Origin of the sequence: Streptomyces albipurpureus (genome assembly GCF_023701525.1) — a bacterium.
Classification (GTDB): domain Bacteria; phylum Actinomycetota; class Actinomycetes; order Streptomycetales; family Streptomycetaceae; genus Streptomyces; species Streptomyces albipurpureus.
The window spans coordinates 115,205-156,189 of sequence record NZ_JAMQAW010000052.1 but is presented as its reverse complement, the minus strand read 5'-3'; the positions used below and the strand labels follow the sequence as shown (position 1 = coordinate 156,189).

The window sequence follows — 40,985 nt, the reverse complement described above, 5'->3', positions numbered from 1 at the left end:
TCAAACGCCGGACGGGCTGGGGTGGGTTTCTTGGCGGGGGCCTTGCTTCGGTGGAGGTGACCGTGTCCTGGGGTCTTGGGTGCCTCGGCTGGGCGACCCCGTGTCGGTTGTCCTCACCCGGGGTGGGGGGTTCCGTCCTCAAACGCCGGACGGGCTGAGGCGGGACCCCTGGCAGGGGCCTTGCCTCGGTGGAGGTGACCCTGCCCCAGGGTCTTGGGCGCCCCGGCTGGGCGACCCCGTGTTGGTTGTCCTCACCGGGGGTGGGGGGTTCCGTCCTCAAACGCCGGACGGGCTGAGGTGGGTCGCCGTGGGGGGTGCTTGTCTTGGTGGGGGCTGCCCGTGCTCAAGGTCGTGGGTTTCCTGTCGTGAGGGTCTTGTCCTTTTGGGGTTGGGGGGTGCTATCGGGGGTGACTCCTCAGCGTCGACGGCCTGATGCGACTCCGAGCCGACAAGGCTGCCTTGCCGTCGATCGCTTCCGGGGACACCCCCTGCGCGCCCCCACGCCCAAGCCCGGTTCCTCTTGCGCCGAGGTACCTGCTTCGGGAGGCGCCCACATGTCGGCCACGCTGCCCTGAGGTCTTGTTCCCTGGGGGAGGGTCAAGGAACGGGGCGTCACCGCCCTCGCGAGTCCCGTTCCCCGTGGGGGGCATGGGGGAAGGTCATCGCCCGTAAGACGTGCTTCCCCGTGAGGGCTTGAGAGGGTGAGCCGGGGCCTCTTGGCGTGGACGGACCGGCTTTACGTTGGCCTCTACGCGCCCACGGGCACTGGATACTCGATTCTGGAGCTGTGGCAGGGCTCATGGCCTACTCCACATCCTCATCTTGACCAGGAGAGCCGGCTGCGGGTGTCACCCCGCACCACCTCCACGCGCCCCAGGGATCAGAAAACCCGCGGGCCCTGGCGCCCCTGCGGGGAGCGAGACACCGGAGTACCGGGGTTCAGGAACCGCCCAGCTCCCCCAGCGGACCAGACAACCCAAGCACCGCTGAGCTTCACTCAGATACATCAAGACGCCAGTGGACCCTCACGGACGAGTACCTCACGGCTGGGGATACCGACACCCCCCCAAAGGACCGCTGACCTCCGCCGGGACAAGTACCTCAAGGCTGGCGGTGCTGCCTGCGGATGGGGGCGCGCAGGGGGTGTCCCCGGAAGCGATCGACGGCAAGACCCGCATGCCGACACGGAGCCGCTTCGGGCCGTCGACGCTGAGGAGTCACCCCCGATAGCACCCCCCAACCCCAACAAGACAAGACCCCCCAGCCCGAGAAACCCAAAACCCCCACCAAAGCCAGAACCAAGCAACCCCAGCCCGTCCGGCGATCCGCCTCAGCCTGTCCGGCGTTTGAGGACGGAACCCCCCACCCCCGGTGAGGACAACCAGCACAGGGACGCCCAGCCGGGGCATCCAAGACCCCAGGACCGGGTCACCTCCACCGAGGCAAGGCCCCTGCCAAGAAACCCGCCTCAGCCTGTCCGGCGTTTGAGGACGGAACCCTCCACCCCCGGTGAGGACAACCGACACAAGACCCACCAGCCGGGGCACCCAAGTCCTCGGGGTCGGGTCACCTCCACCGAGGCAAGGCCCCTGCCAAGGAACCCGCCTCAGCCTGTCCGGCGTTTGAGGACGGAACCCTCCACCCCCGGTGAGAACAACCAACACAAGACCCCCCAGCCGGGGCATCCAAGACCCCAGGACACGGCCACCCCGACCGAGGCAAGGCCCCCGCCAGGGACCCCACCTCAGCCCGTCCGGCGATTGAGGACAGCCCCCCGGTGAGGACAGCCCCAAGCTCAGGCCCCCGTCGCATAGCGCAGCAGCGCCTCCGCCTCCCCCCGCAACTCTTCCGTGGAGAACGCGTCCAGCACCCCCTGCGCCCGCACCCGTGCCCCCGCGGCGTTGCGGAGGTCCGCCTCCAGCCAGCCGGCCAGGAGTTCTGCCTTTGCGCGGTCCTCCGCACAGGGCTCCCCCAGGGAGGCGAATACCTCGATCGCCTGCTTCGCGTAGGACAGGGCCTCTTCATAGGCAGCTCGGGCGGCTTTGGCCCGGGCCTCGTCTTTGTCTCCGGGCTCGCCCTCGGCCGCGTTGACCAGTAGTTCGCCCATCTGGCGGTAGGTCTCGGCCTGCTCCGCGCACATCCGCTCGCGGTCTTCGGTGGATGTCAGCCCGGGCAGGGCCGTTTCGCATTCGGCGGCCGCCGACAGCATGAGGTCGCCCGCCGCGGTGGGGCCCGCCTGTCCTTCCCGGAGTGCTAGCCAGGCCCGTACCCGCATGCTGCGGGTCAGCGCGTGGACGTCGCCCAGCTCCCGCCACAGTTCGCCCGCACGCCGGTATGCACGTTCCGCTTCGTTGTTGAGACCGGCTCGGTAGAGCGCTTCCCCGGCCAGGTTCGCCAGCATGGCGTGATCCCGCTGCTCCGGCCATTCCCGGGCGATGTCCGCGGCCTTCAGCCAGTGCTCCGCCGCCGCCCGTGGATCGTTCAGCACCGTCATGCAGTCGCCGAGCCACCACAGCGTCTGCACGACGGTCCCGTCGCCGTGCTCATCGGCGGAGAGTTCGGGCAGCACGGCTTCCAGGATGACGGCCCCTTCGTCCGCTCGGCCCAGCCGCAGCAGCAGGCCGCCGAGTCGGTGCCGTGCGTATGCCCCGAAACCTGCGGCTTCGCCCGCTTCATCGGCCCAGTGCGCGGCTTGGAGGGCATGCTCGATGGCCTCCTCGAACTTCGCCGAATCCGGGTCCCCCGCATCAGTCAGGTAGTCGACCAGTTGGAGGTGGAGCCGGGCCTGGCCACCGGAGTGGGCGTACTCCCTGGCGTGTTCCAGGGCGGTCCGGGCCGCGGTCTCCGCACGTTCGCTGTCGCCCAGCGCCTTGCGTGCGCGGGCGAGTTGCGAGTACACCTCAACCGCGTACCAGGGGCAGCCGGTCGCCTCATAGACCTGTGCTGCCCGTGTGTACAGCTCTGCCGCCTCCGCCGCACCGCTGCGGAGGGCGGCGATATCGCCGAGGTACCCCAGGACTTCCCCGATGGTCACGCCCACCCTCGGCACCGCGGCGTGGGGCTCGGTGAAGGCGAGGTGTTCTCGTACGGACTTCTCCAGGGCGGCGATGGCGGACTCGCTGCCCTGCGTCAGGTTGAGGCGAACGTTCAGGATGCGAGAGCGGTACAGCAGGATCTGGCTCGCCTGGTGGGCGGCTGCCTCGTCCTTCGAGGACCGGGCTGAGATGGTGCCGAACGCCGTCGTCACCTCGTCCAGTGCCTTGTCGATCCGCTCGTCGGACGGTTCGTCGCGGCAGCTGATGTGGGCGGCCCTTGCCCTGGCGACCAGGGCCAGGCCTGGCTCGTCCGCCGTCTCGTACTGCTGCGCGGCCAAACCGAGGTACGCCAAGGACTGCGCGGTTGTCTGGCGCCGCTCCCTCCCCAGGAAGTCATGGAGCTCCGCCTGCGCCAGACCATCGAGCTCAATATGCCCTTCCGCGACCGCCGCCGCGACCGCCTGCCACGCTGCCAGTGCGTCCGGTCGCTGTGCCGCGGCGAGTTCTCGGGCCCGGGTCACCAGCGAGACGGCAGGGGCGCTGTCCGAGGGGGGTGCCACGGCGACCGGGACAGCGGGAGCAGCGCTCACGGGTCGGCTCTCGCGCAGCCCCAGCGGTAGCCGCTCCAGCAAGGGGGCGCGGTCCATCCGCTGGCGTACCCCATCGCTGATGTGGGTGTTGTTGTTGCGCTTGTCGAAGCGGGTGGCGAGCTGAAGGGCCTCATCACGGGCGTATCGGGCGAGTTCCGCCGCGGTCCAGGTTCGGTCGCCGGGGCCTGGGACGCTCTGCTCGCCGTGGCCGAGCAGTACGAGGCGTTCGGTCAGCAGGGCGGTCACCGCGAGATAGCTGAGCAGACTGTCCGGCTCCCCGGTCTGGGTGAAGTACGCCGGGCGCTCCGCCAGGATCTCCAGACCGCGTGCCTCGTTCCCGGTCAGCGCGCAGAACTCCACGTGTTCCGCCACCGCGTTGCGCATGGACTCCATGGGCCGTACCAGCCGAAAGCCCCGTAGATGGTGGGCCCGTGCCTCATCCGTGCGGCCGAGCCTGAGCAGGGGGATCAGGGACTCGGCGAGTACGGCGTGTGGTTCGTGGGCGCAGGTGAATTCGCCCTCCAGCACCGGGCGCCAGTTCTCCAGGGCGGCTTCGTCCTGGCCGATGTGAGACAGCCAGGCGCCCTGGGTGTGCAGTTCACAGGCCCGGCAGTCGCTCTTCTCATCGCGATCAGCCGCCAGCCAGCCCGCATAGGCGCGTTCGGCTCGCACACGGTCGCCGAGGTGGCGCGCGATCCGGAGTTCCCCTTGGCGTACGGCGCGCTCCGAGTGGCCGGCGAACCGGTACCGCCGATCCATCTCGGCCTGCCACTTCTCGATGGAGTCGAGCGGGATGTGCGGCTGGTTGATCATTCCGCTGGAGACCCATTTGAACATCCAGAACAGGCTGTGGGTCTGCTGGCCGTCGAAGTCCTCGGGCCGCTCCTCCCACAGCCGCAACAGCCGGGCGAACGGGACGAACATCTTGTCCGCCTCGGAGCTGTAGTTGTAGACCATCATCAGATGGTGGAGACCGTCGATCAGGAGATCGATGTCGCCCGATTGTTCGATATCGGCGAATATCCGCTCCGCGCGGGCATTGCGGGCCTGGCCCTCGGGCTCGTCGTAGTTGTCCCGCAGTGCCTGGCGCAAGGACGGGGCGTCGATGGTCATCGGCCGTTCTCCTGGTCGTGCGTGGCCCACTCCAGCAGGCCGATGAAGGCTCGGTTGAGCAGCGCCGAGTCGGCGGGGCGCAAGGGGCGCTGGGCCATCAGCAGTGCCTGCCCGTACAGCGCCTCCGTCGCTGTCGCAGCCAGCTCCGTATCGCCAAGGGCACTGACCCGGCGGATCAGCGGGTTGAGATGGTTGAGCACCAGCCGTGCTCGGGGAGTGCTACCCCGCAACGAACCGAGGATGCCTGCCCACAACTCCCCGGCCTCTTCCTCGGCTTCGGCACGGGAGCGCTCATGGCGCGCGGCACGATCGTCGAGATGGAGGGCGGGCACGGTCAGCGGATGGAAGGCACGCAGCACGACATCGCAGTTCAGCGCGTCGAGCTTGGCGCGAGCGACGGCCAGGAACCCCGCCAGGGCCAGCTCCTGCGCCGGGTCCACGGAGTCCAGATGCGCGGTCACGGTGTCCGCGTCCAGTTCGCTGACGACCGTCCCTGAACGAATGTTCGGCAGCTGCTCGACCAGTTCCGTGTCGTAGGTGTATCCGCCGTTGACGACCCCGATGCCCTGCGCCGCGGCGATCGGAGCGACCTGCCGAAACTCCTCGACCGTTCGGGTGAAATGCACCATGGGATGGCGCTGGGCGAACTCCTCCAGCGATACGGACCCGTCCGTGGTCTCGAACGGCAGCCACGGCAACATGGTCCGCAGCATCTCCGGGTCGTGTCTGGCCAGCGACTTCACCCCGAGGTGGTGTACGGCCAGAAACTCTGAGAGCCGCTCGGGATCACCCGCGGCCAGGCCCGTCAGCCACTCTCTGATCCGCCCGCCGAGCGCCTCCCGTACGGCGGCGAGCGTCTCGTCCTCGTAGAGGGACTCACGGGACGCGGTGGGTCGCAACGAGTCGGTGTCGATCACACAGCGTACGAAGAAGGCCCACTCCGGCAGGAGTTCGTCGGCCTTCTCGGTCAGCAGCATCCCCTTGAGATGGACTCGGTGGCCCACCCGCTGCGCCGGGGAGACGGAGGAGGGCAGCACATAGGCCACCCCACGCACCCCGGCGAGTGGAACGCTGAGGTCGATCGAGTCGAGCGGGGTGAAACCGAAGAGCTCGTGACAGTGCCCGGCGAGCGCGACCCGGCGGGCGCTGGGACTGGGGTGGGAGCGGTCCCAGGGCGCCGGGAGATCGGTGACGGCGCGGTCGCCGACCCTGATGTCGTACGGCAGCAGCCGGCCGAAGTCCCGGGCCAGCGCGAACACCCGCTCCTCGGCGAACCAGCCGGCGCTGCCTGGCCGGGCGGCCAACTCCACCGTGGTCCCCGGCTCGGGACGTGCGTCATCGGGCAGCGTACGCACGGTGTAGGAACCGTCGTCGCGCGCCGACCACTCCACGGGTGCCGCACTCGGGGTGCGCGCCGATCTGCTGATGACCCGGATCTCGGACGCCACGACGAAGCACGCGAGCAGTCCGATGCCGAACTGCCCAAGGAAGTTCGCCCGTGCCGAGGCGATGCCCTCCGTGCCGTCGGCGCCCGCGCGTTTGGAGCTGCGACCGATGGTGGCGAGCAGGCTGTGGACGTCCTCCTCGGTCAGACCGATACCGGAGTCCTCGATGCGCAGCCGCCCGTCATGAACGGACAGCCGGACCCGTGCGGGCGCGTCCGAGTACTCCAGCCGGCGCGCGGTGATCGCGTCCACAGCGTTCTGGAGCAGCTCGCGCAGATAGACCTTCGGGCTCGAATACAGGTGGTGGGAGAGCAGATCCACCAGGCCGCGCAGATCGACCTGGAAGGTGTGCGGGGTGGTCGCGGACGCATGTGCGGTGGTGTCAGAAGTCATCGTCGCTGCGCCGGTGGAGGGAGAGGGGCGGCGCGGGTCGGGCGATCCCGTGGGGCGGTGACCGCGAGGTGGGAGGGTGGCCGGGTGTCGCGCCATCCTAGGGGCCGCCGCACAGTCACGACCAGGACTTATCCACAGGTGCGGACGGTTGTCGGTGCGGTGGTGTGCAATAGAACGCGTGCCCGTGCTCGATGAATCGCTCCAAGAACCCCTGAAGAAGTCGCTCGGACCCGCCACCGCGAAGGTGCTGGCCGAGCACCTCGACCTGCATACGGTCGGCGATCTGCTGCATCACTACCCCCGCAGATACGAGGAGCGCGGTCAGCTCACCCGGCTCTCGGACCTACCGCTCGACGAGGATGTGACGGTGGTGGCGCAGGTCGCCGATGCCCGTGTTCACACCTTCAACGGCGGTCGGGGAAAGCGCCTGGAGATCACGATCACCGATGGCAGCGGCCGGCTTCAGCTGGTCTTCTTCGGCCGTGGTGTGCACCGGCCGCAGAAGGAGCTGCTGCCCGGCAGCAGGGCCATGTTCGCCGGCAAGGTCTCGGTGTTCAACCGCAAGCTGCAGCTCGCCCATCCCAGCTATGCGAAGTTGGGCGGCCAGGGGGAGGCCGCTGATCCAGCGGATTCCGCGGAGGGGGTGGATGCCGAGTCATGGGCGGGCGCTCTCATCCCGATCTATCCCGCGTGCAAGGGCATGGAGTCGTGGAAGATCGCCAAGGCGGTGGACGCGGTACTGCCCCGCGCTCAGGAGGCGATCGATCCCCTGCCGCCCACGCTGCGTGACGGCCGCGGCCTTGTCCCCCTCCCGGAGGCCCTTCTCAAGATCCACCGTCCGGCGACCAAGGCGGATGTGGAGGACGCCAGGGCCCGGCTCAAGTGGGACGAGGCGTTTGTCCTGCAAGTGGCACTGGCCAGGCGCCGGTTCGCCGACACCCAGCTGCCCGCCGTCGCCAGGGGACCCGTCGCCGGCGGCATGCTCGATGCCTTTGACGCACGGCTGCCCTTCACCCTCACCGACGGCCAGCTCAAGGTCACCCAGGAGATCTTCGACGATCTGGCGGCCGAGCATCCGATGCACCGGCTGCTCCAGGGCGAGGTCGGTTCGGGAAAGACCCTGGTCGCCCTGCGCGCCATGCTGACCGTGGTCGATGCGGGCGGTCAGGCTGCGATGCTCGCCCCCACGGAGGTCCTGGCACAGCAGCACCATCGCTCGATCGTGGAGATGATGGGCGATCTCGCCGAGGGCGGCATGCTCGGCGGCGCCGAGCGGGCCACCAAGGTCGTGTTGCTGACCGGCTCCATGGGGGCCGCCGCCCGGCGCCAGGCCCTGCTCGATCTGGTGACCGGCGAGGCCGGCATCGTGATCGGCACCCATGCCCTGATCGAGGACAAGGTCCACTTCCTTGACCTGGGCCTGGTCGTCGTCGATGAGCAGCACCGCTTCGGAGTGGAGCAGCGGGACGCCCTCCGCGCCAAGGGCCCTTCCCAGGGCGAGAAGCGGACCCCGCATCTGCTGGTGATGACCGCCACCCCCATCCCGCGGACGGTCGCCATGACGGTCTTCGGCGATCTGGAGACCTCCGTCCTGGATCAGCTGCCCGCCGGTCGCTCACCGATCGCCAGCCATGTGGTCCCGGCCCAGGACAAGCCGCATTTCCTGGCCCGGGCCTGGGAGCGGGTGCGCGAGGAGGTGGACAAGGGCCATCAGGCGTATGTCGTCTGCCCGCGCATCGGTGACGACGAGGACGCGAAGCCCAGGAAGAAGACGGCCGAGGACGAGGCCGAGAAGCGGCCACCGCTGGCCGTCCTGGACATCGCGGAGCAGTTGAGCAAGGGACCGCTGAGCGGGCTGCGGATCGAGGTGCTGCACGGACGGATGCCACCGGACGACAAAGACGCGGTCATGCGGGGCTTCGCCGCAGGGGAAGTGGATGTGCTGGTCGCCACCACCGTCATCGAGGTCGGGGTGAACGTGCCCAATGCCACCGCCATGGTGATCATGGACGCCGATCGATTCGGCGTCTCCCAGCTGCATCAGCTTCGGGGCCGGGTCGGCCGGGGCTCCGCTCCGGGGCTCTGCCTGCTGGTGTCGGAAATGCCCGAGGCCAGTCCCGCCCGGGCCAGGCTGGGTGCGGTCGCCGCCACACTGGACGGCTTTGAGCTCTCCCGGATCGACCTGGAGCAGCGCCGGGAGGGCGATGTGCTCGGCCAGGCCCAGTCCGGGGTTCGATCCTCGCTGCGGATGCTCACGGTCATCGACGACGAGGAGATCATCGCCGAGGCCAGGGAGGAGGCCGTCTCGGTGGTGCGCGCCGACCCTGAGCTGGCGAGTCTGCCCGGTCTGCGTACCGCGCTCGACGCCCTTCTGGACAACGAGCGCGAGCGCTATCTCGACAAGGGCTGAGAGACTGATCGCCAAGGATCGGACCCGGGCGGTACGGCGATCCCTCCCGTAGCTGATCTGCGCTCGCCCCGCCGCCCGGCCCGTCGAGGACCACGACCCACTCCGTAAGGACTGAGATGACCCGCGTGATCGCCGGTACGGCCGGCGGACGCCGCCTCGCCGTCCCGCCCGGCACCGGCACCCGCCCCACGTCCGACCGTGCTCGTGAGGGCCTCTTCTCCAGTTGGGAGTCGTATCTCGGCTCGTTCCAGGGGGTCCGGATCGCCGATCTCTACGCGGGTTCCGGCGCGGTTGGCCTGGAGGCGCTCTCCCGGGGCGCATCCCACGCCCTCCTGGTCGAGGCGGATGCCCGAGCCGCCCGTACGGTCCGGGACAACGTCCGGGCGCTGGGCCTGCCGGGAGCCGACGTGCGTACCGGCAGGGCTGAGCAGGTCGTGGCTGGACCCACCCCTGACAACCCCTATGACGTGGTCTTTCTTGACCCTCCCTACGCCGTCAGTGACGACGATCTTCGGGAGATTCTGCTCACACTCCGCACCCAGGGGTGGCTCACCGACGATGCGCTGGTCACCGTGGAGCGAAGCACCAGAGGCGGAGCCTTCACCTGGCCGGCTGGTTTCGAGCCACTGCGGGCCCGTCGCTACGGCGAGGGGACGTTTTGGTACGGTCACGCCGCCTCTCTCAGCGATGAGGCTTCCACCTGCGAAAACGCCCCATGACCGGACCGGAGAGCGAGGGACTTCCAGTGCGCCGCGCAGTCTGTCCGGGGTCATTCGACCCCATCACCAATGGACACCTCGACATCATTGCCCGCGCCACCAAGCTGTACGACGTCGTACATGTCGCGGTGATGATCAACCAGTCCAAGCAAGGACTCTTCACCGTCGATGAGCGGATGGATCTGATCCGCCGGGTGACAAGTGAGTACGGAAACGTATCTGTTGAGTCCCACCACGGCCTGTTGGTCGACTTCTGCAAGGAGCGGGACATCCCCGCCATCGTCAAGGGCCTACGAGCGGTCAGTGACTTCGACTACGAACTCCAGATGGCCCAGATGAACAACGGCCTCTCGGGTGTCGAGACCCTCTTCGTGCCCACCAACCCCACCTACAGCTTTCTCTCCTCCAGCCTGGTCAAGGAGGTGGCGGCGTGGGGCGGTGATGTCTCCCATCTGCTGCCGCCGGCCGTCCATGAGGCGCTGACCAGCCGTCTTGCCGAACGGAGAGAGGGAAAGTGACCGCAAGCGCCCCAGAAGCGGCCGGTATATAGCGCTCTGATGGCTCGTCAACCGGTGCCCAACGGACTCTGAGGGGGTTTGTGAGGGCTTCCGTCGCCGTACAGTCTTCCCGGTCCATCTCGTTTGAGATGGACGCGGCTCAGGCGTACCAGGCAGAGAGTGGCGAACCACGGTGGACGTGCAGAAGAAGCTCGATGACATCGTTGAGACGATCGGTAGCGCGCGATCGCTGCCCATGTCGGCGTCCTGCGTGGTCAACCGCGCCGAACTGCTCTCCCTGCTGGAAGAGGTGCGTCAGGCACTGCCCGGCTCGCTGGCCCGGGCCCGGGAACTGATCGGAGATCGGGACCACCTGGTCGCCCAGGCCCGCTGGGAGGCCGAGAAGATCATTGAGAGCGCCCATGCCGAGCGGGACTCGCTGATCTCGGACACCCGGGTGGCCCGCCAGTCCAGGGACGAGGCGGAGCGGATCCTGGCTGAGGCCCGCGGCGAAGCCGAGGAGATCCGGGCCGAGGCGGATGACTACGTCGACTCCAAGCTCGCCAACTTCGAGGTCGTCCTCGCCAAGACCATCGGCTCGGTCGACCGAGGGCGGGAGAAGCTGCTCGGGCGAGGGGCCAGGGCGGGCGGGCACGACTTCGACGGCCCGCCCGGCCCCGGTGATCCGCTCAGCTCGGGCCACCGGCCGCCGCTGGGCCCGGAGAGCTCAACCGGCGCTGCCGACCCCAGCGGCCCGGGCATCCCCGAGTACGGCCCGGACCCGGCGACCCTGGTGCGACAGGCCGATGAGTATGTGGACGCCAAGCTCGGTGCCTTCGAAGCGGTACTCGGCAAGACCCTGGAGGCCGTCGGTCGAGGCCGGCGGAAACTGCACGGGCCGGCCGTGGACGGTGCGCTCGGTGAGCACATGGCCGCCCAGGACGCGGCGGGTGTGCACCAGCAGGGCAGTGACACCAGCGACGCCGACTATCTGGCCGGTCTCGCCGAGCTGGCCGATGAGGAGCCAGGCCTGTCCCGGCGACCGCGCCGACCTCAGCCGGCCACCGACGCTCCCCAGGGGACCGGATCCGAGCGCCCCACCCCGCACGCGCCCGAGCGACCCCGCCATGAGCCCTTCGCGCCCCCGATCCCCGCCGGCCCCGCGCCCCACCAGCCCCCCGAGCGTCAGCCCGCGCCCCCCGCTCCGTATGAGCCCTACGCGCCCCCGCGCCCGGACGGTCCCGCAGCCGGTGAGCAGCACCCGGCCGCTCACCGAGCCCCGGGACCCTCGTACGAGCAGCGCCCCTCGGTGTGGCAGATTCCGCACCAGCAGGACCTTCCCCACCAGCAGGAACCGGGCTCCTACGCGCCCCGACCCCAGCAGGCCTACGAGGGGCACTCCCCGGACCCCTTCGCCGGGTACCGGCCTCAGGTCCACCATGACCAGTACACCGCCGCGGACGGTCACGCCCATCGGGATCAGCCGGAGCACCCTCCCCGCCGGCAGCCGGCCGCACTCGATGAGACCAGCCTCTTCGACACCGGGATGATCGACCTCGACCGGCTCCGTCCCTATGAGGAAGGTCGCTGAAACCGGCCCGTCCCCGGCACCGGATTGGGCCTGAGGCGGCCCGTGAAGTATCCTGGTTCTTCGGTCGCACAGGTTTGGCGATCTCGGCTGCCCGCTTCTTCCCTCAGTGCCCCCAGGGGCTCGCCGGAGAATTCGGGACAGCTCCTCCCTCACGATCTGAAAGCAGGAAGACCCCTGAACGCCCGCCTCGACCACCGCAACCCTCTCGTGTTCGATACGCACGAGCTGGGTCGGCGTCCCGGCGCGCTCCAGCGGGTGTCCCGCTCGATCCCCGCGCCGAAGCACCTCGGCGTGGAGGGAGTCATCGGAGTGCCGGAAGGCACATCCGTGGAGCTTGACCTCCGTCTTGAGTCCGTCATGGACGGTGTGCTGGTCACAGGCACCGGCCGTGCATCGGCTGAGGGGGAGTGCGTAAGGTGTCTGGAGCCGCTGCGCCTCGATGTCGCTGCGGACTTCCAGGAGATGTTCACGTACCCCGACGCCGATGACCGGAGCCATGGCCGTGCCGTGGAGCCGGGCGACGACGCCGAGGGCGAGGATGTCCTCTACCTCAAGGACGGATTGTTCGACCTTGAACCCGTGCTGCGCGATGCGGTGGTGCTCGCACTGCCGATGCAGCCGGTGTGCCGTGAGGATTGTGCCGGTCTGTGCGTTCAGTGCGGGATCAGGCTCGATGACGAACCGGACCACCACCATGACGCCGTCGACATCCGTTGGGCGGCACTGCAGGGACTCGCCGAAACCATCAAGGACGGCGAGAAGGACAACATGGGCGGCGCCGATGCGGGCGTCGACGAGAAGCAGGAGAAGTAGCCGTGGCTGTTCCGAAGCGGAAGATGTCGCGCAGCAACACGCGCCACCGCCGGTCGCAGTGGAAGGCTGCGGTCCCCGTCCTGGTTTCGTGTGAGCGTTGCCAGGAGCCGAAGCTGCAGCACATCGCGTGCCCCAGCTGTGGCACCTACAACAAGCGCCAGGTCCTCGCGGTCTGAGCGGCTGGTGAGAGGCCCGATGTCTGAGCTGTCCAATGCCAAGAAGCAGGCAGACACCTTCAACACAGCCTCGTCCCACACGCTTCTGGAAGGGCGGCTCGGCTATCAGCTGGAGTCCGCCCTTCTAGTGCGTGCACTGACCCACCGTTCGTATGCGTACGAGAACGGCGGCCTGCCCACCAATGAGCGGCTGGAGTTCCTCGGCGATTCGGTGCTTGGGCTAGTGGTCACCGACACCCTCTATCGCATCCACCCCGATCTCCCGGAAGGCCAGCTGGCCAAGCTGCGGGCCGCGGTGGTGAACTCACGTGCGTTGGCGGAGGTCGGTCGCGGCCTGGAACTCGGCGCGTTCATCCGGCTCGGCCGGGGCGAAGAGGGCACAGGTGGCCGGGACAAGGCGTCTATCCTCGCCGACACCCTAGAAGCGGTGATCGGTGCGGTCTATCTCGACCAGGGGCTCGAAGCAGCGTCGGAGTTGGTACACCGACTCTTCGACCCACTGATCGAGAAGTCCTCGAACCTCGGTGCTGGCCTGGACTGGAAGACCAGTCTCCAGGAACTGACCGCGGCCGAGGGCCTCGGGGTCCCGGAGTACCTCGTCTCGGAGACGGGTCCGGACCACGAGAAGACCTTCACTGCTGCCGCCCGCGTCGGTGGTGTCTCGTACGGCACCGGCACTGGCCGCAGCAAGAAGGAAGCGGAGCAACAGGCAGCGGAGTCCGCGTGGCGGGGTATCCGCGCCGCGGCTGATGAGCGTGCCGCCGATCTCAAGACCGGCGGTACCGAAGTCAGCGAAGGCGCCGAAACCCCCGTGGACGAGCCTGCCGACAGCACACCCGCTGGGTCCTCCGGGGCCTCTGGGTCTGTTGATTCCGCATCCTCATCGGATGCTGACCGGGCGACGACCTAACCGTCGCGACACCGGTCCCCAGGACCCCTCGCACCCTAGGGAGCGAGGGGTCCTCGGCGTCTTCCACCAGGCATTGAGCGGTACGCTGCGCACGACAGCCGTGAGCGTCCCGAGTGGTCGTGAGCATTTCCCGAAGGAGCCCCGTGCCCGAGCTGCCCGAGGTAGAAGTCGTACGCCGCGGACTCCAGCGCTGGGTCAGCGGGCGCACGATCGCCGAGGTGAGCGTCCTCCATCCGAGGGCGGTCCGCCGCCATCTCGCAGGGGCCGACGACTTCGCCGCTCAGCTCAAGGGGCAGAGCGTGGGCATCGCCAGGCGGCGCGGAAAGTACCTCTGGCTGCCGCTCGCGGACACCGACTCCTCCGTGCTGGGACATCTCGGCATGAGCGGACAGCTGCTGGTCCAGCCGGAGGACGCGCTGGATGAGAAGCACCTGCGGATTCGGATGCGCTTCGCCGACACCCTCGGCACCGAGCTGCGCTTTGTCGATCAGCGCACCTTCGGCGGCCTCTCGCTGCATGACAACACCTTCGACGGGCTGCCGGACGTCATCGCGCACATCGCCCGTGACCCCCTCGATCCGGCATTCGACGACGACGCCTTCCTGGCCGCGCTCAAACTGCGGCGCACCACGGTGAAGCGCGCGCTGTTGGACCAGTCGCTGATCAGCGGGGTTGGCAATATCTATGCCGATGAGGCGCTGTGGCGGGCGAGGCTGCACTACGAGCGCCCGACGGCGGGCATCAGCCGGGCCCGCTCAGCCGAACTGCTGGGACATGTACGGGATGTGATGAACGCAGCCCTGGCCGTCGGCGGCACCAGCTTTGACAGCCTCTATGTGAATGTGAACGGCGAATCAGGCTATTTTGATCGGTCGCTCGACGCCTATGGCCGTGAGGACCTACCGTGCCGGCGCTGTGGCACCCTGATGCGTCGCCGTCCCTGGATGAATCGCTCCAGCTACTTCTGCCCGCGCTGCCAGCGCCCGCCCAGGCCCACGCGCTCCGGAGCCTGATCGCCTCCCGCCGGTGAAGCGGGACAGCGTGGATCGAGAGCGCGGTGGGCGCCTGGCCAGCGCGGTTGGTCATACGGTACAAACGGCGGATAAGGGGCGGACTTGACCTCAGAAGCCGAAGTTCTGGGTCCACCACGGACCGCCGTTGCCCATATGGACACCGACGCCCAACCGGGTGTAGTCGCAGTTCAGGATGTTCGCGCGGTGGCCGTCGCTGCCCATCCAGGAGTTCATCACGGCTCCGGCGTCCGCCTGGCCACGCGCGATGTTCTCGCCGCCGAGTTTCGGCACACCCGATTGCTCGGCCCGGTCCCACGGCGTATCGCCCTCGGGGTCGGTGTGGTCGAAGAACCCGCGCTGGGCCATGTCGGTACTGAAGTCACCCGCGAGCTTCGCCAACGCCGCGTCGAAGCGCAGCGGCTGACAGCCCACCTTGGCCCGCTCCTCGTTCACCAGAGCCAAGACCTCTGCCTCGGCTGCTTCTTCCGTCGATGACGAAGGAGTGGTGGGCGGCGTCGGAGCGGGGCGGGTCGCCGAGCGATCGGACGCTCGTTCCGATGGCCGCGTCGGCTTCTTGGTCTGGGGCTTCTCCTTCGTCGCCTCCGGAGCCTTGGTCTGCTCGGTCGGCCTGGTCGAAGGCTTCTGCGGAGCCTTCGACGAGCGGCTCGGTGACGGAGGCCGCACGGTGGCGGACGGTGCCTTCGACGCGCTCTGCGCGGGCTTGGCCCCCGCCGCCGAGTCGCCTTGGGGCTGCCACTCGGGGGAGGCGTCGGCGCGTACCTGGCCGCCGGGGTTGCGGTCGCCCACGGTGAAGACGTCACCGCCCGGCAGCAGGCCAGAAGCCATGGCCGCCGCTCCTACCGCCATGGCAGCGGAGGCGCCGAGCAGCCCAGTCCGTACGGGTCTGCCCGTACGTGCGTTGGCAGAGCGTCGATGGCGTCCCATTCTGCGGTGCCTTCCTCGTTGCGCGACTAGTTCGACGGGTGGGAAACCCTGCCCAATAACCGGTACGGATACGGCTGGACAGCGGTGTCGCTCACCCAAACGGGTGAGCGCCATTGCGACCGGACTGTACGGCATGAGAGGCGGATGAGAAGTGCTTCATGAGCAATTCAGCGATTACCGTGCAGTCATGATTGATGATGCGCGACTCACCGCTTGGGTACGCGGTCGAGTACAGGGAGTGGGCTTTCGCTGGTTCACCAGGGCAAACGCTCTGGAAATTGGCGGGCTCACCGGTTTCGCCCTCAATCTCGACGACGGGAGGGTGCAGATCGTGGCGGAAGGGCCACGTGAGAATTGCCACCGCCTGCTGGAGTGGCTCCGCTCGGACGACACACCCGGCCGCGTTGACGGTGTGACTGAGATATGGGACACGCCCCGCGGTGGCTATGAAAGCTTCGCGATCCGCTGACCCCTGGCTCCCCAGGAGGGGTCGCAGCGCGCCCGTGGCCCCTGCGCGAATGTCGGTTTGTGAGAGAAACAGGCTGGTGGTTGCCTTATGGAGCGGCTCGTGCCAGGCTGCCCGGGTAAGAAGGATCTCTACGCCCCCAGGGCCCCGGAGAGGACGCTGCGACGGCTGTTTCCCAGCCCCGCGTCCCCGGGTCCGCCCACTGCACGGGGTGTGATCGTGTTGACCGTCAAACTTTTTGGTGAGACTCTGGAAGCCCCGCGCACCTTAGCTGTTTGGCAGTAAGAAACACAGCGAGATCAGCACCAGAAGGCACTGTCGAGCACCGCGGGTGCGATTCCCTCACGACCCACACCGCATCGGTCGGTCACTCAGTGTGGAGGACCATCCATCATGGCAAAGGCGCTTCTCGGTTACGTCGGCGGTTCTGACCCGCGACTTCTCTCCGAGATGCGACGGCTTCAGCAGCGTGTTCAAGACCTGGAATCCGAGCTTGTACGGATTCAGTCGGAAAACGACGCGCTCAGTGCTGCCGTTGCTCACCACCCCGGAGAGTCGCTGCTTGACGGCATCGACATCGACGTACCCCAAGCGGAGCCAGCGCTCACCTGAGCCGGCGCTCCGCTGGAGAATCATCGCCCAAGATGTGCAAGGGACGCTTCGGCGTCCCTTCTTTCTTTCCCCCAAGCCGTCCCCAAGCCATAGCGCCGTCTCTTACCGTCAGATGTGCCCTTCGCGTTCGGCGGTGAAACCGAACTGGGCGGGCGATGACAGGCCGGGGAGGGTATCTTCCCGACCCTCCGGACGAAACGAAAGGTAGAGTCCGGATGCGTGCACCTCAAGGCCATGACCCTGCGCGGGTTCAAATCCTTCGCCTCCGCGACCACCCTGCGGTTCGAGCCGGGTATCACCTGCGTCGTGGGGCCGAACGGTTCGGGCAAGTCCAATGTGGTGGACGCCCTTTCCTGGGTAATGGGTGAGCAAGGGGCCAAATCGCTACGCGGCGGCAAGATGGAGGACGTCATCTTCGCCGGCACGACCGGCCGGCCGCCGCTTGGCCGCGCAGAGGTCTCGCTCACGATCGACAATTCCGATGGTGCGCTCCCCATTGACTACGCGGAAGTCACCATTACGCGGATTATGTTCCGCAATGGCGGTAGCGAGTACCAGATCAATGGCGACACCTGCCGCCTTCTCGACATTCAGGAACTGCTTTCCGATTCAGGCATCGGTCGGGAGATGCACGTCATCGTCGGGCAGGGGCAGCTCGACTCCGTACTCCATGCCGACCCCATGGGACGGCGGGCCTTTATCGAAGAGGCCGCGGGCGTCCTCAAGCACCGCAAGCGCAAGGAGAAGGCGCTGCGGAAGTTGGACGCCATGCGGGCCAACCTCGCTCGGGTGCAGGACCTCACCGATGAGCTGCGCCGTCAACTCAAACCGCTGGGCCGGCAGGCGGCGGTCGCTCGACGGGCCGCGGTCATCCAGGCCGATCTGCGCGATGCCCGGCTTCGGCTGCTCGCGGACGATCTCGTACGGCTCCGGGAGGCCCTGAAGTCCGAGATCGCGGATGAGGCGGCGCTCAAGGGGCGCAAGGACAGCGCCGAGGCCGAGTTGAAGGTCGCGCTGACGCGCGAGGCCGATCTGGAGGATGAGGTCAGACGGCTCGCTCCGCGACTTCAGCGGGCTCAGCAGAGTTGGTACGAGCTCTCCCAGCTGGCCGAACGGGTCCGCGGCACCGTCTCCCTCGCCGATGCCCGGGTCAAGAGCGCCACCGCGCAGCCAGCGGACGAGCGGCGCGGTCGCGATCCCGAGGACATGGAACGCGAGGCGGCCAGGATCCGTGAGCAGGAGGCGGAACTGACGGCCGCGCTGGAAGCGGCCGAGTACGCCCTGGAGGACACCATCGCCCACCGGGCCGAACTGGAGCGCGAACTCGCCGCTGAGGAACGCCGCCTCAAGGACGCCGCCCGTGCCATCGCCGACCACCGCGAAGGCCTCGCCCGGTTGAGCGGACAGGTCAACGCGGCCCGTAGCAAGGCCGCATCGGCCCAATCCGAGATCGACCGGCTCACCCTGACATGTGATGAGGCGCGGGAGCGGGCGGCCACCGCACAGGAGCAGTACGAGCAGCTCAAGGCAGAGGTCGACGTCCTGGACGCGGGGGATGGGGAACTGGGCGAGCGGTATGACGGCGCCAGAAGGGCACTGGCGGCAGCCGAAGGGGCGCTGAGCGCCGCGCGCGAGGAGCTCACCGCCGTCGAACGGGAGCACGCCGCGGTAACCGCGCGTCGGGAGGCCCTGGCCCTCGGGTTGCGGCGCAAGGACGGCACCGGTGCGCTGCTGATGGCGAAAGACCAGTTGGGCGGCTTGCTGGGGCCCGCATCCGAACTGCTCACCGTGGCTGTGGGGCATGAGATCGCAGTCGCCGCCGCTCTGGGCGTGGCCGCTGACGCGCTGGCGGTCAACACCCCGACCGTGGCGGCCGAGGCGCTGCGTCTGCTCCGCAAGACGGACGCCGGACGGGCCGCCCTTCTGCTGGGTGGTGCCCCCGAGCCCGAGCGATCCCCTGGGGCGGGCGCCCCGGGCACCCCGTCCGGAGGTTTTGCGTCAGCGACCGTCTTCCGGCGCGATGCCGGAGCCGGGCGGTCGATTGACCGCCCCGGGCAACTCGCGGCCGATGACGGTCGCGCGCCCGGCTCCGTACCCCCCGACGGGCCCCTGTCCCAGAGGGGCTCCGGCGACGACGGCTCCCCTGGGAACGGGGCCCGACACCCCCGGCGGCTCACCCACGCCCTCGATCTGGTGCGTGGGCCCGAAGAGCTGATGCCCGCGGTGCGCCGGCTGTTGCGGGGCTTCGTCATCGTCGAGACCCTGGCGGATGCCGAAGACCTCGTTCGGGCCCGACCCGACCTCACCGCCGTCACCGCCGAGGGCGATGTACTGGGCGCCCACTTCGCCCAGGGCGGTTCCGCGGGCGCGCCGAGCCTGCTGGAGGTACAGGCGTCCGTCGACGAGGCCGATGCCGAGCTGCGGGAGTTGGCCCTGCGGTGCGAGGAGTTGACCGCCGCCCAGCAAGGGACCGTCGAACGCCGGGGCGAGTGCGCGGATCGGGTCGAGGAGTTGGGGGAGCGCAGAAGGGCGGCCGACCGGGAGAAGTCCGCCGTCTCCGGCCGGCTGGGCACGCTCGCCGGGCAGGCACGTGCCGCCGCGGGCGAGGCCGAACGGGCCGTCGCCGCCGTCGCCAGGGCCCAGGAGGCGCTGGAGCGCTCCCGTGGTGAGGCCGAGGAGCTGGCCGAGCGACTGCTGGTCGCGGAGGAGAGCGCTCCCTTGGGGGAGGGGGCGGCGGAACCGGATACCCAGCTGCGGGACCGACTCGCCGCCGATGGCGCCAACGCCCGGCAGACCGAGATGGAGGCCCGTCTCCAGGTCCGTACCCATGAGGAGCGGGTCAAGGGCCTCGGCGGTCGTGCCGAAGCCCTCGACCGGGCCGCGCGCGCTGAACGTGAGGCACGGGCGCGCGCCGAGCAGCGGCGCGCCAGGCTGCGCCATGAGGCCGCCGTCGCTGCGGCGGTCGCCGCGGGTGCCCGTCAACTTCTCGCCCATGCCGAGGTCTCCCTGGTGCGGGCCGAGACCGAGCGGGCTTCGGCGGAGACGGCCAAGGTGACCCGTGAGGGTGAGCTGACGGCCGCCCGTGCGCTCGGGCGCGAGCTCAAGGGCGAACTGGACAAGCTCACCGATTCGGTCCATCGGGGAGAGGTCCTCGGTGCCGAGAAGCGGCTGCGGATCGAGCAGCTGGAGACGAGGGCACTGGAGGAGCTGGGGGTGGAGCCCGCCGGGCTGGTCGCGGAGTACGGGCCCGATCAGCTCGTACCGCCCTCGCTGCCCGCCGAGGGGGAGGAGTTGCCCGATGACCCGGAGCATCCGCGCCATCAGCCGAGGCCTTTTGTCCGGGGTGAGCAGGAGAAGCGCCTGAAGTCGGCTGAACGGGCGTACCAGCAGTTGGGGAAGGTGAACCCGCTGGCGTTGGAGGAGTTCACGGCGTTGGAGGAGCGCCATCAGTTCCTCTCCGAGCAACTCGAAGACCTGAAGAAGACCAGGACCGACCTCCTCCAGGTGGTGAAGGAGGTGGACGAGCGGGTGGAGCAGGTCTTCACCGAGGCGTATCGGGACACCGCCCGGGAGTTCGAAGGGGTCTTCTCACGGCTCTTCCCCGGTGGCGAGGGCAGACTGATCCTCACCGATCCCGACAACATGCTCACCACGGGCGTGGATGTGGAGGCAAGGCCACCGGGGAAGAAGGTCAAGCGGCTCTCCCTGCTCTCCGGCGGAGAGCGTTCACTGACCGCCGTGGCGCTGCTGGTGTCCATCTTCAAGGCCCGTCCGAGTCCGTTCTATGTGATGGACGAGGTTGAGGCGGCGCTCGACGACACCAATCTCCAGCGGCTCATCCGGATCATGCAGGAGCTCCAGGAGTCCTCACAGCTGATTGTGATCACTCACCAGAAGCGGACGATGGAAGTCGCCGACGCGCTGTACGGGGTCTCCATGCAGGGCGACGGTGTCTCCAAGGTCATCGGCCAGCGGCTGCGCTGACCGGTGGTGATCGACCCTCAGGCGGACAGCCCTCCCTGAGTGGTGGTGTGGGGGCGACTGTGCCCCACTGGAAGGGCTCGCCCATGTCCCGGCGGCGTAGTCGGACGGCCCACGGCCGCGGTAGCCCCCGTGCATCCCCGATTTGGGGGAACACGTGGAGCGCCAGAGCCCCACGCCCCAGGAGTACATGTGACCAGCAGTGCGCAGCCACCGCCGTCGGGGGCCCGGGAGGCCCACCCCGAGCACCTCGGCCATGTCATCTTCATCACGGCCGCCGCCGCCATGGGCGGTTTTCTCTTCGGTTACGACAGTTCGGTCATCAACGGTGCCGTCGAGGCCATTCGCGACCGTTATGACATCGGCTCGGGAGAGCTGGCGCAGGTCATCGCCATCGCCCTGATCGGCTGTGCGATCGGGGCCGCCACCGCGGGCCGGATCGCCGACCGCATCGGTCGCATCCTGTGCATGCGGATCGCCGCTGTCCTCTTCACCGTCAGCGCGGTGGGCTCGGCGCTGCCCTTCGCCCTCTGGGATCTGGCGATGTGGCGGATCATCGGCGGCTTCGCCATCGGTATGGCCTCGGTCATCGGCCCGGCCTACATCGCCGAGGTCTCCCCGCCCGCCTACCGCGGTCGGCTCGCCTCGTTCCAGCAGGCGGCCATCGTCATCGGTATCGCCATCTCCCAGCTGGTGAACTTCGGCATCCTGCAGATCGCCGACGGTGAGCAGCGCGGCAAGATCGGCGGCTTGGAAGCCTGGCAGTGGATGCTCGGCGTGATGGTCGTCCCGGCCATTCTGTACGGGTTGCTGTCCTTCGCGATCCCGGAGTCGCCGCGCTATCTGATCTCGGTGGGCAAGATCGGCCGGGCCAAGCAGGTCCTTGCCGAGGTCGAGGGCGAGCACATCGATCTGGATGCCAGGGTCAATGAGATCGACCTCGCGATGCGTCGTGAGCACAAGTCGACGTTCAAGGACCTGCTCGGTTCCCGCTTCGGCTTTCTCCCGATCGTCTGGATCGGCATCGGTCTCTCGGTCTTCCAGCAGCTCGTCGGCATCAATGTGGCGTTCTACTACTCGTCCACGCTCTGGCAGTCCGTCGGCATCGACCCGACCAGTTCCTTCTTCTACTCGTTCACCACGTCGATCGTGAACATCATCGGCACGGTGATCGCGATGCTCTTCGTCGACCGGATCGGTCGACGACCGCTGGCCCTCATCGGGTCCACCGGTATGGCCATCGCGCTCGCCGTGGAGGCCTGGGCGTTCTCCGCGGATCTGGTGGACGGCAAACTCCCCAGTACCGAGGGCACGGTGGCGCTGGTCGCCGCCCATGTGTTCGTCCTCTTCTTCGCCCTCTCCTGGGGCGTGGTGGTCTGGGTCTTCCTCGGCGAGATGTTCCCCAACCGCATCCGTGCCGCAGCCCTCGGCGTCGCCGCGTCCGCACAGTGGATCGCCAACTGGGCCATCACCGCGAGCTTCCCGAGCCTGGCGGACTGGAATCTGTCGGGTACCTACATCATCTACGCGTCCTTCGCGGTGCTCTCGATCCCGTTCGTGCTGCTGTTCGTCAAGGAGACCAAGGGCAAGGCGCTGGAGGAGATGGGCTGACGCCTCCCGAGCGGGCGAAGGCCAGCGTCCCCGTCCGTCCTCACCCGTGAGGAGGGCCCGAAGGGGGACGCTGGCTGGATGCCGGCCGCGCGGCGAGGGGTCAGAACTCGTCGGTGGTATGCGGCAGCAGCGTGGTACGGGACGCCGCGTCCAGGGTCTGGGCCGCACCCGGTGAGTGCTCGACCACCAGCCCCGCCCGTACCAACTCGCCGGCGGTCAGATCACCGAGGTAGCACGCCGCCAATTCCCGTACATCGAGGGAGAGGTCCGGAGCGTCGCTCGTACGGGACACCTCAGCCGCACCGCCGGCCCCGACCGTGAGCCGGTACCGCCCCGCGTTGGCGGGCACCGATCCGTCGCCCACCTCCAGCACCAGGTCCACCGCGGCCGACCAGGCGCGGCCCGTCAGCGCTGCCGGCACGTCGACCAGCCTCAGCCAGAGCGCCGGGAACTCCTGGGTCACCCGCACCTGGTCGCGATCGGCAGCGAAACGCAGCAGCGGATCATCCAGCGGACGTCCCCAGGCCCGCACCTTGTCGGCCAGGTCGATGGAGGCCACATACCGCCAGAGCGCGGCGGCCGCAGCGGGGGATTCGGCCTCCAGTTCGCGTAGATGAACCGTCCCCCGGCCCTCGTCATCGGTGATCGTGCGATAGACGACATAGCCCGCGGGTGGCTCGCCCGCGTCCCCGATGGTCACCACCCGGGGCGGGCTGAGGTCGTCGTTCTCCTCGTCCTCCTCGGGCAGGATGTGCGTACGCCACCAGAAGTCGTCCCGGGCCACCCGGCCGGCGCGCTCTGATCGCGCAGCGTTATGACGGGCGCTGATCACCGCCGGTGCCTCCGCCGGGGAGACCAGTCGCAGCGGCCGCTCGTCGGCTGCGATCCGCAGCTTCAGGGGCACATCGGTATCGATCTCGAAGGTGTAGGAGCGGGTCGCTGGCTCAAATCCAAAGCGGCCGTAGATTCCCGTCTCCGACACCCAGAGCGCCGCCAGCGGCTGCCCGGCTGTGGCGCAGCGCCGCCACAGCTCGGCGATCATGCCGCTGAGCACTCCGCGCCGACGATGCGTCGGCGCGACGGAAACGAAGGTCACACCCGCGCAGGCCAGGTCCGCGCCCGGCACCGAGAGCTCCAGCCGGTGCGCGGCGAGCAGTCCCACGAGCTGATCGCCCTCATAGGCCCCGATGCGATCGCAGCGCTCCAGGATCTCGTGGTGGAGCTTGCGGACTTCGTCCTCGCAGTTCTTCCCCAGAAAGACGAGGTAGTGCAGATCCAGGGCGCGGTCGAGGTGCGCCTCCGGGATGGTCCGATACTCCAAGTCGGTCATACCCGGACGCTAACGTTCTCCAGTGGCGTCAGTCATCCGGGTTTTCGCAGCTCCGGGGCCGCGCTGCGGCCAGCGACGGACGGGACGGGCCGGCGGCGCGGTGGCCTGGTGACGGCCGTTCTGGCATGGCTTTGACAACAGTCCGGCGTGGGCGACGGGCTTCGGGAAGGCGTGACCGATACTGGGAACGTTATGGAAATCGTCATCCTTGCCGTAGTCATCGCCCTGGTCGCCGTCGGTGCGATCAGCGGGCTCGTGATCGGCAGCCGCAAGAAGAAGCAGCTGCCGCCATCGGCCCCGCCGTCCGCGCCGACCATCACTGCTCCGCCCGCTGAGCCGCATGTCGGCGACGAGGCGGAGACACCGCGGGAAGAACCACGCCGCACCATCGAAGAGGTCGACCTCCCGACGGCTGATGAGGCCACCGCCTCTCCGGTCACCGTCGAGGACCCGGTCGTCGCCGCCCCCGAGGTCGAGGTCCCCGCACCCACCGCGGGGCGGCTCATCCGGCTGCGCTCCCGCCTGGCCCGTTCCCAGAACTCCCTCGGCAAGGGTCTGCTGACCCTGCTGTCCCGTGAGCATCTCGATGAGGACACCTGGGAGGAGATCGAGGAGACCCTCCTCACCGCGGACGTCGGCGTCGCCCCCACCCAGGAGCTGGTGGATCGACTCCGGGAGCGGGTGAGGGTGCTCGGCACCCGTACGCCCGACGGTCTCCGCGCCCTGCTGCGGGAGGAACTGCTCGCCCTCATCGGCACCGACTTCGACCGTGCCGTCAAGACCGAGAGCGGTCTGGACACCCCGGGTGTGGTGATGGTCGTCGGCGTCAACGGCACCGGAAAGACCACCACCACCGGCAAGCTCGCCCGGGTGCTCGTCGCCGATGGGCGCTCGGTCGTCCTCGGGGCCGCCGACACCTTCCGTGCGGCGGCGGCCGACCAGCTCCAGACCTGGGGCGACCGGGTGGGCGCCCGCACGGTCCGCGGGCCCGAGGGCGGCGACCCGGCGTCGATCGCCTTTGACGCGGTCAAGGAGGGCATCGCCGAGGGCGCCGATGTGGTGCTGATCGACACCGCCGGCCGGCTCCACACCAAGACCGGTCTGATGGATGAGCTGGGCAAGGTCAAGCGGGTCGTGGAGAAGCACGGTCCGCTGGACGAGGTACTGCTGGTCCTGGACGCCACCACCGGGCAGAACGGGCTGGTGCAGGCACGGGTCTTCGCCGAGGTCGTGGCGATCACCGGCATCGTGCTGACCAAGTTGGACGGTACGGCCAAGGGCGGCATCGTGATCGCGGTCCAGCGGGAGCTGGGCGTACCGGTGAAGCTGGTCGGCCTCGGAGAGGGCGCGGACGATCTCGCTCCCTTCGAGCCTGAGGCATTTGTGGACGCACTGATCGGCGACTGACCCCCACCTCGCCGCTCTGCACGGCTCCCTGGCCGGTACGGCTCAGGAAGACGACGGAAAGTGCCCGGCGCGTGCCCTCCGGCAGGCGACCGGGCACTCCCGTGTCCGGGCCGGTCCTCCCGCGTGCCGCCGCCTCCGAGGCTGTCGGCGGCGCCCGCGATCAGCGGGTCGGGCCGCCCACCGCGCTCCCGCGTCCCCCTGGGTCCGAGCGTCCGCGCCGGGACTCCGCCCGAGCCGTTCGGTTCCGCGGAACGTGTCGGTCAAGCGGGCGGATGGGCCGCCGGCCCCAGGGCCAAGGCCCAGTGACCGCTCCGGCCCCGCCTACATCGTCGAGCGATGGCAGATGTACGCCAGGGTGCCCAGGAGCAGCCGTGCCTCCGGCGGCGCGGCGGATGTCGAGGGAGCGTCCCCGCCGTCCGTCGTATCCGTCACATAGGCCATGTCCAGGGTCGGCGGTCGCAGCCAGCTGACCGGGCCCAGTCCGGCGCGGTCCGACGGGGCGGCCGTGATGTAGTCACCGGGCCCCAGACAGTGCAGATCCAGGTCGGCGTCGTCCCAGCCCATGCGGTACAGCAACTCGGGTAGGTCCCTCGCCGCTCCCGGCGCCACGAAGAACTGGCATCGGCCGTCCGGCGTCGCCGAAACCGGCCCCAGCGGCAGTCCCATCCGCTCCAGCCGGACCAGTGCCCGCCGGCCCGCCGGTGCCGCGACATCGAGGATGTCGAAGGTCCGGCCCACGGGCAGGAGCAGGGTCGCCTCGGGTACCTGCGACCACGCCCTGGTCACCTCGTCCAGGGTCGCGCCCGCCGGGATCTCCTGCGCGTAGGAGAGCGGATGCGCGCCCGGAGCGGTGCACCCCGCCTCGCCGCAGGAGCAGACTCCGGACACCGCCCGGGCCCCGGGGACCACGGCCCAGCCCCACAGTCCTGTGTACTCCGCCACCACGGTGCACTCCGCGGTGCGGCCGCGGCGTCGTGAGCCGGACCTGATGTCTCTGATCCCCCGGCTGCTGCCGATCGTGAAGCCCATGCCCCCTCCAACGGGTCGTGCTCGCCGGTGGTTACGACCCGAAGTCTCCTCGTGACACAGCGTCGCTACCGGTGGAGTTCGGGCGGCGCATGGTGGCGTGAGGGGGAGTGCGAAAAATACTGCACGCCTGCCCATCCACCGCTCCGCCGCCTCCTGATCGTCGTATGTCAAGTGAATCGCGCCCGACGGCGCGGGAGTTCATTCAATGGGGTGGCGAATGGTGGCGTTTGTGGAATCGCCCTCGCGGGAGGGGTGATCGTAGGATTACTTTTAGTGTTGCTGACCCTGGAGTTGTGCGGACCCATGGGTATGCCGTGATTCGCCTGGGGGACTCGTTTCCCTGTTCGACGGGTGCATCCTCCATGCAGACCGCCTCAACTCACGCCATTCTGGTAAGGGTTGGACTCGGGGCTTTTTGGATGGGGGCGTTCCAGTGGACGGCAGCGGCGCCGGTGTGAGTACCGGTAAGCGCCCGAACGAGCGGCTGGGCTCGTGGTTCGTGCGTAGCGGTTGGTCCAAGGGTGAGCTTGCGCGTCAGGTGAACCGCCGTGCCCGTCAGCTGGGTGCGCATCACATCAGTACCGATACCTCGCGAGTGCGGCGCTGGCTCGATGGGGAACAACCCCGCGAGCCCATTCCGCGGATTCTCTCCGAGCTGTTCTCGGAGCGCTTTGGCAGCGTTGTCGGCATCGAGGACCTCGGGCTTCGCTCGGCCCACCAGTCGCCATCCGTCTCCGGCGTTGATCTGCCCTGGGCGGGCGACCAGACCGTGGCCCTGCTGAGCGAGTTCTCCCGCAGCGATCTGATGCTCGCTCGGCGAGGGTTCCTCGGCACCTCGCTCTCGCTCGCGGCCGGCCCCTCACTGATCGAACCCATGCAGCGCTGGCTGGTGCCGGCCCCCGGCGCCGAGCCGGTCAAGCAGGCCGCGCCCCACGGCGGGCCCGCGACCTCCCGGCTCTCCGGCCCCGAGCTGGATCTGCTGGAGGACACCACCGCCATGTTCCGGCAGTGGGACGCCCAGTGCGGCGGCGGGCTTCGGCGCAAGGCCGTCGTCGGCCAACTCCACGAGGTCACCGACCTCCTCCAGGAATCCCACCCCGAAGCCACCACCCGACGGCTCTTCACCTGCGCCGCCGAGCTGGCCGAGCTGGCCGGCTGGATGAGCTACGACGTGGGTCTGCAACCCACCGCCCAGAAGTACTTCGTCCTCGCGCTGCACGCGGCCAAGGAAGCGGGCGACAAGCCGCTCGGCTCCTACATCCTGTCCTCGATGAGCCGTCAGATGATCCACCTCGGCCGCCCCGACGACGCCTTGGAGCTGATCCATCTGGCCCAGTACGGCAGCCGGGACTGCGCCACCCCCCGCACCCAATCCATGCTGTACGCGATGGAGGCCCGCGCCTACGCCAACATGGGCCAACCCAGCAAGTGCAAGCGGGCGGTCCGGATGGCCGAGGGCACCTTCGCCGACATCGAGTTCGACAGCGAGCCGGAGCCCGATTGGATTCGCTTCTTCTCGGAGGCCGAGCTCAACGGCGAGAACGCCCACTCCTACCGTGACCTGGCCTATGTCGCGGGACGCAGTCCCACCTACGCGTCCCTTGCCGAGCCCGTCATGGCCAAAGCGGTGAGCCTTTTCCGGGACGACTCGGTTCACCAGCGGTCCTACGCCCTTAACCTGATCGGTATGGCCACCGTCCATCTGCTGAAGCGGGAGCCGGAGCAGGCCACCGAGCTCGCCTCCCAAGCGCTCACCGTCGCCAAGCGGGTCCGCTCCGAGCGGGTCAACACCCGGCTGCGGAAGACCGTGGACACCGCCGCCCGCGACTACGGCCATGTCGCCGAGGTCCTTCACTTCACCGATCTGCTCACGGCCCAACTCCCCGAGACGGCGGAGGCGGTGTAGCAGCGCGCACTCACGTTCGTAACCGAGCTCATGCGCGCACCCTGAAACGCCGGCCGCGATGATCGCCCCGACATAACCGACTCGGCTCCCCCGTGCCTGGTCAACCGGGCGGACATCGCGGCCGGTCCGCTCTCCCCCTGGGGCGTCCCGACCCACGCGTCATCCCCGCGGGATATCCCCGCGCTCCCCGGTTGACGGCAGTTCATGGCGGCGTAACACACCGCACCTCATCGTCATCCCGGTGAAACACCGGGTGGCATCGGTGGAAACCGTGCCGGGCCACTCTCATGGCGCATAACCGGCCCGCCGCCGAACCGCTCCGGCGCTGCCCGCACCGCCGCACGAGGCCGCACGACGATGAGGAGACGCCGATGCCCTCAGGCATCTCGACGCTTGCCGCAGAAACCCCGGCACTCTCAGCCGCCAACACCGGCTTCATGCTCATCTGCTCCGCCCTGGTCATGCTGATGACCCCGGGCCTCGCCTTCTTCTACGGAGGCATGGTCCGCGTGAAATCCACCCTCAACATGCTGATGATGAGCTTCATCAGCCTCGGTATCGTCACCCTCCTGTGGGTGCTCTACGGCTTCAGCCTCGCATTCGGCACCGACTCGGGCTCCGTGATCGGCTGGTCATCGGAGTACGTCGGGCTCAGCGGCATCGGCCTCACCGAACTCTGGGACGGCTACACCATCCCCGTGTACGTGTTCGCCGTCTTCCAGCTGATGTTCGCCGTCATCACCCCCGCCCTGATCAGCGGAGCGCTGGCGGACCGGGTGAAATTCAGCGCCTGGGCCCTCTTCATCACGCTCTGGGCGACCGTCGTCTACTTCCCCGTCGCCCACTGGGTGTGGGGGGCCGGCGGCTGGCTCTTCGAAATGGGAGTGATCGACTTCGCCGGTGGCACCGCCGTCCACATCAACGCGGGAGCCGCGGCCCTCGGAGTGATCCTCGTCATCGGCAAGCGCGTCGGCTTCAAGAGGGACCCGATGCGCCCGCACAGCCTGCCCCTGGTCATGCTGGGCGCTGCCCTGCTCTGGTTCGGCTGGTTCGGCTTCAACGCCGGGTCATGGCTCGGCAACGACGACGGCGTCGGTGCGGTGATGTTCGTCAACACCCAGGTCGCCACCGCCGCCGCCATGCTCGCCTGGCTGGCGTACGAGAAGATCCGGCACGGCGCCTGCACCACCCTCGGAGCCGCCTCCGGGGCCGTCGCCGGCCTGGTCGCCATCACCCCCGCGGGTGGCTCCTGCTCCCCACTGGGTGCCATCGCCATCGGTGCCATCGCCGGCGTCCTCTGTGCGCTGGCCGTCGGGCTCAAGTTCAAGCTGGGCTACGACGACTCCCTCGATGTCGTGGGCGTCCACCTCGTCGGCGGTGTGGCCGGCTCGCTCCTGGTCGGCTTCTTCGCCACCGGAGGCGTCCAGTCCGACGCCAAGGGACTCTTCTACGGCGGCGGTCTGGAGCAGTTGGGCAAGCAGGCCATCGGTGTCTTCTCGGTCCTCGCCTACTCGCTGGCAGTCTCCGCGCTCCTGGCCTTCATCCTCGACAAGACCATGGGCATGAGGGTGGATGAGGACACCGAGGTCTCCGGGATCGACCAGGTCGAGCACGCCGAGACCGCCTATGACTTCAGCGGCGCCGGCGGCGGAGCGGGCTCCCGCAAGCCCCTCGCCGTACCGTCCGAGGTCATCACGGCGGCCCCGAACAAGAAGGTGGATGCATGAAACTCATCACGGCGGTCGTCAAGCCCCACCGGCTGGACGAGATCAAGGACGCCCTCCAGGCCTTCGGAGTGCAGGGCCTCACCGTCACCGAGGCCAGCGGATACGGCCGCCAGCGAGGACACACCGAGGTCTATCGAGGTGCCGAGTACACGGTCGACCTCGTGCCCAAGATCCGTATCGAGGTCCTGGCCGAGGACGACGACGCCGAACAGCTCATCGAGGTGATCGTCAAGGCCGCACGCACCAACAAGATCGGCGACGGCAAGGTCTGGAGCGTCCCGGTCGAAACGGCGGTCAGGGTGCGCACGGGCGAACGCGGTCCGGACGCCCTCTAGGGACAGTCCCGGGCGCGGGAGCGCCTCGGCGACCAGCACGAAAGGCTGAACGGGTGTCGAGAACTGAAGTGATCACCGAAGCGGAAGACTCGGGACCCAGCGGCTACGCGGCGGCCCGGCTGCTCCTTCTCAACGACAAGGAGCAGTTCGGGCCGCCGCGCCGCGCCGCCCTCGCCGCCCTCACCGACCAGTGGCTCTCCGCACTCTTCGCCACCGCCTGCCAGGCCACCGGAGTCCGGTCGGCCGCCCTGGTCGCCACCGGCGGCTACGGCCGCGGTGAACTCTCCCCCCGCAGCGATCTCGATCTCCTCCTGCTCCATGACGGCAGCGCCGATCCCGGTGCCGTCGCCGCCCTCGCGGACCGCCTCTGGTACCCCGTCTGGGACCTCGGCCTCGCCCTCGACCACTCCGTACGCACCCCCGCGCAGGCACTGAAGACCGCCCGCCAGGAACTCAAGGTCCAACTCGGCCTCCTCGACGCCCGCCCGGTCGCCGGCGACCTCGGGCTCGTCGCCACCCTGCGCACCGCCGTCCTCGCCGACTGGCGCAACCAGGCCCCGGTGCGTCTGCCCGCCCTCCAAGAGCTCTGCCGCGAACGCGCCGAGCGCCAGGGCGAACTGCGCTACCTCATCGAACCCGACCTCAAGGAAGCCCGCGGCGGGCTGCGCGATGGCACCGCGCTGCGGGCCATCGCCGCCTCCTGGCTCGCTGACGCCCCCCGCCAGGGGCTCGACCACGCCCGCCGCACCCTCCTCGACACCCGTGACGCCCTCCATCTGACCACCGGACGAGCCACCGACCGGCTTGCCCTCCAGGAACAGGACCAGGTCGCCACGGCACAGGGCCTTCTCGACGCCGACACCCTGCTACGACAGGTGTATGAGGCGGCGCAGACCATTTCGTACGCGTCCGATGTCACCTGGCGCGAGGTCCGCAGGGTCCTCAGCGCCCGCACCGCCCGCCCGCGACTGCGCCCCTGGCGCCGTGCGGAACCCGAGCGCACCCCCCTCGTCGAAGGCGTCGTCGAGCAGCACGGTGAGGCGGTGCTCGCCCGTACCGCCCGGCCTGAGCGTGATCCCGTACTGCTGCTGAGGGCCGCCGCCGCAGCGGCCCAGGCCGGTCTGCCGCTCTCCCCGCACGCGGCTCGCCGGCTTGCCATCGGCTGCCCTCCGCTCCCGGTGCCCTGGCCCGCCGAGGCGCGCGAGGAGTTCATCACGCTGCTCGGCGCCGGCGGGTCGAGTGTGCCCGTCTGGGAGGCGCTGGACGCCGAGGGCCTGGTCACCAGGTTGCTTCCCGACTGGGAGCGGGTCCGCTGCCGTCCCCAGCGCAATGCCGTCCACACCTGGACCGTCGACCGGCATCTGGTGGAGAGCGCCGTCCGGGCCTCGGCCCTCACCCGCCGGGTGGGCCGCCCCGACCTCCTGCTGATCGCCGCCCTGCTCCATGACATCGGCAAGGGCTGGCCGGGCGACCACTCGACGGTCGGCGCCACCATCGCCCGGGACATGGCGGCCCGGATCGGTTTCGACCAGGCGGACGCCGAGATCGTGGCCACCCTCGTACGCCACCATCTGCTGCTCATCCAGACCGCGACCCGGCGGGACCTGGACGACCCGGCGACGGTCCTCTCGGTGGCCGAGGCCGTGGGGTCGACCACCGTCCTGGAACTGCTCCACGCGCTCACCGAGGCCGACGCGCTGGCGACCGGCCCGGCCGCCTGGTCGACCTGGCGCGGCTCCCTGGTCGCCGATCTGGTCGGACGGGTGGCCACGGCACTCGGAGCGGACGGCGGGTCGGATCGCCTCGGGCAGGGCCAGCCCGCACCCACCGCCACCCAGGAACGCCTCGCCGCCCAGGCCCTCCACACCGAAGGCCCGGTCCTCTCCCTGCGCACCCAGCCCGAGACCGTCAGCCCTGACCTCACCGACAGCACCGAAGCCGAACCCGTCGGCGTGGAACTGCTCATCGCCCTGCCCGAGCGACCCGGAGTCCTGCCCGCTGTGGCCGGAGTGCTCGCCCTGCACCGGCTCACCGTGCGTGCCGCCGAGCTGCGGACCGTGGAGTTGCCGGCCCAGATGGGGGGCCAGATCGCGCTCGTACTGGACTGGCGGGTGGCGGCGGCATACGGCTCGCTGCCCCAGGAGGCCCGGTTGCGCGCCGATCTGGTGCGGGTCCTGGACGGGACCCTGGACATCGGCAGCCGGCTCGCCGAACGGGAGGCGGCCTATCCCCGGCGACGGGGGGTGCAGGCCCCGCCGCCCAGGGTGACGGTCGCTCCCGCAGCCTCCCACCACGCCACCGTGATCGAGGTCCGCGCCCAGGACGCCCCGGGGCTGCTCCATCGGATCGGGCTGGCGCTCGACGAGGGAGGCGCGCGAGGTGTGCGGGTGCGCAGCGCCCATGTCTCCACGCTGGGGGCGAACGCGGTGGACGCCTTCTACGTGACCGACCTGGAGGGCAGGCCGCTGGCGGCTCAGGTGGCGGCGGATCTGGCCCGCTCGGTGCAGCGGGCGCTCGACTGAGGGGGGTGCCCGCACCCGTGCCCGCTCCCGTGCCGCACCTGTCAGGTCGGCCGCTCCTGACCGGCGAGGGCACACATGAGGGATGGCCGGATACTCTGGAGGGTAAATCCCACTGCCCCCGACTCTGAGGACCGACGAGCGCCGTGTTCGACACTCTTTCCGACCGCTTGGCGAATACCTTCAAAACTCTGAGGGGCAAGGGTCGCCTCAGCGAGGCGGACATCGACAGCGCGGCGCGGGAAATCCGCATCGCCCTGCTCGAAGCGGACGTCGCGCTCCCCGTCGTGCGGGCCTTCATCGCGAACGTCAAGGAGCGCGCCCGAGGCGTCGACGTCTCCAAGGCGCTCAACCCGAGCCAGCAGTTCATCAAGATCGTCAACCAGGAACTGGTATCGATCCTGGGTGGCGAGACCCGTCGGCTGCGCTTCGCCAAGTCCGGCCCCACCGTCATCATGCTGGCCGGTCTCCAGGGTGCCGGTAAGACCACCCTCGCCGGAAAGCTCGGCCAGTGGCTCAAGGGGCAGGGCCACTCCCCGCTGCTGGTCGCCTGTGACCTCCAGCGCCCGAACGCCGTCAACCAGCTCGCCGTGGTCGCCGAGCGCGCCGGTGTCGCGGTGTACGCGCCCGAGCCCGGCAACGGGGTGGGTGACCCGGTCCAGGTCGCGCAGGACTCCCTGGAGCACGCCAAGGCCAAGCAGTACGACGTCGTCATCGTCGACACCGCCGGCCGGCTCGGCATCGACCAGGAGCTGATGCGGCAGGCAGCGGACATCCGCGACGCGGTCAGCCCCGATGAGATCCTCTTCGTCGTCGACGCGATGATCGGTCAGGACGCGGTCAACACCGCGGAGGCCTTCCGGGACGGCGTCGGCTTCGACGGAGTCGTGCTCTCCAAGCTCGACGGTGACGCCCGTGGTGGTGCCGCGCTCTCCATCGCGCATGTCACCGGCCGGCAGATCATGTTCGCCTCCAACGGCGAGAAGCTGGACGACTTCGACGCGTTCCACCCGGACCGCATGGCGTCCCGCATCCTCGGCATGGGCGATGTGCTCAGCCTGATCGAGAAGGCCGAGCAGACCTTCAGCCAGGAAGAGGCCGCCAAAATGGCCTCCAAACTGGCGAGCAGCAAGGGCAAGGACTTCACGCTCGATGACTTCCTGGCGCAGATGGAGCAGGTCAGGAAGATGGGCAGCATCAGCAAGCTGCTCGGGATGCTGCCGGGCATGGCCCAGATGAAGGACCAGATCAACAACATCGACGAGCGGGATGTGGACCGTACGGCCGCCGTCATCAAGTCGATGACCCCGGCCGAGCGCCAGGACCCCACGATCATCAACGGCTCGCGCCGGGCCCGTATCGCCAAGGGTTCGGGTGTCGAGGTCAGCGCGGTCAAGAGCCTGGTCGAGCGGTTCTTCGAGGCCCGCAAGATGATGTCGCGGATGGCCCAGGGCGGCGGGATGCCCGGGATGCCGGGCATTCCGGGCATGGGCGGCGGCGCTGGGCGTCAGCGCAAGCAGCAGAAGCAGGCCAAGGGCAAGCGCAAGAGCGGCAACCCGATGAAGCGCAAGGCCGATGAGCAGGCAGCCGCGGTCAAGCGGGAGCAGGCGGCGGCTCAGGGCGGAGCGTTCGGGCTGCCGGCCGACGCCGATGCGCAGGACTTCGAGTTGCCCGCTGAGTTCAAGAAGTTCATGGGCTGACCCCCGCGGTCAGGCGTACCCCGTACACCTGGATGGGCTACGCCTCCGTACGGCGTCGACACCCGACTCCCTGTGAGCGGGTGCCGACGCCTTTCTTCTCCCTTAGCGTCCCGGTATGAGCACCCCCGCGCCGCCGCGCCAAACCCCGGACAAGCCGTGGCGCTCCGAGGGCGCCCCACCGCCGCCCAGCCCCCGCAAGCGGATGCCCGGTGGCTGGGGCGGACTGATCCTCACCGCGCTCGTCGTCTATCTGCTCGCCAATCTGGTGCTCTCGTTCTTCAGCGAGGGCGATGAGCCGACCATCTCGTACACGGAGTTCAGCAGACAGGTCGACGCCGGCAACGTCTCGAAGATCTACTCCAAGGGCGACGCGATCCAGGGGCAGCTCAAGAAGGAGGCCGACGTCCCCGGGGGCAAGGGGGACTACACCAAGTTCACCACCCAGCGGCCGGCCTTCGCCGATGACGACCTCTGGGCGCAGCTCACGGCCAAGAAGGTCACCGTGACGGCCAAACCGGTCGTCCAGCAACGCAGCTTTCTCTCCAATCTGCTGATCGCCCTCGCCCCCATGCTGCTGCTCATCGCGCTCTGGATCCTTGTCGCCCGCCGCATGGGGGCGGCGATGGGCGGGGGCGCGCTGAGGCGGAAGCCGCCGCCGAAACCGGTGGAGGTGGAGGCCGGTAAGCGCACCACCTTCGCGGATGTGGCCGGGATCGATGAGGTCGAGGGAGAACTCAACGACGTCGTCGACTTTCTGAAGCATCCCGACGCCTACCGGAAGATGGGCGCCCGGATGCCCGGCGGGGTACTGCTCGCCGGCCCACCCGGTACGGGCAAGACCCTGCTGGCACGGGCGGTGGCGGGCGAGGCGGGGGTGCCGTTCTTCTCCGCGTCGGCGTCCGAGTTCATCGAGATGATCGTGGGAGTCGGCGCGGGCCGGGTGCGCGAACTGTTCGCCGAGGCCCGCAAGGTGGCCCCCGCGATCATCTTCATCGACGAGATCGACACCATCGGCCGGGTGCGGGGCGGTGGCGGCGGACTCGGGGGCCACGACGAGCGGGAGCAGACGCTCAACCAGATCCTCACCGAGATGGACGGCTTCAGCGGCTCCGAAGGGGTGGTGGTGCTCGCCGCCACCAACCGCGCGGACGTACTGGACCCGGCACTGACCAGGCCTGGACGGTTTGACCGGGTCGTCCAGGTCTCACCGCCCGACCGGGCGGGCCGTGAGGCGATTCTGCGCATCCACACCCGGGAGATCCCGCTCTCGGGCGATGTGGACCTCGCCCGGATCGCCCGCACGACCCCCGGAATGACCGGCGCCGAGCTGGCCAACCTCGCCAATGAGGCAGCCCTCAACGCGGTCAAGCACCACCAGTCCGAAGTGACTCAGCAGGATCTGTCCTCGGCCCTGGAGAAGGTGCAGCTCGGCGCGGAACGCCCGCTGGTGATGCCCTACGAGGAACGCAGGCGCACCGCCTACCACGAGAGCGGCCACGCACTCCTGGGGATGCTGCAACCGGGCGCCGACCCGGTGCGCAAGGTGACCATCGTGCCCCGCGGACGCGCACTCGGCGTCACCCTCTCCACCCCCGACGCGGACCGGTACGCCTACACCGAGGAGTACCTCCGCGGCCGGATCATCGGCGCGCTCGGGGGCATGGCGGCCGAACACGTCGTCTTCAGCGTGATCACCACGGGCGCCGAGAGCGATCTGGAACAGGTCACCTCGCTGGCGCGCGGCATGGTCGGCCGCTGGGGGATGAGCGAACGGGTGGGACGGCTCACCGCGATCCCCATGGACAGCCAGCAACCGTACGGTCTCTCCGCCGCGCCACGGACGCTGGACACGGTGGACGACGAGATGCGGCGGATCGTGGACGAGTGCTACGAGAGCGCCTGTCGTCAACTGCGCGACAACCGCGACCGGCTGGACGCCCTGGCCGCGGCCCTACTGGAGAACGAGACGCTGGAACAGGAGGCCGCCTACCAGGCCGCGGGGATCAACCGCCTTTCCAAGGACGACTCCAGCGGCTAGGACCGTCGCCCCCCCGCCGTAAATGCACCCAGGCGAGTCCCCAGGCCGCCGTACGATGCACGCCATGGCTAAGGCACCCGTTCTCACACCCCGGGCGGACGACTTCCCCCGCTGGTACCAGGACCTGATCAACAAGGCGGAACTGGCGGACAACGGTCCCGTGCGGGGCACCATGGTCATCCGACCGTACGGCTACGCCCTGTGGGAGCGGATGCAGGAGGAGATGGGCGCCCGCATCAAGGCAGCGGGCGCCCAGAACGCCTACTTCCCGCTCTTCATCCCCCAGTCCTATCTGACCAGGGAGGCCGAGCACGTCGAAGGCTTCGCGCCCGAGCTGGCGGTGGTGACCCACGGCGGCGGCAAGGAGCTCGACGAGCCCGTCGTGGTGCGTCCCACCTCGGAGACGATCATCAACGAGTCCTTCTCCAAATGGGTGCAGAGCTATCGGGACCTGCCCCTGCTCATCAACCAGTGGGCCAATGTGGTGCGCTGGGAGATGCGCCCGCGCGTCTTCCTGCGCACCACCGAATTCCTCTGGCAAGAGGGCCACACCGCGCACGCCACCTACGAGGACGCCCGCGACTACGCCGCCCACATCCACCAGGCGGTGTACGCCGACTTCATGGTGAACGTCCTCGGCATCGATGTGGTCCTCGGCCGCAAGACGCCCAGAGAGCGGTTCGCCGGAGCCATCAACACCCTCACCCTCGAAGGGATGATGGGCGACGGCAAGGCCCTCCAACTGGGTACGAGTCATGAACTCGGTACCAACTTCGCCAAGGCCTTCAACACCCGTTACCTGTCGAAGGACGGCAAGCAGGAACTGGTCTGGCAGACGTCCTGGGGAACCTCCACCCGGATGGTCGGCGGACTGATCATGTCGCACGGCGACGACAACGGGCTGCGGGTACCTCCCCGTCTCGCCGCCGTGCAGGTCGTGGTGATGGCCATCAAGGGCGATGAGGCCGTGGTGAAGGTCAGGGAGATCGGGGACCGACTGCGTGCGGCAGGGCTGCGCGTGGAGGTTGACGTCCGCACCGACACCCCGTTCGGCCGCAGGGCCGTGGACTGGGAACTGAAGGGCGTTCCGGTACGCGTCGAGGTCGGACCGCGCGACCTGGAGGCGGGCACCGCGATGCTCGCCCGCCGCATTCCGGGCGGCAAGGAGCCGGTCCGTATCGACACCCTGGCCGCGCTGCTCCCGGGCCTGCTGGAGGAGGACCAGGCAACGCTGCTGCGCCAGTCCCGGGAGCGCCGGGAGTCCCGTACCGCCGATGTGACCACGATCGCCGAGGCGGCGGAGGCGGCGAGCGCCGGCGGCTGGGCGAGGATTCCCTGGGCCGTCCTGGGGCAGGAGGGCGAGGCCAAGCTGGCCGAGCAGTCCGTGTCAGTGCGCTGCCTTCTCGCGGCGGACGGGTCGGTACCCCCGGCGGACGATTCCCCGGGCGCGGTGGCGATCGTCGGGCGGGCGTACTGAGCCGGGTCCGTTGCGGACCCCTGGGGTAGGCGGGCGGGGGCGGGCGCCTGTGGTGTGCACCCTCGTGGGCGGCCTTGCGGCCGTCCGCCCCCGGAAGCCGTCTCCTGGCTGGAAGCGACCGGAGCCGGGCGCCCCCGAAGGGGCTGGTTCACGGGCGAGGGGGTGCTTCCGGACACCGCAGACCACCCGGAGGGGCTTGCTCCGCGGGAGGCCAGGGGATGCTCGACGGAGCGGGGCCCGGAGGGGATGGGCCTAGTGAAGGTCTTTTCGGCCAGTGGCTTGTTGAGGTTACTTTTCACGGTCAAGGAAATGCTTCGGTGGGGCGCTTCTTTCGCCGGATGTGTTCCGGCGAACGGTGCCGTTCGGTGAGTTTTCCGGTGCGGAATCCATCAGTCCTGTCGAGGCGCTACATGCCACCTTGGTGGGAGCTGTGAAGCTTCTCTGTTTATGCGTCGTACCCGCCCCGTGCGGACGCATCATCGCCAACTGACTGGTACGTGCAAAATATTTGGGATGCCCCGTAATGGAACCCGGGGGACATCAGGCTCGTTATCACGACGTGAGCACGACACCACCTGTTCTCGCCGCAGAGCTGGCACAGGCATGGGCCGATATCCAGCGGTACCACCCTGAGCTGCCAGATCTTGCCGCGCCCGAGTCCCTGATCGGAGAGTCGTCGTCCGCCTGTGGCGCCGAGCTCTCCTTCGAGCGACTGCTTCATGAAGCAGTCCACGGCATTGCCGCCGCGAGAGGCGTCCGAGACACCTCACGCGCCGGCCGCTACCACAACCGTCGATTCCTTGCGATCGCCGAGGAGATGGGCCTCGACCACGCCGACGAGCCGCATCCCAGCAGCGGCTTCTCGCTGGTCGCGCTCAGCCCCGAGGCGAAGCGCCGCTACCGTCCGACGATCGAGCGACTTCAGCGCGCCCTGAAGGCGCACACGGTCGCCACCGCATCCGACACCAAGCGCTCCTTCCGCGGACCTGCGGCCCGGCACGGCTCATCGGGCGGCGGTGTGCGGGTCAAGGCGGTCTGCGACTGCGGCCGCAATGTGCGCGTGGTGCCGTCGGTCCTCGCGCAGGCCCCCATCGTCTGCGGAGGCTGCGGCAAGCCCTTCCGTATTCCCGAGCCGGTCGCCGCGGCGAGCTGACCCCGGCCCGGCCGCCCGACGGGGGCGGCGCAGGTCCGGGGGATGCGCGCATTCGGCGTGTGGCACAATGACTAGCTGTACTCGACGGCCGACCAGGACCCCTCTCTCCTCCGGCTGACGCGTCCATCGGGCACCCGAGTACCGCAACCCCACGTGGCATCTCGTTGTGCCCAACCACGTCAAGACCAGGAGACACCACTTCCGTGGCAGTCAAGATCAAGTTGAAGCGTCTGGGCAAGATCCGCGCGCCTCACTACCGCATCGTCGTTGCTGACTCCCGTACCCGCCGTGATGGCCGGGCCATCGAGGAGATCGGCCTGTACCACCCGGTGCAGAACCCCTCTCGCATCGAGGTCGACTCGGAGCGTGCGCAGTACTGGCTCTCCGTCGGCGCGCAGCCGACCGAGCCCGTTCTCGCGATCCTGAAGCTCACCGGCGACTGGCAGAAGCACAAGGGCCTGCCGGCCCCGGCGCCGCTGCTGGTGGCCGAGCCCAAGGCGAACAAGCGCGCAGCGTTCGACGAGTTCGCCAAGGCCCTTGAGGCCGGCGAGCCCAAGGGCGAGGCCATCACGCCGAAGGCGAAGAAGGCCGACAAGAAGGCGGACGAGGCAGCAGAATCCTCCGCCGCTGAGTCGACAGAGGCCTGAGCATGCTCGAGGAGGCTCTTGAGCACCTCGTGAAGGGCATCGTCGACAACCCTGACGATGTGCAGGTCGCCTCCCGCAACCTGCGCCGCGGTCGGGTGCTAGAGGTCCGGGTTCACCCCGATGATCTCGGTAAGGTGATCGGCCGCAATGGCCGTACCGCCCGTGCCCTCCGTACCGTCGTGGGCGCCATCGGCGGTCGTGGCATTCGCGTCGACCTCGTCGACGTGGACCAGGTCCGCTGATCCAGTTGAACACCGGCTCGGGCCGGGGAGGGCCATCCGGCCGTCCCCGGCCCGTAGTCGTCAGGGACCCCGTGTTCGTCGGGACCCACTGGTGGTCTCCGACCGACCGGCCTGGTTCCGCTCTGTCGCTCCAGATGGCAGGTCGGGCGACGGACCGGTTGTGGACCGTGACAGGAGAGAGTGCGAAGTGCAGTTGGTAGTCGCCCGGATCGGCCGTGCACACGGCATCAAGGGCGAGGTCACCGTCGAGGTGCGTACGGACGAGCCGGAACAGCGGCTCGCGCCCGGGGCTGTGCTCGCCACCGATCCCGCAGCCCTCGGACCCCTGACGATCGAGACCGGCCGGGTGCACAGCGGTCGGCTGCTGCTGCGTTTCGCGGGCGTACGGGACCGCACGGGAGCCGAGGCCCTGCGGAACATCCTGCTGATCGCCGACGTGGACCCCGAGACGCCGCCCGACGACCCCGATGAGTACTACGACCACCAGCTCATCGACCTCGATGTGGTCACCGTCGACGGCACCGAGGTCGGCCGGATCACCGAGGTCAGCCATCTGCCCTCGCAGGACCTCTTCATCGTGGAGCGTCCCGATGGCAGCGAGGTGATGATCCCCTTCGTCGAGGAGATCGTCTCCGAGATCGATCTGGTGGAGCAGCGGGCCGTCATCGACCCCCCACCGGGGCTGATCGACGACCGTGCCGAGATCGCTTCCTCCCGTGAAGCCTCCTCCCCGGCAGACGACGCGTCGGACCGTCGAGCCCCCGAGACCGACGACCACGCCACCGAAGGCCCGGACAGCGAGGGTTCCGCTTCGGGCCGCGCTGCCGAGGGCGATGCCTGATGAGGCTCGATGTCGTCACGATCTTCCCCGAGTACCTGGAACCACTGAACGTCTCCCTCGTCGGCAAGGCCCGCGCCCGCGGTCAGCTCGATGTCCAGGTGCACGATCTACGGCAGTGGACCTATGACCGGCACAACACGGTCGACGACACCCCGTACGGGGGCGGCCCGGGCATGGTCATGAAGACCGAGCCCTGGGGCCACGCCCTCGACGACGCACTGGCCAGCGGCTATGAGGCCGGTGCTCACGGTCCGGTCCTGGTGGTACCCACCCCCAGTGGGCGCCCCTTCACCCAGGAAGTCGCCGTTGAGCTC

Annotated in this window: 30 protein-coding genes (1 of these 30 cut by a window edge); 25 read left to right on the top strand and 5 right to left on the bottom strand. The window is 69.0% G+C overall.

The window, feature by feature from the left end; genetic code table 11:
- Positions 1–1,795: 1,795 nt before the first annotated feature.
- Positions 1,796–4,738 carry a tetratricopeptide repeat protein gene (locus tag NBG84_RS32690; protein ID WP_250923307.1) on the bottom strand — a complete coding sequence of 981 codons (2,943 nt, stop codon included), beginning with the start codon at positions 4,736–4,738 and terminating at the stop codon, positions 1,796–1,798.
- The gene (locus NBG84_RS32685; RefSeq protein ID WP_250923306.1) at positions 4,735–6,576 is read right to left on the bottom strand and encodes an HSP90 family protein; all 1,842 of its coding nucleotides are present in this window, start codon (positions 6,574–6,576) and stop codon (positions 4,735–4,737) included. Before NBG84_RS32685 ends, NBG84_RS32690 begins: the two co-directional genes overlap by 4 nt.
- 178 nt (positions 6,577–6,754) lie before the next feature.
- Here NBG84_RS32685 and recG point away from each other — a divergent pair, with 178 nt between their 5' ends.
- The 8 genes from recG (at position 6,755) to mutM (ending at position 14,705) form a co-directional block, all read left to right on the top strand.
- On the top strand, positions 6,755–8,986 hold the full coding sequence (gene recG / locus NBG84_RS32680; protein WP_250923305.1) for an ATP-dependent DNA helicase RecG: 2,232 nt from the start codon (positions 6,755–6,757) through the stop codon (positions 8,984–8,986).
- A gap of 116 nt (positions 8,987–9,102) precedes the next feature.
- Positions 9,103–9,705, top strand: coding sequence for a 16S rRNA (guanine(966)-N(2))-methyltransferase RsmD (gene rsmD, locus NBG84_RS32675; protein ID WP_250923304.1), 603 nt, complete (start codon positions 9,103–9,105; stop codon positions 9,703–9,705).
- A gap of 26 nt (positions 9,706–9,731) precedes the next feature.
- Complete coding sequence (gene coaD, locus NBG84_RS32670; protein WP_250923303.1) at positions 9,732–10,223, top strand: pantetheine-phosphate adenylyltransferase; 492 nt, start codon at positions 9,732–9,734, stop codon at positions 10,221–10,223.
- Positions 10,224–10,395: 172 nt separating this feature from the next.
- Positions 10,396–11,793 carry a cell division initiation protein gene (locus tag NBG84_RS32665; protein WP_250923302.1) on the top strand — a complete coding sequence of 466 codons (1,398 nt, stop codon included), beginning with the start codon at positions 10,396–10,398 and terminating at the stop codon, positions 11,791–11,793.
- A gap of 174 nt (positions 11,794–11,967) precedes the next feature.
- Positions 11,968–12,606: a YceD family protein gene (locus NBG84_RS32660; RefSeq protein WP_250923334.1), complete on the top strand. Its 639-nt coding sequence runs from the start codon at positions 11,968–11,970 to the stop codon at positions 12,604–12,606.
- Positions 12,607–12,608: 2 nt separating this feature from the next.
- Positions 12,609–12,782, top strand: coding sequence for a 50S ribosomal protein L32 (gene rpmF, locus NBG84_RS32655; protein ID WP_250923301.1), 174 nt, complete (start codon positions 12,609–12,611; stop codon positions 12,780–12,782).
- A 19-nt stretch (positions 12,783–12,801) separates the two neighbouring features.
- Positions 12,802–13,692: a ribonuclease III gene (gene rnc, locus NBG84_RS32650; protein WP_250923300.1), complete on the top strand. Its 891-nt coding sequence runs from the start codon at positions 12,802–12,804 to the stop codon at positions 13,690–13,692.
- Positions 13,693–13,835: 143 nt separating this feature from the next.
- Positions 13,836–14,705: a bifunctional DNA-formamidopyrimidine glycosylase/DNA-(apurinic or apyrimidinic site) lyase gene (gene mutM / locus NBG84_RS32645; protein ID WP_250923299.1), complete on the top strand. Its 870-nt coding sequence runs from the start codon at positions 13,836–13,838 to the stop codon at positions 14,703–14,705.
- A gap of 108 nt (positions 14,706–14,813) precedes the next feature.
- Here mutM and NBG84_RS32640 read toward each other — a convergent pair whose 3' ends face one another.
- The gene (locus NBG84_RS32640) at positions 14,814–15,551 is read right to left on the bottom strand and encodes a CAP domain-containing protein (RefSeq protein WP_308312143.1); all 738 of its coding nucleotides are present in this window, start codon (positions 15,549–15,551) and stop codon (positions 14,814–14,816) included.
- A gap of 286 nt (positions 15,552–15,837) precedes the next feature.
- On the opposite strand from NBG84_RS32640, the gene NBG84_RS32635 reads away from it, so the two are divergent.
- The 4 genes from NBG84_RS32635 to NBG84_RS32620 all read left to right on the top strand — a co-directional run bounded on the left by NBG84_RS32635 (position 15,838) and on the right by NBG84_RS32620 (position 22,320).
- On the top strand, positions 15,838–16,119 hold the full coding sequence (locus NBG84_RS32635) for an acylphosphatase (RefSeq protein ID WP_250923297.1): 282 nt from the start codon (positions 15,838–15,840) through the stop codon (positions 16,117–16,119).
- Positions 16,120–16,509: 390 nt separating this feature from the next.
- Positions 16,510–16,728 (top strand): hypothetical protein, encoded by a 219-nt coding sequence (locus NBG84_RS32630; RefSeq protein WP_250923296.1) that lies wholly within the window; start codon positions 16,510–16,512, stop codon positions 16,726–16,728.
- A 219-nt stretch (positions 16,729–16,947) separates the two neighbouring features.
- Positions 16,948–20,712, top strand: coding sequence for an AAA family ATPase (locus NBG84_RS32625; protein WP_250923295.1), 3,765 nt, complete (start codon positions 16,948–16,950; stop codon positions 20,710–20,712).
- 189 nt (positions 20,713–20,901) lie between these two features.
- Positions 20,902–22,320, top strand: a complete 1,419-nt coding sequence (locus NBG84_RS32620; protein ID WP_250923294.1) for a sugar porter family MFS transporter — start codon at positions 20,902–20,904, stop codon at positions 22,318–22,320.
- A gap of 100 nt (positions 22,321–22,420) precedes the next feature.
- Here NBG84_RS32620 and NBG84_RS32615 read toward each other — a convergent pair whose 3' ends face one another.
- Complete coding sequence (locus tag NBG84_RS32615) at positions 22,421–23,650, bottom strand: GNAT family N-acetyltransferase (protein ID WP_250923293.1); 1,230 nt, start codon at positions 23,648–23,650, stop codon at positions 22,421–22,423.
- Positions 23,651–23,842: 192 nt separating this feature from the next.
- Between NBG84_RS32615 and ftsY the strand changes: the two genes are divergently transcribed.
- A complete protein-coding gene (gene ftsY / locus NBG84_RS32610) occupies positions 23,843–25,057 on the top strand; it encodes a signal recognition particle-docking protein FtsY (protein WP_250923292.1) in 1,215 nt (404 codons plus the stop codon).
- A gap of 321 nt (positions 25,058–25,378) precedes the next feature.
- Here the strand turns inward: ftsY and NBG84_RS32605 are convergent, their stop codons facing one another.
- Positions 25,379–26,086, bottom strand: a complete 708-nt coding sequence (locus NBG84_RS32605) for a bifunctional DNA primase/polymerase (protein WP_250923291.1) — start codon at positions 26,084–26,086, stop codon at positions 25,379–25,381.
- Positions 26,087–26,519: 433 nt separating this feature from the next.
- Between NBG84_RS32605 and nsdA the strand changes: the two genes are divergently transcribed.
- The 12 genes from nsdA to trmD form a co-directional block, all read left to right on the top strand.
- Complete coding sequence (nsdA, locus tag NBG84_RS32600; RefSeq protein WP_250923290.1) at positions 26,520–27,992, top strand: transcriptional repressor NsdA; 1,473 nt, start codon at positions 26,520–26,522, stop codon at positions 27,990–27,992.
- Between the two features lie 371 nt (positions 27,993–28,363).
- On the top strand, positions 28,364–29,719 hold the full coding sequence (locus NBG84_RS32595) for an ammonium transporter (RefSeq protein WP_250923289.1): 1,356 nt from the start codon (positions 28,364–28,366) through the stop codon (positions 29,717–29,719).
- Complete coding sequence (locus tag NBG84_RS32590) at positions 29,716–30,054, top strand: P-II family nitrogen regulator (RefSeq protein ID WP_250923288.1); 339 nt, start codon at positions 29,716–29,718, stop codon at positions 30,052–30,054. Before NBG84_RS32595 ends, NBG84_RS32590 begins: the two co-directional genes overlap by 4 nt.
- Positions 30,055–30,107: 53 nt before the next feature.
- Positions 30,108–32,576 (top strand): [protein-PII] uridylyltransferase, encoded by a 2,469-nt coding sequence (locus NBG84_RS32585; RefSeq protein WP_250923287.1) that lies wholly within the window; start codon positions 30,108–30,110, stop codon positions 32,574–32,576.
- Positions 32,577–32,719: 143 nt separating this feature from the next.
- Positions 32,720–34,273: a signal recognition particle protein gene (ffh, locus tag NBG84_RS32580; protein WP_250923286.1), complete on the top strand. Its 1,554-nt coding sequence runs from the start codon at positions 32,720–32,722 to the stop codon at positions 34,271–34,273.
- A gap of 115 nt (positions 34,274–34,388) precedes the next feature.
- The gene (gene ftsH / locus NBG84_RS32575; RefSeq protein WP_250923285.1) at positions 34,389–36,311 is read left to right on the top strand and encodes an ATP-dependent zinc metalloprotease FtsH; all 1,923 of its coding nucleotides are present in this window, start codon (positions 34,389–34,391) and stop codon (positions 36,309–36,311) included.
- Between the two features lie 64 nt (positions 36,312–36,375).
- Positions 36,376–37,788, top strand: a complete 1,413-nt coding sequence (gene proS / locus NBG84_RS32570) for a proline--tRNA ligase (RefSeq protein WP_250923284.1) — start codon at positions 36,376–36,378, stop codon at positions 37,786–37,788.
- 559 nt (positions 37,789–38,347) lie between these two features.
- On the top strand, positions 38,348–38,941 hold the full coding sequence (locus tag NBG84_RS32565) for a hypothetical protein (RefSeq protein WP_250923283.1): 594 nt from the start codon (positions 38,348–38,350) through the stop codon (positions 38,939–38,941).
- 203 nt (positions 38,942–39,144) lie between these two features.
- Positions 39,145–39,588 carry a 30S ribosomal protein S16 gene (rpsP, locus tag NBG84_RS32560; RefSeq protein ID WP_250923282.1) on the top strand — a complete coding sequence of 148 codons (444 nt, stop codon included), beginning with the start codon at positions 39,145–39,147 and terminating at the stop codon, positions 39,586–39,588.
- A 2-nt stretch (positions 39,589–39,590) separates the two neighbouring features.
- Entirely contained in the window at positions 39,591–39,830 is a 240-nt protein-coding gene (locus NBG84_RS32555; protein ID WP_005311361.1) for an RNA-binding protein, read from the top strand.
- A gap of 187 nt (positions 39,831–40,017) precedes the next feature.
- Positions 40,018–40,671, top strand: a complete 654-nt coding sequence (gene rimM / locus NBG84_RS32550) for a ribosome maturation factor RimM (protein ID WP_250923281.1) — start codon at positions 40,018–40,020, stop codon at positions 40,669–40,671.
- Positions 40,671–40,985, top strand: the beginning of a protein-coding gene (trmD, locus tag NBG84_RS32545; RefSeq protein ID WP_250923280.1) for a tRNA (guanosine(37)-N1)-methyltransferase TrmD. The gene runs 507 nt beyond the window's last position; 315 of the gene's 822 nt are visible here — the first part of the coding sequence; its start codon is at positions 40,671–40,673; the stop codon falls past the right edge of the window. The genes rimM and trmD overlap by 1 nt, the downstream gene beginning before the upstream one ends.

What these genes read in the sequence shown, in the direction of transcription:
- NBG84_RS32690 (WP_250923307.1), bottom strand. Translation starts at nt 4,738, where the DNA reads ATGACCATCGACGCCCCGTCCTTGCGCCAGGCACTGCGGGACAACTAC.
- NBG84_RS32685 (WP_250923306.1), bottom strand. Translation starts at nt 6,576, where the DNA reads ATGACTTCTGACACCACCGCACATGCGTCCGCGACCACCCCGCACACC.
- rsmD (WP_250923304.1), top strand. Translation starts at nt 9,103, where the DNA reads ATGACCCGCGTGATCGCCGGTACGGCCGGCGGACGCCGCCTCGCCGTC.
- rnc (WP_250923300.1), top strand. Translation starts at nt 12,802, where the DNA reads ATGTCTGAGCTGTCCAATGCCAAGAAGCAGGCAGACACCTTCAACACA.
- NBG84_RS32640 (WP_308312143.1), bottom strand. Translation starts at nt 15,551, where the DNA reads ATGGCTTCTGGCCTGCTGCCGGGCGGTGACGTCTTCACCGTGGGCGAC.
- NBG84_RS32635 (WP_250923297.1), top strand. Translation starts at nt 15,838, where the DNA reads ATGATTGATGATGCGCGACTCACCGCTTGGGTACGCGGTCGAGTACAG.
- NBG84_RS32630 (WP_250923296.1), top strand. Translation starts at nt 16,510, where the DNA reads ATGGCAAAGGCGCTTCTCGGTTACGTCGGCGGTTCTGACCCGCGACTT.
- NBG84_RS32615 (WP_250923293.1), bottom strand. Translation starts at nt 23,650, where the DNA reads ATGACCGACTTGGAGTATCGGACCATCCCGGAGGCGCACCTCGACCGC.
- ftsY (WP_250923292.1), top strand. Translation starts at nt 23,843, where the DNA reads ATGGAAATCGTCATCCTTGCCGTAGTCATCGCCCTGGTCGCCGTCGGT.
- NBG84_RS32605 (WP_250923291.1), bottom strand. Translation starts at nt 26,086, where the DNA reads ATGGGCTTCACGATCGGCAGCAGCCGGGGGATCAGAGACATCAGGTCC.
- NBG84_RS32595 (WP_250923289.1), top strand. Translation starts at nt 28,364, where the DNA reads ATGCCCTCAGGCATCTCGACGCTTGCCGCAGAAACCCCGGCACTCTCA.
- NBG84_RS32590 (WP_250923288.1), top strand. Translation starts at nt 29,716, where the DNA reads ATGAAACTCATCACGGCGGTCGTCAAGCCCCACCGGCTGGACGAGATC.
- ftsH (WP_250923285.1), top strand. Translation starts at nt 34,389, where the DNA reads ATGAGCACCCCCGCGCCGCCGCGCCAAACCCCGGACAAGCCGTGGCGC.
- proS (WP_250923284.1), top strand. Translation starts at nt 36,376, where the DNA reads ATGGCTAAGGCACCCGTTCTCACACCCCGGGCGGACGACTTCCCCCGC.
- NBG84_RS32555 (WP_005311361.1), top strand. Translation starts at nt 39,591, where the DNA reads ATGCTCGAGGAGGCTCTTGAGCACCTCGTGAAGGGCATCGTCGACAAC.